Source organism: Nonomuraea sp. NPDC049129, assembly GCF_040648495.1.
Lineage (GTDB): Bacteria > Actinomycetota > Actinomycetes > Streptosporangiales > Streptosporangiaceae > Nonomuraea.
Map to the genome: position 1 here is coordinate 57,311 of NZ_JBEZDU010000026.1, position 55,908 is coordinate 113,218.

55 protein-coding genes and 1 riboswitch (2 of these 56 only partly in view) are annotated in these 55,908 nt (G+C 71.1%); of the genes, 20 read left to right on the forward strand and 35 right to left on the reverse strand.

Going from position 1 to position 55,908, the window contains the following annotated elements:
* The 4 genes from AB0B64_RS48770 to AB0B64_RS48785 all read left to right on the forward strand — a co-directional run.
* A protein-coding gene (locus AB0B64_RS48770; RefSeq protein WP_358194525.1) for a glycoside hydrolase family 78 protein crosses the window boundary here: on the forward strand, positions 1-1,052 show its 3' portion. 1,561 nt of this gene lie to the left of the window's left edge; the window shows 1,052 of its 2,613 coding nt (coding positions 1,562-2,613); the start codon falls outside the window, past its left edge; its stop codon occupies positions 1,050-1,052.
* A gap of 10 nt (positions 1,053-1,062) precedes the next feature.
* Positions 1,063-3,519, forward strand: a complete 2,457-nt coding sequence (locus AB0B64_RS48775; RefSeq protein ID WP_358194534.1) for a glycoside hydrolase family 3 N-terminal domain-containing protein — start codon at positions 1,063-1,065, stop codon at positions 3,517-3,519.
* On the forward strand, positions 3,459-5,534 hold the full coding sequence (locus AB0B64_RS48780) for a beta-galactosidase (RefSeq protein ID WP_357952968.1): 2,076 nt from the start codon (positions 3,459-3,461) through the stop codon (positions 5,532-5,534). The genes AB0B64_RS48775 and AB0B64_RS48780 overlap by 61 nt, the downstream gene beginning before the upstream one ends.
* 633 nt (positions 5,535-6,167) lie before the next feature.
* Positions 6,168-6,518, forward strand: coding sequence for an STAS domain-containing protein (locus tag AB0B64_RS48785; RefSeq protein WP_357952970.1), 351 nt, complete (start codon positions 6,168-6,170; stop codon positions 6,516-6,518).
* A 2-nt stretch (positions 6,519-6,520) separates the two neighbouring features.
* On the opposite strand, the gene AB0B64_RS48790 is transcribed toward AB0B64_RS48785, so the two are convergent.
* The 4 genes from AB0B64_RS48790 to AB0B64_RS48805 form a co-directional block, all read right to left on the reverse strand.
* Positions 6,521-6,718 carry a hypothetical protein gene (locus AB0B64_RS48790; protein ID WP_358194550.1) on the reverse strand — a complete coding sequence of 66 codons (198 nt, stop codon included), beginning with the start codon at positions 6,716-6,718 and terminating at the stop codon, positions 6,521-6,523.
* Positions 6,715-6,951 carry a hypothetical protein gene (locus tag AB0B64_RS48795; RefSeq protein ID WP_358194556.1) on the reverse strand — a complete coding sequence of 79 codons (237 nt, stop codon included), beginning with the start codon at positions 6,949-6,951 and terminating at the stop codon, positions 6,715-6,717. The genes AB0B64_RS48790 and AB0B64_RS48795 overlap by 4 nt, the downstream gene beginning before the upstream one ends.
* Before the next feature lie 239 nt (positions 6,952-7,190).
* On the reverse strand, positions 7,191-8,849 hold the full coding sequence (gene menD, locus AB0B64_RS48800; RefSeq protein ID WP_358194566.1) for a 2-succinyl-5-enolpyruvyl-6-hydroxy-3-cyclohexene-1-carboxylic-acid synthase: 1,659 nt from the start codon (positions 8,847-8,849) through the stop codon (positions 7,191-7,193).
* A complete protein-coding gene (locus tag AB0B64_RS48805; protein WP_358194573.1) occupies positions 8,846-9,790 on the reverse strand; it encodes an o-succinylbenzoate synthase in 945 nt (314 codons plus the stop codon). Before AB0B64_RS48805 ends, menD begins: the two co-directional genes overlap by 4 nt.
* A gap of 48 nt (positions 9,791-9,838) precedes the next feature.
* Here AB0B64_RS48805 and AB0B64_RS48810 point away from each other — a divergent pair, with 48 nt between their 5' ends.
* The 3 genes from AB0B64_RS48810 (at position 9,839) to AB0B64_RS48820 (ending at position 12,868) form a co-directional block, all read left to right on the forward strand.
* The gene (locus AB0B64_RS48810) at positions 9,839-10,975 is read left to right on the forward strand and encodes an AMP-binding protein (RefSeq protein WP_358194579.1); all 1,137 of its coding nucleotides are present in this window, start codon (positions 9,839-9,841) and stop codon (positions 10,973-10,975) included.
* 46 nt (positions 10,976-11,021) lie between these two features.
* Positions 11,022-11,369, forward strand: coding sequence for a hypothetical protein (locus AB0B64_RS48815; RefSeq protein ID WP_357952980.1), 348 nt, complete (start codon positions 11,022-11,024; stop codon positions 11,367-11,369).
* Between the two features lie 173 nt (positions 11,370-11,542).
* Complete coding sequence (locus tag AB0B64_RS48820; RefSeq protein WP_357952981.1) at positions 11,543-12,868, forward strand: sigma-70 family RNA polymerase sigma factor; 1,326 nt, start codon at positions 11,543-11,545, stop codon at positions 12,866-12,868.
* A 243-nt stretch (positions 12,869-13,111) separates the two neighbouring features.
* On the opposite strand, the gene AB0B64_RS48825 is transcribed toward AB0B64_RS48820, so the two are convergent.
* Positions 13,112-13,510 carry a hypothetical protein gene (locus tag AB0B64_RS48825; RefSeq protein WP_357952983.1) on the reverse strand — a complete coding sequence of 133 codons (399 nt, stop codon included), beginning with the start codon at positions 13,508-13,510 and terminating at the stop codon, positions 13,112-13,114.
* Between the two features lie 113 nt (positions 13,511-13,623).
* On the opposite strand from AB0B64_RS48825, the gene AB0B64_RS48830 reads away from it, so the two are divergent.
* Together AB0B64_RS48830 and AB0B64_RS48835 are read left to right on the forward strand one after the other, a co-directional pair.
* Positions 13,624-14,184 carry a TetR family transcriptional regulator gene (locus tag AB0B64_RS48830; RefSeq protein ID WP_357645222.1) on the forward strand — a complete coding sequence of 187 codons (561 nt, stop codon included), beginning with the start codon at positions 13,624-13,626 and terminating at the stop codon, positions 14,182-14,184.
* Between the two features lie 202 nt (positions 14,185-14,386).
* Positions 14,387-14,584, forward strand: coding sequence for a DUF5999 family protein (locus tag AB0B64_RS48835; protein ID WP_214634349.1), 198 nt, complete (start codon positions 14,387-14,389; stop codon positions 14,582-14,584).
* 4 nt (positions 14,585-14,588) lie between these two features.
* On the opposite strand, the gene AB0B64_RS48840 is transcribed toward AB0B64_RS48835, so the two are convergent.
* Positions 14,589-15,194 (reverse strand): alpha/beta family hydrolase, encoded by a 606-nt coding sequence (locus AB0B64_RS48840; protein ID WP_357952985.1) that lies wholly within the window; start codon positions 15,192-15,194, stop codon positions 14,589-14,591.
* A gap of 82 nt (positions 15,195-15,276) precedes the next feature.
* Here AB0B64_RS48840 and AB0B64_RS48845 point away from each other — a divergent pair, with 82 nt between their 5' ends.
* On the forward strand, positions 15,277-15,630 hold the full coding sequence (locus AB0B64_RS48845; protein WP_358194610.1) for a hypothetical protein: 354 nt from the start codon (positions 15,277-15,279) through the stop codon (positions 15,628-15,630).
* Positions 15,631-15,767: 137 nt separating this feature from the next.
* Here the strand turns inward: AB0B64_RS48845 and AB0B64_RS48850 are convergent, their stop codons facing one another.
* Complete coding sequence (locus tag AB0B64_RS48850; RefSeq protein WP_358194619.1) at positions 15,768-17,036, reverse strand: multidrug effflux MFS transporter; 1,269 nt, start codon at positions 17,034-17,036, stop codon at positions 15,768-15,770.
* 102 nt (positions 17,037-17,138) lie between these two features.
* Positions 17,139-18,155 carry a zinc-dependent alcohol dehydrogenase family protein gene (locus AB0B64_RS48855; protein ID WP_358194625.1) on the reverse strand — a complete coding sequence of 339 codons (1,017 nt, stop codon included), beginning with the start codon at positions 18,153-18,155 and terminating at the stop codon, positions 17,139-17,141.
* A 176-nt stretch (positions 18,156-18,331) separates the two neighbouring features.
* Between AB0B64_RS48855 and AB0B64_RS48860 the strand changes: the two genes are divergently transcribed.
* Positions 18,332-19,222 carry a helix-turn-helix transcriptional regulator gene (locus AB0B64_RS48860; RefSeq protein ID WP_357952994.1) on the forward strand — a complete coding sequence of 297 codons (891 nt, stop codon included), beginning with the start codon at positions 18,332-18,334 and terminating at the stop codon, positions 19,220-19,222.
* A gap of 133 nt (positions 19,223-19,355) precedes the next feature.
* On the opposite strand, the gene AB0B64_RS48865 is transcribed toward AB0B64_RS48860, so the two are convergent.
* From AB0B64_RS48865 to AB0B64_RS48900, 8 genes are all read right to left on the reverse strand, one after another.
* Positions 19,356-20,156, reverse strand: coding sequence for a tetratricopeptide repeat protein (locus AB0B64_RS48865; protein ID WP_357952996.1), 801 nt, complete (start codon positions 20,154-20,156; stop codon positions 19,356-19,358).
* A gap of 294 nt (positions 20,157-20,450) precedes the next feature.
* Positions 20,451-23,288 carry an aminomethyl-transferring glycine dehydrogenase gene (gene gcvP, locus AB0B64_RS48870; RefSeq protein WP_358194645.1) on the reverse strand — a complete coding sequence of 946 codons (2,838 nt, stop codon included), beginning with the start codon at positions 23,286-23,288 and terminating at the stop codon, positions 20,451-20,453.
* 156 nt (positions 23,289-23,444) lie between these two features.
* Positions 23,445-23,537, reverse strand: a riboswitch (glycine riboswitch).
* Positions 23,538-23,571: 34 nt separating this feature from the next.
* Positions 23,572-24,192: a MerR family transcriptional regulator gene (locus AB0B64_RS48875; RefSeq protein WP_357953000.1), complete on the reverse strand. Its 621-nt coding sequence runs from the start codon at positions 24,190-24,192 to the stop codon at positions 23,572-23,574.
* Positions 24,193-24,340: 148 nt separating this feature from the next.
* Complete coding sequence (locus AB0B64_RS48880; RefSeq protein ID WP_214634355.1) at positions 24,341-24,811, reverse strand: bifunctional nuclease family protein; 471 nt, start codon at positions 24,809-24,811, stop codon at positions 24,341-24,343.
* 109 nt (positions 24,812-24,920) lie between these two features.
* Positions 24,921-25,583 (reverse strand): MerR family transcriptional regulator, encoded by a 663-nt coding sequence (locus tag AB0B64_RS48885; RefSeq protein ID WP_357953002.1) that lies wholly within the window; start codon positions 25,581-25,583, stop codon positions 24,921-24,923.
* 58 nt (positions 25,584-25,641) lie between these two features.
* Positions 25,642-26,154, reverse strand: a complete 513-nt coding sequence (locus AB0B64_RS48890) for an FHA domain-containing protein (RefSeq protein WP_357953004.1) — start codon at positions 26,152-26,154, stop codon at positions 25,642-25,644.
* A 293-nt stretch (positions 26,155-26,447) separates the two neighbouring features.
* The gene (locus AB0B64_RS48895; RefSeq protein ID WP_357953007.1) at positions 26,448-28,952 is read right to left on the reverse strand and encodes a mannose-1-phosphate guanyltransferase; all 2,505 of its coding nucleotides are present in this window, start codon (positions 28,950-28,952) and stop codon (positions 26,448-26,450) included.
* 4 nt (positions 28,953-28,956) lie between these two features.
* Complete coding sequence (locus AB0B64_RS48900; protein WP_357953009.1) at positions 28,957-29,538, reverse strand: CDP-alcohol phosphatidyltransferase family protein; 582 nt, start codon at positions 29,536-29,538, stop codon at positions 28,957-28,959.
* Positions 29,539-29,689: 151 nt separating this feature from the next.
* Here AB0B64_RS48900 and AB0B64_RS48905 point away from each other — a divergent pair, with 151 nt between their 5' ends.
* Positions 29,690-31,060 carry an MFS transporter gene (locus AB0B64_RS48905; protein ID WP_358194679.1) on the forward strand — a complete coding sequence of 457 codons (1,371 nt, stop codon included), beginning with the start codon at positions 29,690-29,692 and terminating at the stop codon, positions 31,058-31,060.
* A gap of 454 nt (positions 31,061-31,514) precedes the next feature.
* Here AB0B64_RS48905 and AB0B64_RS48910 read toward each other — a convergent pair whose 3' ends face one another.
* From AB0B64_RS48910 to AB0B64_RS48925, 4 genes are all read right to left on the reverse strand, one after another.
* Positions 31,515-32,357, reverse strand: coding sequence for a GNAT family N-acetyltransferase (locus AB0B64_RS48910; RefSeq protein ID WP_358194681.1), 843 nt, complete (start codon positions 32,355-32,357; stop codon positions 31,515-31,517).
* The gene (locus AB0B64_RS48915; protein ID WP_358194683.1) at positions 32,354-32,941 is read right to left on the reverse strand and encodes a phosphoribosylanthranilate isomerase; all 588 of its coding nucleotides are present in this window, start codon (positions 32,939-32,941) and stop codon (positions 32,354-32,356) included. Before AB0B64_RS48915 ends, AB0B64_RS48910 begins: the two co-directional genes overlap by 4 nt.
* A gap of 176 nt (positions 32,942-33,117) precedes the next feature.
* Positions 33,118-33,840 (reverse strand): response regulator transcription factor, encoded by a 723-nt coding sequence (locus AB0B64_RS48920; RefSeq protein WP_357953016.1) that lies wholly within the window; start codon positions 33,838-33,840, stop codon positions 33,118-33,120.
* Entirely contained in the window at positions 33,837-35,519 is a 1,683-nt protein-coding gene (locus AB0B64_RS48925; protein WP_358194691.1) for a histidine kinase, read from the reverse strand. Before AB0B64_RS48925 ends, AB0B64_RS48920 begins: the two co-directional genes overlap by 4 nt.
* A gap of 187 nt (positions 35,520-35,706) precedes the next feature.
* Here AB0B64_RS48925 and AB0B64_RS48930 point away from each other — a divergent pair, with 187 nt between their 5' ends.
* A complete protein-coding gene (locus AB0B64_RS48930; protein WP_357953019.1) occupies positions 35,707-36,297 on the forward strand; it encodes an SAM-dependent methyltransferase in 591 nt (196 codons plus the stop codon).
* Between the two features lie 26 nt (positions 36,298-36,323).
* Complete coding sequence (locus tag AB0B64_RS48935; RefSeq protein WP_358194697.1) at positions 36,324-37,505, forward strand: acyl-CoA dehydrogenase family protein; 1,182 nt, start codon at positions 36,324-36,326, stop codon at positions 37,503-37,505.
* 194 nt (positions 37,506-37,699) lie between these two features.
* On the opposite strand, the gene AB0B64_RS48940 is transcribed toward AB0B64_RS48935, so the two are convergent.
* The 9 genes from AB0B64_RS48940 to AB0B64_RS48980 form a co-directional block, all read right to left on the reverse strand.
* Positions 37,700-38,491 (reverse strand): enoyl-CoA hydratase/isomerase family protein, encoded by a 792-nt coding sequence (locus tag AB0B64_RS48940; protein ID WP_357953023.1) that lies wholly within the window; start codon positions 38,489-38,491, stop codon positions 37,700-37,702.
* Positions 38,488-39,402 carry an alpha/beta hydrolase gene (locus tag AB0B64_RS48945; protein WP_357953025.1) on the reverse strand — a complete coding sequence of 305 codons (915 nt, stop codon included), beginning with the start codon at positions 39,400-39,402 and terminating at the stop codon, positions 38,488-38,490. The genes AB0B64_RS48940 and AB0B64_RS48945 overlap by 4 nt, the downstream gene beginning before the upstream one ends.
* Positions 39,403-39,411: 9 nt before the next feature.
* A complete protein-coding gene (locus AB0B64_RS48950; RefSeq protein WP_357953026.1) occupies positions 39,412-40,098 on the reverse strand; it encodes a gamma-glutamyl-gamma-aminobutyrate hydrolase family protein in 687 nt (228 codons plus the stop codon).
* Between the two features lie 127 nt (positions 40,099-40,225).
* A complete protein-coding gene (locus AB0B64_RS48955) occupies positions 40,226-41,449 on the reverse strand; it encodes a cytochrome P450 (protein ID WP_357953028.1) in 1,224 nt (407 codons plus the stop codon).
* Positions 41,446-42,642 carry a cytochrome P450 gene (locus AB0B64_RS48960; protein ID WP_358194713.1) on the reverse strand — a complete coding sequence of 399 codons (1,197 nt, stop codon included), beginning with the start codon at positions 42,640-42,642 and terminating at the stop codon, positions 41,446-41,448. Before AB0B64_RS48960 ends, AB0B64_RS48955 begins: the two co-directional genes overlap by 4 nt.
* On the reverse strand, positions 42,639-43,235 hold the full coding sequence (locus AB0B64_RS48965) for an ATP/GTP-binding protein (protein ID WP_357645266.1): 597 nt from the start codon (positions 43,233-43,235) through the stop codon (positions 42,639-42,641). The genes AB0B64_RS48960 and AB0B64_RS48965 overlap by 4 nt, the downstream gene beginning before the upstream one ends.
* Entirely contained in the window at positions 43,213-43,569 is a 357-nt protein-coding gene (locus AB0B64_RS48970; protein ID WP_357953033.1) for a DUF742 domain-containing protein, read from the reverse strand. The genes AB0B64_RS48965 and AB0B64_RS48970 overlap by 23 nt, the downstream gene beginning before the upstream one ends.
* Positions 43,566-43,964 (reverse strand): roadblock/LC7 domain-containing protein, encoded by a 399-nt coding sequence (locus AB0B64_RS48975; RefSeq protein ID WP_357953035.1) that lies wholly within the window; start codon positions 43,962-43,964, stop codon positions 43,566-43,568. Before AB0B64_RS48975 ends, AB0B64_RS48970 begins: the two co-directional genes overlap by 4 nt.
* 49 nt (positions 43,965-44,013) lie before the next feature.
* On the reverse strand, positions 44,014-45,528 hold the full coding sequence (locus AB0B64_RS48980; protein WP_357953038.1) for an ATP-binding protein: 1,515 nt from the start codon (positions 45,526-45,528) through the stop codon (positions 44,014-44,016).
* 610 nt (positions 45,529-46,138) lie between these two features.
* Here AB0B64_RS48980 and AB0B64_RS48985 point away from each other — a divergent pair.
* Both AB0B64_RS48985 and AB0B64_RS48990 read left to right on the forward strand, forming a co-directional pair.
* Positions 46,139-46,633: a CAP domain-containing protein gene (locus AB0B64_RS48985; protein ID WP_358194733.1), complete on the forward strand. Its 495-nt coding sequence runs from the start codon at positions 46,139-46,141 to the stop codon at positions 46,631-46,633.
* 320 nt (positions 46,634-46,953) lie between these two features.
* Complete coding sequence (locus AB0B64_RS48990) at positions 46,954-48,072, forward strand: globin domain-containing protein (RefSeq protein ID WP_357953041.1); 1,119 nt, start codon at positions 46,954-46,956, stop codon at positions 48,070-48,072.
* A 313-nt stretch (positions 48,073-48,385) separates the two neighbouring features.
* Here AB0B64_RS48990 and AB0B64_RS48995 read toward each other — a convergent pair whose 3' ends face one another.
* Complete coding sequence (locus tag AB0B64_RS48995; RefSeq protein ID WP_357953042.1) at positions 48,386-49,204, reverse strand: helix-turn-helix transcriptional regulator; 819 nt, start codon at positions 49,202-49,204, stop codon at positions 48,386-48,388.
* A 141-nt stretch (positions 49,205-49,345) separates the two neighbouring features.
* Here AB0B64_RS48995 and AB0B64_RS49000 point away from each other — a divergent pair, with 141 nt between their 5' ends.
* Complete coding sequence (locus AB0B64_RS49000; protein ID WP_357953043.1) at positions 49,346-50,425, forward strand: exo-alpha-sialidase; 1,080 nt, start codon at positions 49,346-49,348, stop codon at positions 50,423-50,425.
* 3 nt (positions 50,426-50,428) lie between these two features.
* Positions 50,429-50,737, forward strand: coding sequence for a hypothetical protein (locus AB0B64_RS49005; RefSeq protein WP_225292858.1), 309 nt, complete (start codon positions 50,429-50,431; stop codon positions 50,735-50,737).
* Positions 50,738-50,795: 58 nt separating this feature from the next.
* On the opposite strand, the gene thyX is transcribed toward AB0B64_RS49005, so the two are convergent.
* The gene (gene thyX, locus AB0B64_RS49010; protein WP_357953044.1) at positions 50,796-51,578 is read right to left on the reverse strand and encodes an FAD-dependent thymidylate synthase; all 783 of its coding nucleotides are present in this window, start codon (positions 51,576-51,578) and stop codon (positions 50,796-50,798) included.
* A gap of 153 nt (positions 51,579-51,731) precedes the next feature.
* Here thyX and AB0B64_RS49015 point away from each other — a divergent pair, with 153 nt between their 5' ends.
* The gene (locus tag AB0B64_RS49015; protein ID WP_357953046.1) at positions 51,732-52,082 is read left to right on the forward strand and encodes a DoxX family protein; all 351 of its coding nucleotides are present in this window, start codon (positions 51,732-51,734) and stop codon (positions 52,080-52,082) included.
* Between the two features lie 13 nt (positions 52,083-52,095).
* A complete protein-coding gene (locus AB0B64_RS49020; protein WP_357953048.1) occupies positions 52,096-52,584 on the forward strand; it encodes a MarR family transcriptional regulator in 489 nt (162 codons plus the stop codon).
* On the opposite strand, the gene AB0B64_RS49025 is transcribed toward AB0B64_RS49020, so the two are convergent.
* From AB0B64_RS49025 to AB0B64_RS49040, 4 genes are all read right to left on the reverse strand, one after another.
* On the reverse strand, positions 52,581-53,360 hold the full coding sequence (locus AB0B64_RS49025) for an ABC transporter permease (protein WP_357953050.1): 780 nt from the start codon (positions 53,358-53,360) through the stop codon (positions 52,581-52,583). The genes AB0B64_RS49020 and AB0B64_RS49025 overlap by 4 nt on opposite strands.
* Positions 53,360-54,253: an ATP-binding cassette domain-containing protein gene (locus tag AB0B64_RS49030; protein ID WP_358194761.1), complete on the reverse strand. Its 894-nt coding sequence runs from the start codon at positions 54,251-54,253 to the stop codon at positions 53,360-53,362. Before AB0B64_RS49030 ends, AB0B64_RS49025 begins: the two co-directional genes overlap by 1 nt.
* A 56-nt stretch (positions 54,254-54,309) precedes the next feature.
* A complete protein-coding gene (locus AB0B64_RS49035; protein WP_358194766.1) occupies positions 54,310-55,458 on the reverse strand; it encodes an amidohydrolase family protein in 1,149 nt (382 codons plus the stop codon).
* 125 nt (positions 55,459-55,583) lie between these two features.
* Positions 55,584-55,908, reverse strand: the 3' end of a protein-coding gene (locus AB0B64_RS49040) for an anthranilate synthase component I (RefSeq protein ID WP_358194774.1). Its footprint extends 1,805 nt past the window's final position; the window shows 325 of its 2,130 coding nt (coding positions 1,806-2,130); the start codon falls outside the window, past its right edge; it ends in the stop codon at positions 55,584-55,586.

Sequence of the window (55,908 nt, forward strand, 5' to 3'; positions counted from 1 at the left end):
AGGGCAGCGTGGCCGCCCACCTCAACGGATCGGCCGGGTGGGGCGACGCCGCCGTGATCGTGCCGTGGGAGCTGTACCGGGCCTACGGCGACGCCCGGATCCTGGCCGAAGCGTGGCCGAGCGTCGTGGCGTGGCTGAACCGTACCGAACACCTCGCCCGCACCCGGCGGCACCCCTCGCGAACAGCCGTTCCCGCGCCCCATGAGGAATATCTGTGGGATACGGGCGCACACTGGGGCGAATGGTGCGCGCCCGGCGAACACCTCGACATCGCCGACCTTGCCCGGCTCGACCACGGAGCCCTGGCCACCGCCTTCTACGCGTACAGCTCAGGGCTGGCGGCGCGGATCGCCGAGGTGCTCGGCCGGAGGCAGGAGGCGGAGCGGTATCGCGATCTGAGCGAGAAGGTCCGCGCCGCGTGGCAGGCCGAGTACGCCGGCGGGCCGCTGACGCAGGCCGATCACGTGCGCGCCCTGGCCTTCGATCTCGTCGACGATGCCCTGCGGCCCCCTGTGGCGGCACGGCTGGCCGAGCTCGTACGCGAGGCGGGCACACACCTGGGCACCGGGTTCCTGGCGACACCGTACCTGCTGCCGGTGCTGGCCGACACCGGTCACCTCGATCTCGCCTACGAACTGCTGACGCAGGACACCGAGCCGTCCTGGCTCCTCATGATCGACCGGGGTGCGACCACCGTCTGGGAGCACTGGGACGGCATCTCCTCGGACGGGGAGGCCACCGCGTCGCTGAACCACTACTCCAAGGGCGCGGTCGTCTCGTTCCTGCACAGCTACGTGGCCGGACTTGAGCTGCTCGAACCGGGCTACCGGCGCTTCCTGGTACGACCTCGCCCCGGCGGCGGCCTGACCTGGGCTGAGGCGGTCCACGAGTCGCCGTACGGGCGGATCGAGGCCGGGTGGCGGATCGACGACGGCGCTCTTCACCTACGCCTGGCCGTGCCCGCCGGAACCGAGGCCACCGTCGTCCTGCCCAGCGGCCGTCACGAGAGCGCCGGTCCGGGCACCCACACCTTCATCGACATCATCGACTGAGGAACCGACAGTGACGAACTATTGGGATACCGGCTTGCCGGCCGATGACCGAGCCGAGTTGTTGCTGAGGAAGATGACCCTGGAGGAGAAGTGCGGCCAGCTCACCTCGGTCATGCCGTGGTCCCTGGTCCGCGCGGACGGCTCAGCCGCGGAGGGCGCCGAGGAGCTGCTGGTGAATCCGCCGGGTCATGTCGCCCAGCTGATCGTCGACGACCCCGCTCAACTGGCCCGCCTGGTGGGAACGATCCAGCATCGGTTCGTGACGGGGACCAGGCTCGGCATTCCGGCGCTGCTCCATGCCGAGGCGCTGAACGGGTTCCTCGCGGGCGGTCACATGGTCTTCCCGACCGCCATCGGGCTCGCCGCCACCTGGAGCCCTGAGCTGGTGGAGGAGATGACGGACCTCATCCGCCGCCAGATGCGCCGCACAGGGCTGCCGCATGCGCTGTCACCGGTGATGGACGTCGCGCTCGATCCCCGGTGGGGCCGGGTGCACGAGACCTACGGCGAGGATCCGTACCTGGCGGCCGCGTTCAGCGTCGCCTTCACCCGCGGTCTGCAGGGCGCCGACCTCGCCGAAGGCGTGGTCGCCACGGGCAAGCACTTCCTCGGCTATGCCGTCACGGCGGGCGGGCGCAACCAGTCGGCGTTCGAGGCGGGTTCCCGGCAGACCCGGGACCTGTTCGCCTACCCCTTCGAGGCGGCGATCCAGATCGCCGGCCTGAAGTCGGTGATGAACGGCTACGCCGACATCGACGGCGTCCCGGCGGGCATCTCCCGGGAGACGCTCACCGGCCTGCTGCGCGGGACACTCGGCTTCGACGGTTTCGTGTCGGCCGACTACGCGACCCTCGAACAAGTGGTCACCCGGCAACGGGCCGCGTCGACCCCCGGCGAGGCGGGCCGGCTGGCGATCACCGCCGGGCTGGACGTCGAGTTCCCGACACCGTTCGCCTACGGGTCCGCGCTCGTCGCGGAGGTGGAAGAGGGGCGGCTCGACGTGCGCGACGTCGACGCCTGCGTACGGCGGGTGCTGCGGGCCAAGTTCGAGCTCGGGTTGTTCGAGAACCCGTATCCGCAGGAGCACATCGACATCACCGCCGTGGCGCGCGAGGGCGAGACGCTGTCGCAGCGGCTCGCCCGCCGGTCGGTGGTGCTCGCCAAGAACGACGGCATCCTGCCCCTGCCTCAGGAGGGGCCGACCGTAGCGGTCATCGGCCCGCACGCCGACGCCGTGATCCGGCAGTTCGCCGCCTACACCTATCCGGCGTGGCGGGAGGCGGTCAACGGCCTGGAGCTCGGCGAACACGGCACCATGGCGGGCGCCGAGGGGATCAAATCATCATGGTTCGACAGGCTGTTCTCACCGGTGGACGTGGCGGCCCTGGCCCGCGACCGTTATGGAGCCCGTCCGCTCGCCGAGGAGATCGCCGCATTCGCCGGCGACGTGCTGACCGAGCCGGGCTGCACGATGACCCGGCCACTGGGGCAGGAGGCGGTGGAGCGGGCCGTGGAAGCCGCCCGCGGAGCCGATGTCGTGGTGCTCGCCCTGGGCGGCGCGAGTCTGTGGTTCACCGGTGAACGCACCGAGGGAGAGGACAGCGACTCCGCCGACATCTCGCTGCCCGCCGCTCAGGCCCGGCTCGCCGAAGCGGTGGCCGCCACTGGCAAGCCACTCGTGGTGGTGCTCGTCCAGGGGCGGGCCTACGCGCTGCCCGAGGTGGTACGCGACGCCGCCGCGATCGTGGTGAGCACCTTCGGCGGGCCGTACGGGGCCAAGGCGGTGGCCGAGGTGCTCTTCGGCGCCGTCAATCCCAGTGGCAAGCTGCCCTACAGCGTCCCCCGCCACAGCGGCCAGATCCCGGTCCATCACCACCAGAAGGCAGGCACCGGCTACCGCAGCCCGCTCCCGGCCCACATCCCCCGGCACTACCTGGACATGGAGGCCACGCCGCTGTACGCCTTCGGCCACGGTCTGAGCTACACCGACTTCACGCTCACCGACCTGGCATGCGATCCCGAGGTGGACACGACCGGCACGGCAGGCATCAGCGCCACCGTCACCAACACCGGAACGCTCGCCGGAGCCACGGTCGTCCAGCTCTACCTGCGGATCAACACCTCGGGCGTCACGCGCCCGGCGCAGCAGCTCGCCGGATTCCACCGCGTCGAACTCGCCCCCGGCCAGTCCTGCCGCCTCACCTTCCACGTCTCGGCCGCCCAGCTCGGCTGCACCAACCTGGCCCACGACTTCGCCGTCGAACCCGCCACCGTCGAGGTCTTCCTCGGCTTCGACTCCGACGACCGCGCGCTGACCGGATCGTTCGAGCTGATTGGCAAGCCCCGCGTGCTCACCAGCGGCGAGCGCGCCTTCCTGTCCGAGACCACGACCGCAAAGGAATCCGCATGTCGCGAGTACTGTTCGGCGCCGCCTACTACCCCGAATACCACCCCGCCGAACTGCTGAAGACCGACCTTGACCTGATGGCCGAGGCGCGCTTCTCCGTCATCCGGGTCGGCGAATCCGTCTGGTCCACCTGGGAGCCGGACGACGGCCACTTCAACCTGGACTGGCTGCAACCGACGCTGGACGGCGCGCACGAGCGCGGCATCGGCGTCATCCTCGGCACGCCCACCTACGCCGCGCCGCCATGGCTGGCCCGCCTCTACCCGGAGATCGCCGGCGAGGCGGCGACCGGGCAGCGTATGAGCTGGGGTGCGCGCCAGGAAATGGACTTCACCCACGCGGCGTTCCGCTTCCACGCCGAGCGCGTCATCCGCAAGGTCGTCGAGCGCTATGCCGATCACCCAGCCGTCATCGGTTACCAGGTCGACAACGAGCCGGGCCTGCACCTGCTGCACAACCACGGCGTCTTCCAGCGCTTCGTGAACCGGCTGCGCGAACAGTACGGCGACGTGCGGAGGCTGAACGAGGAGTGGGGCCTGGTCTACTGGTCGCACCGGCTGTCGGACTGGGCCGATCTGTGGACGCCGGACGGCAACACCCAACCGCAGTACGAGCAGGCCTGGCGGCGTTTCCAGGTCGACCAGGTCACCGAGTTCATCGCCTGGCAGGCCGAAATCGTCGGGGAGTACAGCCGCCCCGGTCAGTTCGTCACCACCTGCGTCGCCTACGATCGGCCCGCCGTCGCCGACGACGACCTGACCCGGCGGCTCGACGTCGCCACCGGCAACCCGTACTACGGGATGCAGGACGCTCTCGCCCTGCCGGCGCAGCGGGGCGGCGGCCAGAACTGGGCGAGCCAGGACACGTGGGCGTTCTACCGAGCGGCCGACAGGATGTACTCCTCCCGCCAGGAGCCGTTCCTCGTCACCGAGACCAACGCCCAAGCCATCGGCCCGTCCTGGGTCAACCAGCCCGGATACGACGGGCAGTGGCGCCAGGCCGCCTGGGCGCTCGTCGCCCGTGGCGCGTCCATGGTCGAGTACTGGCATTGGCGGACGCTGGTGTTCGGCAGTGAAACCTACTGGGGCGGCGTGCTGCCCCACAGCGGGCGCCCCGGCCGCACCTATCGGGAGATCGCCCGCATCGGCGTCGAGCTGGAGCGGGCCGGCGACCTGGTCGCGAATCTGACGCCGGACGCGGACGTCGCGATGCTGTACTCCCACCCCAGCAAGTGGGCCATGATCGCCCAGCCGGCCCTGGCCACATCCGACGGCGGCCCGGACGGGCGCTCGTACGACGCCATCTTCGACGCCTTCTACCGGGGCGCGTTCGACGCCGGCCTTCAGACGCGAGTGCTGCACGCCGGGCAAGCCGTTGCCGAGGACCCGGCCGAAATGGCCAACAAGCACCCGGTGCTGGTGGCCGCCGGACTGTACGTGGCCGGCGACGCCACTTTGGACTGGCTGGCCGCCTACGCCGGTGCAGGCGGGCACCTGGTCCTGGGGCCGCGGTCCTGCTACGCCGACCACGAGGCCCGCGCCCGCCGCGACGTCCAGCCCGCCCGCCTCGCCGACGCCGCCGGAGCCTGGTACGACGAGTTCAGCAACCTCGACGCGGAGCTGCCGTTGCAGGCCTCTGACGGCTCGCCGCTGACCCTGCCCGAAGGCGCGGCCGGCACCCGCTGGGCGGACGGGCTGCACACCGACGGCGCCGACGTTCTCGCCGCCTATGACCACCCGCACTTCGGGCGGTTCGCCGCCGTCACCACCCACCGCCATGGGCAGGGCCGGATCACCTACGTCGGCACCATCCCGAACCCCGCCCTGGGCGAGAGCCTGTTCCGCTGGCTGCTGCCGGATGCCGGACCCTGGGGGCTGCTGCCGACCGGCGTCACCTGCACCGGCGCCACCGCCACGGACGGCCGCCGGGTCCGTTTCCTGCACAACTGGACCTGGCAGGAGACGACGGTGACCATCCCGGTCGCAGTGCGCGATGTGCTCGACGACATCGGGCACGAGCCCGGCGCACAGGTACGGCTCGGCCCCTGGGACGTGCGCGTCCTGCTGGAAACATGATCGTGAGGGTACGCACCGCGTGAGGTCCTTGCGACGGGACGACCCCGCTGTCCGGGCTCCTCGACCGGGCGACGGACGCTCTCAGCGAACTGAGCGGGGTCGGGTATGACCTGGAAACACCCTCGTAAACCGATCGGTTTTGTTTCGCCGGAACCGCGTCATCCTCGCGGTTTGACCATCGAGGCGAAGCCGAGTTCGGACGGGCTGATCAAAGCCACGCAGGAGGCCATGCGTGGCGCCGCGCCCATGAACCCCGCCTGACCGGCGCCGACTGGGCCTCCAACCGCCTGCGCGGCGGGTGCCGGAAGGCTCCCTCGCGTGGAATTCCCCCAGGCCTACAGCAAGCTCCAGAGGCGCCCGTCGGAGCAGTTGGTGAACTGTGGTCATCATTTCTGGCTGATATCACAGCTCTTGACCCTACGAGCGCCAAAGGACTTGTACACTTCGTTCTGGAAGCACACAGTTACACAAAGTGATGATCCACACATCTGGTGCAAATCGCATTTGCGATTCCTCGTGGCGTCCGGACCCCGCGCCACGTCAGGTGTCGAAGTTGGCGGCCGGGCATACCCCAGAAGGCTCCCACAGTCGGCAGATGTTCCAGTGTGGGAACACAACAGGGGAGCCGAGCGCATGGAGCCACTGCACCTGACGACGAACCGTCAGGGGGCGAAAGTTATCGTGCACGTCTCCGGGGAGCTGGACATCGCCACCACATCGGTGCTGCGTGACCACCTGCTCGACATCCTGAGGGAGACCTCCAACGGACACCGGAAGATCGACGAGGTCGTCATGGAGCTGAGCGGGCTGTCGTTCATCGACGCGGCCGGCTTGGGCGCTCTGGTGAGCATTCAAGACCACGCGCGGCGCAACGCCATACCGTTGCTGCTGTCCGGGGTCCCACCGCAGATCGACCGGCTACTCCTGATCACCGGGCTCAACCGCCAGTTCCCCACAGACCCGCCGCCGTACAAACCCCTATAGGACTAACGGCGCCCCAGGGATGGGTCGTCAAGGTCGCCCCCGTATGACACGACCTCCCGCGCCACCTCCGCCAGCCGCCGGTTGCGATCACGGGCATGCCCCAGCGCGACGGTGTCGGCATGCAGGTCGCCGGGCGCCTCGCGGAACAGGTCGAGCGCGCCGATCACCTCCTCGCGCACCCGCATGGGCAGCGCGCTCACCGCGGCGAACCCATGGTCGCGGGCCTGCTGGGCGAAGCGCGCCACCTCCGGCGCGCCTCGGCGCCGTCCGTGTCCGGGCAGTGCACGACCTCGCCGCCGCCGACGCAGTCGAGGCAGGGCCCCTGCGCGTACCGCAGCTGGAACAGCTCCAGTGACCGGGCCCGCTCGCCGGAGGCGGCCATCAGCCGCAGCTCCCCAGGCTGATCGGTCACCAGCAGCCCTGCGGCGTCCACACCCAGCAGCTCCACGCAACGTTCGGCGAGCAGACCCGTCGGCCGCGTCGGAACCGGTGACCAGCGTGTCGGCCAGAGCGACGAACGCCTCCGCGACCCCCCGCCCCGATACCGTTGGCGCCGCCGCCACGGCGCGCGCATGAGCCAGCTCGGTGTCCACCGCCGTAGGAGACTCGGATCCCTCAGCCGCAGGAGACGCGAAGACCGGCCAAATCACCGGGAATCACCCACCTGACGGATCAGGTCATACAGTCCCGGACCGCGGCATGGGCGGCCTCGCGCAGCCGGGCGTGCACCACGGCGTTCGCCTCGCGGTCCGTACGCACCTCCACCAGGCGCGGCCCCTCTCCCCGCAGCGCCTTGGGCAGGTCGGACAGATCCTCCACCAGCTGGTACGGGGTGCCCGTCGAAGCGGCCACGTAACCGAGATCGACGCCGTGCGGCGTACCGAAGACCCGCTCGAACGGATCCCTCACCGCAGCCTGCGGCAACAACGAGAAGATGCCGCCGCCGTCGTTGTTCACCACCACGAGGCACAGGTCCGGCCGCGGCTCCCGGGGACCCAGGATGAGGCCGTTCTGGTCGTGCAGGAACGACAGATCGCCCATGAGCGCGTACGACGGCCCGTTGTGCGCCAGCGCCGCCCCCATCGCCGACGACACCAGCCCGTCGATGCCCGACGCGCCCCGGTTGGCCAGCAGCCGCAGCCCCCGCCGGGGGCGCATCGCCTGGTCCAGGTCGCGGATCGGCATCGAGGAGCCGCAGAACAGCAGCGCCCCGTTCGGCATCGCGTCGACCAGGTCGCGGGCCAGCCGGGGCTCGCTGGTGCCCGAGGCGTCGAGCACCTCGTCGATGGCCGATCTGGCCGCCTGATCGGCCTGCCGCCAGGCGTGCAGCCACGTGTCGTCACCCGAGGCGACCGGGATCTCCACCGCCTGCGCCACCTGCGTCGCCGACCGGGTCGGATCGGGCCAGCGATCGAGGTCGGTGGCGACCACGATGTGCTCCCCGGCCCGCCGCAGCCACGACAGCAGCGGCCGCGACAGCCCGGGACGGCCGAGCGTGACCACCACGTCGGGGCGGTGCGCGTCGGCGAACTCGGGCGTGCCGAGCAGATAGTGGTAGGTGGACACGGCGTGGTCGCCGTAGCGTCCGCCGCCGTTCGGCTCCGACACCACCGGCCAGCCCGCCATGCCGGCCGCGGCGACGTAGCGGCGGACGTTCGCGGCGCCGTCGCCGACCACGAGCACGCCGCGCCTGGTCGGCGGGATGTGCAGGGCGATGGGCGGCGGCGCGACGCGGGCGCGCACCCAGGGGCCGTTGGCGTCGCCGTCGAGCGACTCACACCACGAGGTGTCGCCGTCGGGGATCAGCGGCTCCCTGAAGGCCAGGTTCAGGTGCACCGGCCCCGGAGCGGCGGGCCCGGCGGCGCGCTGGTAGGCCCGGCAGGCCAGCGACCGCCAGTAGGCCACCTGCCCCGGCCGGTCCTCGGGCACGCCGACCTCGGCGAACCAGCGCACCGCCGAGCCGTACAGCTTGATCTGGTCGATCGTCTGATTCGCGCCGGTGCCACGCAGCTCGGGCGGGCGGTCGGCGGTGAGCACGAGCAGCGGGACGCCCGACTCGCTCGCCTCGACGACGGCCGGATGGAAGTTGGCGGCGGCCGTGCCGGACGAGCAGATCAGCGCGACCGGCCGCTCGGCACGCCTGGCCAGCCCGAGCGCCAGGAAGGAGGCCGACCGCTCGTCGATGCGCACGTGCAGCCGCACCCGCGACTCGGCGTGCAACGCCAGCGCCAGCGGGGCCGAGCGCGAGCCGGGCGCGATCACGACGTCGGTGAGGCCGCAGCGCACCAGCTCGTCGACCAGGACCGTGGCCAGCGCGGTAGCGGGGTTCACAGTGACGCCTCCTGCATCCGGCGAAGCCACGACGGAGATTCAATCTCAAATGCCGACAAAAGCTGAAAATTCACCGCAGGACGTCGCACGGCCAGCCGCCCGTCCACGGGCACCAGCGAATCGTCCACCACATCACCCGTGAGCAGCGGCATCGTGCCCAGCCCGCACGCGTACGGCAGCTCCGGCAGCGCCGCGGCCAGCGCGAGCCCCGCCGCCAGCCCCACCGAGGTCTCCACCGCGCTCGACACCACCGCCGGCAGCCCGCACGCCTCCACCACCCGCAACGCGTTACGCACCCCGCCGAGCGGCTGCGCCTTCACCACCGCGATGTCGGCCGCCTCCGCGGCCCTGACCCGCAGCGGGTCCTCGGCGCGCCGGATCGACTCATCGGCCGCGATCGGCACGTCGACCGCCCGCCGCACCGCCGCCAGCTCCTCGAGCGTGGCACACGGCTGCTCGGCGTACTCCAGGTCGAAGCGGTCGAGCTCCTTCAGGTGGCGTACGGCCTCGCCGATCTCCCAGGCGCCGTTGGCGTCGACGCGCAGCCTGCCCGCCGGGCCGAGCGCGTCACGCACCGCCTCCACCCGGGCCAGGTCCTCGGCGAACGTCTGACCCCGCTCGGCCACCTTGACCTTCGCCGTGGCGCAGCCCGACCCGCGTACGAGCTCGAAGGCCTGCTCGGCGGCCACGGCGGGCACGGTCGCGTTGACCGGCACACTGTCGCGCACCGGCTCCGGCCAGCCCTCGAAGGCGGCTTCGCGGGCGCACGCCAGCCAGCGGGCGCACTCGCGCGGACCGTACTCGGGGAACGGCGAGAACTCGCCCCAACCGGCCGGACCGTGCAGCAGAACGCCTTCTCTGACGGTCTGACCACGGAAACGGGTGCGCATCGCGACCCGGAAGACGACGGGAGCCCGGAATTGCACGGGAGAACGCGTCACGACCCTCCCTGCACCGCTGACCGACCTGTCGCCATTAACCTTACGAGCATGTTGAGGAAGCCGTCGCATCCGGACCGGCCGTTGCACGCCGTGGTCGGACCTCCAGGACCCGAGCTCTTCGCGGCGATCCGTGCCGCCCTGTCCGGCGACGGCCCGGCGATCCTCCCCCTGCCCGCCGGAAGCGCCGCCGGCGCGCTCCGTCCGACGCACGTCAACGGCGTCCGCCAGGACGACGGCGAGGGCGTGCCCGACGACGTGGCGGTGGTCATCGCCACCAGCGGCAGCACGGGAGCGCCCAAGGGCGTGATGCTGTCGGCCAGCGCGTTGCGCACCTCGGCGGCCTCCTCACTGCGCCGCCTGGAGGCGGTCAAGGGCGAGCGCTGGCTGTGCTGCCTGCCGCCCTCCCACGTGTCGGGCCTGCAGGTGCTGGTCCGCGCCCTGCTCTGCGAGAGCGAGCCGATCATCCACCCGCGCTTCGACCCCCACGAGGTGCTCACCTCGGGCGCCGACCACGTGTCGATGGTGCCGACCCAGCTCCACCGGCTGGTCGAGCTGAACGCCGACCTGTCGGTGTTCCGCTCCATCGTGCTCGGCGGCGCCGCCCCGCGGGCCGGCCTGGTCGCCGAGGCTCGGGCGCTCGGTGCTCGGGTGTTCACGACGTACGGGATGAGCGAGACGAGCGGCGGTTGCGTGTACGACGGCCAGCCCCTTTACAATGTAGATCTCAAAATCGGCGACGACGGGCGCATCCGCGTCGCCGGGCCGGTGCTCTTCTCCGGCTACCGCTTCGGCGAGCCCGCCCCCTTCGACGGCGACTGGTACGTCACCTCCGACCTGGGCGAGCTGACCGGAGGCAGGCTGCGCGTGCTGGGCAGGGCCGACGACGTCATCAACACCGGCGGCGAGAAGGTGGTGGCCGCCTCGGTGGCCGAGGTGCTCGGCGGCCACCCCGAGGTGGCCGACGTGGCCGTGATCGGCCGGCCGGACCCCGAATGGGGCGAGATCGTGGTGGCCGTCGTGGTGCCCGCCGACCCCGCGGGCCCGCCCACGCTGGACCAGCTCCGCGCCTACTCCGCCGACCGGCTCCCCGCCTACGCCGCGCCGCGCCAACTGCGACTGATGTCCCGTTTGCCGCTGCTAGCGAATGGTAAAACGGATCTCGTTAGCCTTAGGACAGGAACCTGATGAGTTGCGGGTGCGTCTTATGGAGGAGAGCAAGGAGGGAGCCTTCATGAACCAGACCCGCAAGATGTGGGCATCCGCGGCGGTCGTCGGTGTGATCCTCGTCGGCGGAGTCTCAGTCGCGGCGGCCGCCTCGGCGGGCAGGCTCGAGAGGGTCGGCAGGGAGACCAGAGCAGTGGTGGAGAAGGAACCGTCCGCCCAGCCGCCGTCCGTCCAGAACGATCAGCTTTCGGAGCTGACCGTCTCGCCCGCGCCGAGTGATGGCAGCGTCGTGTCCAAGGAGCTCAACCCTGACCCGCAGAAGGTCATCGAGTATTGGACGGACAAGCGCATGGAGGACGCCCAGCCCATGCCGATGCCCGAGGTGAAGCCAGGCGAGTTCACCACCGGGGAGTGACGCTCCTCGCGTGTGGGGTGGGTCACCTTTAGGGCGGTCCGCCCCCTTTTTTGTCCCTCCGGGAACAAATAACGCTGAACGGCGTTATTGATACTGGTGCGCCGAGCGGCCGCAGCCGCCCCACCACAATCTTGGTCTGATCGAATTCGACTCCGTATGGAGGAGGTGTCCTCATGCCCCGAACCGCCGTGGCGACCCCACCCACGACCCTCGACCAGCTGATTGACCGAGGGCGAGCTCAGGGTCACCTCTCCTTGGCGGAGCTGCGTGACGCGTTCGCCGAAGCCGGCATCAGCCCCTCGGACGGCCGGTCGATCCTGCGCGAGCTCACCGAGGCGGGTGTCAGTCTCGCCGCCGAGGACGAGCCGTCCCTCGGGCGGGCGCCCTCGCGCAAGGCCACCCGCAAAACCACGACGAAGACCACGACCAAGCGAGCGAACTCTACCCGCTCGAAGGCCGCGGAGCCAAAGACGGAATCCGCCGCACAGGATGAGGACGCCCCCGACGAGCTCGCGCTGGGCCCGGACGCCACGGCCCCGGACGACGCCGAGCTGGAGTCCGAAACGATCGACCTCGACGACAACCAGTCGGTCATGGGCGACTCGGTCCACACCTACCTCAAGTCGATCGGCCGCCGTACGCTGCTCACCGCCGCACAGGAGGTCGAGCTGGCCAGGCGGATCGAGGCCGGCCTGTACGCCGAGTACAAGCTGGAGACCGACCCGGACCTGTCCCCCGCCGCCCGTGACGACCTCGAACTGGTCATCGAGGACGGCAGGGCGGCCAAGGACCACATGCTGGAGGCCAACCTCCGGCTGGTCGTCTCGGTCGCCAAGAAGTACACCGACCGCGGCATGTCCCTGCTCGACGTGGTCCAGGAGGGCAACCTGGGCCTGATCAGGGCCGTGGAGAAGTTCGACTACACCAAGGGCTTCAAGTTCTCCACGTACGCCATGTGGTGGATCAGGCAGGCCATACAGCGCGGCTTCGCCGACTCGGCCCGGACGATCCGCCTGCCCGTACATGTGCTGGAGATGCTCTCCAAGCTGTCGCGCATCGAGCGCGACATGCACCAGAGGCTGGGCCGCGAGCCCACGCCCGAGGAGCTGGGGATCGAGCTCGACAAGACCCCTGACCAGATCGAAGAGCTGCTGCGCACCAGCCGCCAGCCCATCTCGCTCAACGCGACGATCGGCGAGGACGGCGAGACCACGATCGGCGACCTCATCGAGGACGTCGACTCCCCCGAGGCGTCGGAGATCGTCGACCGCCAGCTGCTGGGCGACCAGCTGCGCGGCGTGCTCGGCAACCTCACGCCGCGTGAGGCGAAGATCATGGCCCTGCGCTTCGGCCTGGTCGATGGCAAACCGCACACACTCGACGAGATCGGCAAGCACCTGGGCCTGACCCGGGAGCGCATCCGCCAGCTCGAGAAGGAATCGCTTTCGAAGCTGCGCCACCCGAGCAATACCCGCCCCTTGCTCGACTGGGCCAGCTGATCCGCGACGAAGCCCCGGCACTCCTCGTGCCGGGGCTTCGTCATGTCTCCAGCGGACCGCCTTCGCCCTCTCCCCCGACTCCTGAGGGACCCCAGCCACGACGGACCGTCTTTTACCGCTCCCCGTGGGGTGTCCCTCCTGAGAGACCCCAACGGCATCCCTCCAAAAGGACACCAGCCACCACGGACCGTCACAGAGATCGAGACGGTCGCGTGACGAACCACCCGGGAAAGAGTCGGAAGGCTAACGGACGGCGGGCACCGGGCGTGGCACGCGCGGGATCCCCCACAGCCGGTTGTCCTCGCGCAACGTACGCAGCCGATCGACCTCGGCGGTCCACGTGGCCCCCGCGGGCGTCGCCTTGGCCTTGCGGCGGGCGATGCGGTCGTCATAGGCCTTGACCCCGAACGTGGCCCGCTGCCCGCTCTCGGCCGCCCGCAGCGCCTCGCTGAGCGCCTTGTCGAACGCCACTCCGGCGGCCAGCAACTCGAGCTCGTCCGCGGCGGCGGCCCGCAGGTCGCGCAGCGTCCCCTCAGCCAGCCTGGCCTTGTCGAGCAGCTCGGGGTAGCTCTTGGAGATCTCCACGTCCGCGTGGTAGCGGACCTCAGCCTCGCGGCTCACCCGCGGCCGGAAAAACGCCATCGACTCTGCCCCTCATCCCAATCGGCTCCTATCAGGCGACCAGGGTACGCCCGACCGCGACACGCTCCATAATCGGACCCGCGCCGCGCCCTTTACATAGTAAGATGATCTCCATGCCCGCCAAGAGACCGCCGGTTCCCCTCTCCCGCGAGCGCATCATCGACGCCGCACTCCACATCGCCGACTCCCAAGGGCTCAGGCGCCTGACGATGCGCAGGCTCGGCGACGCCCTGCAGGTGGAGGCCATGGCCATCTACCACCATCTGCCCCGTGGCAAGGAAGCGCTGATGGACGCGCTGGCCGAGCATGTCACCGCCGTCCACGTGGAGCAGGGTCCCACCTGGCAGGACACGGCCAGGGCGTGGTGCCGGGCCGGTCGCGAGCTGCTGCGCGAGCACCCCGGCGTCCTGGCGCTCGCGCTGACCAAACCGCCCAAGGGCGGCACCGCGCTGGCCATCAGGGAGCAGACGGAGCAACTCGCCGACGCGGGCCTGAACGACGCGCCGGAGGCCGTACGAGCACTGCGGGCCTTCGTGTTCGGCAGCGTGGCGGTCGAGGTCCAGCAGTCAGGCTGGGCCGACCCCGAGGTCGACGAGTGGACCAGGCGCGACGAACGCGCCGACGTCGACTTCGAGCGTGGTCTCGACGCCTTGCTGAAGGGCTTGCAAAGCTAGTGGGCGTGTCGAGCTTGGACCGTTATCCTGTATAAGGCACGCTGTGTCGAAGGTCACACTTTCGCATCCTCCTGTAACAGTCCTAACGGACTATGTCCGAACGTGTGACATACGCCGCACACTGAAAGAAAGACAACACCCACGCTGTTCCCGCCCCTTTCCTACCCGCGGGAGCCATTCACGAGATATCGGAGGCACGCCGATGTGCCCGCACGACCCGGCCTGTCCGGCAGCCGAGGCGCCCGACCGCGAGGCCGCACGTACCCTCGCCTGCCACCCCGAGCAGGGGTGGAGCCTTCTCTGCAACGGCGTCGTCCTTTTCGAGGACACCGGGGAGCTCCTGCCTGGCGGCACCGCCATCGCTCCGCACCGCCCGGATCCGCTCGTCGGCGCCGCCTGAGCCGCTACCCGCTCACCGGCGCCCCATAGCCGACGATCCACTCGGCGACCACCTCGCCCACCCGGGCGGGGTCCTTTTTCAGGTCGTGCCCCTCGCCCGGCAGCACAACCAGGCGTGCCGCGTCGGCAGCGTCGGGCACGCCGAACGGATCCCGGTCCCCATTGACCACCAGCACGTCCACGCCCGCCTCGCGCAGCTCGCCGGCCCTCGACTTCTCGGGCCTGCCCGGCGGGTGCAGCGGGAACGCCAGCGCCACCACCGCCACCGCGCCGACCACCTCGGCCGTACGGCAGGCCACCCTGGCCCCGTTGCTCCGGCCGCCCTGCACCAGCGGCAGCCCCGGCCAGCGCGCCCGCAGCTCTCCCAGGACGACCTCCCACGCCTCGTCCTGCCGTACGGCCGAGCCCGGCGCCCGCGCCCCGGCGAGCCGGAACGGCTGCGTCACCCTGGCCACCACGGCCCCCACGTTCAGCGCCGCGTCGCGCACCGCCAGCAGATCGGGCGCGTCCACTCCCCCGGCCGACCCGTGCGTCAGCACCAGCAGCAGCCGGGGCCGCTCCACCTCGTCGAAGTCGACCTGTGCCGGGCCGCGCGGGGTCATGATCCGCATGTCAGAACCGTACCTGGGGATGAGTTCACCATGGCCCTCAGGGTTGATGACGGCGCGCCGCGCAGCCGCGATGATGAGCCTCATGCCAGACATGCGCCCCATCCGCGAGGATCTGCAGGCGACGCTCGACGCCCGCCGCGACCTCGGCCCCGAATACGAAGCCGCCCTGGTCGAGTCGTTCGTGGAGCGGCTCGACGCCACGATCGCCGCCCGGGTGCGCGCCGAGCTCCAGGCCCACGGCAGCGGTCCCGTCCCGGCCAGGTCCAAAAGCCCGGGGGCGGCCATGATCCCGATCGCGCTGGGGTCGATGGGCATCGGCATCCCACTGACGGCCATCGCGGCGTCCCGCGGAGGCGGGCTCGGCTTGGCCATCGCCTGGTTCGCCATCGTCCTGATCAACGTCGCGGCGGCGGCCGCCATCATGCGCCGCGGCTGACCGTCCCCGAACTGTGAACGTGAGTCGCGCCGGCGTGCCCCGAACGGTGGTGGGCGTGCTGGTTGCCCGCCCAGCCGCAACCGCGGGGCTCCGGAACGGCGACGTAGCAGTCGCGCCGCGCGTTTGGGTCACCGCGTTCATGAAGGTGCGGTCGTTTCGGCCATCGCGGTCGTTTCGGCCGTCTCAACCATGGTGGCCGCGGCAGGCGCGTGTCGGCGGGCGAAGAGGAGGCAGGCGCTCGCGCTGAGGAGGACGGCGACGACGGTGACGACGCCGAGCGGGAGGATGCTGGCGGCGCCCGCGATGCCGACGAACGGGGCGGCCACACCGCCGAAGCCGTACCTGACCGTGCCGAGCAGGGAGGACGCTGTTCCCGCCATCCGCGGGTAATCCGCCAGAGCGAGGGTGCTGGCGGGTGCGGAGGAGATCGCCACGCCGCCGGCCAGGAAGAACAAGGACGCGATGACCACCCAGAGCGGCATCGGGGTGAGACCGGAAATGAGGAGCCCGGCGGCACCGCCGCCGGCGACGAGGATGCCGATGGCGAGGGTGCCGGTGATGCTCCATCGTTCGGCGCCGCGGCCGCCGAGCCACCCGAAGAACGCGAAGCCGGCTGAGTTGAGTCCGAAGGCGGCCGCGTACCACTGCGGGGAAAGGCCGTAGATGTTCTGCAGGACGTACGTGGCGCCGGCGAGATAGGCGAACACGGCGGCCCAGAGGAAGCCCTGGTTGAGGAGGGCTCCGAGGAAGACCCGGTCGGCGAGCAGCGTACGGTAGTCGCGCATGGTCTGGGCGAATCCGCCTCGGACACGATGGTCGGCCGGAAGTGTCTCCGTGAAGATGAGCAGGGTGGCGATCAGGATGCCGGCGCCGATGACCGCGAGGACCACGAACAGGCCACGCCAGTCGACGAGCGCGGTGAGCAGCCCGCCCAGCAGCGGGCCGACGATCGCGGCGCACGCTCCGACCACGGTGAGCCGGCCGTAGAAGCGGATCAGCTCGCCGCCGGAGTGGACGTCGCGGCCCGCCGCCTGAGCGATGACGATTCCGACCCCGCCGGTGAGGCCTTGCACGAGCCGGGCGATGATGAGCACCTCGACGCTGGGGCTGATCGCGCAGAGCGCGGAGGTGACGATGTACGCGGCGACGCCGAGGCGGAGGATCCCTCGCCGCCCGAACTGATCCGAGATCGGTCCTGCGATCAACTGCCCGGCGGCCAGCCCGATCAGGCACGCGGTGACGGTCAACTGCGCGATGGAGGTCGCGGCACCGAGTTCGACCGTCAGTGCCGGCAGCGCGGGCAGGTACAGGTCCATCGAGATCGGCCCGAACACCGTCAGCAAGAGCAGCAGGGGCGGTAGAAACCGCCCCGCTACAGGCTTGGAGGGCGTTGTGGTCTCTGGCATCGTTCTTGCTTTCCTCGCGAGGTCGACGGGAGGGAGGCTGGGCGAAGGTCGCTACCGAGCTGTCATTCGACCATGCGCGCACATGTCCGCTGACGCACGGGGTCAGGGCTTGAGGAGGGTCTTGATGGCGCGGCGCTCGTCCATGGCCTTGTAGCCCTCGGCGACCTGCTCCAGCGGCAGGGTGAGGTCGAAGACCTTCCCGGGGTTGATCCGCCCCGACAGGACGTGGTCGATCAGGTCGGGCAGGTAGCGGCGTACAGGGGCGGGGCCGCCACGCAGGCCGACGTGGGAGAAGAACAGCTCTTGCCCGTCGACGGCGACCTCGTGGGGGACGCCGACGAAGCCGACGTTCCCGCCGGGCCGCGCCGAGTGCAGGGCCTGCCGCATGGCCTCGGCGGTACCCACGCACTCCAGGACCGCGTCGGCGCCGATGCCGCCGGTCAGCTCCTTGATCCGGGCGATGCCCTCCTCGCCGCGCTCGGTGACGATGTCGGTGGCGCCGAACTCCCTGGCCAGCTGCTGCCGGGGCTCGTGGCGGCTCATCGCGATGATCCGTTCCGCGCCCATCTCCTTGGCGGCGATGACCGCGCACAGGCCGACCGCGCCGTCACCGACCACCACGGCGGTCGAACCGGGCTTGACCTCGGCGGCGTCGGCGGCGTACCAGCCGGTGCCCATGACGTCGGAGACGGCCAGCAGGCCGGGCCACAGCTCCTCGTCCGGCACCTGGTCGGTGGCGACCAGGGTGCCCTGCGCGTTGGGGATGCGCACGTACTCGGCCTGGCAGGTGCTCATGAACTCACGGTTCAGGCAGCTGGACTGGAAGCCGTTGCGGCAGTTCGCACACGTGTTGTCCGAGGTGGCGAAGGAGCCGACGACGAACTGATCGGGCCGGACCGCGGTGACCTGGCTGCCGACCTCCTCCACGAAGCCCACGTACTCGTGACCCATCGGGTGAGCCTCCTGGGCCGGCTCCAGGCCGCGGTAGGACCACAGGTCCGAGCCGCACACACAGGTGACGGCCGTCCGGATGATCGCGTCGGTCGGCTTGAGGATCTTCGGGTCCTCCAGGGTCTCGAAGCGCACATCGCCGGGGCCGTGGATCACTGCTCCGCGCATCAAAGTTTCCTTTACGTGGTTAGGCGTCTGATATGCGGCTGCCGCCCGGTCGTACCGAAGGCGCAGGATTCCGCCGCAATCCACCTAACCGGCATTCTGCGGTGGTTACGAGTTACCAGCGAGAGGTGTACTCCCAGTACATCCCTCGCTTGGCGATGACGCCGTACGGTCGAGCTGTGGACAATCGTGACGAGGTCCGCGAGTTCCTCACCTCGCGGCGAGCTAAGATCACCCCGGAGCAGGCCGGCCTGATCGCCGGATCCCGGCGGCGCGTCCCCGGTCTGCGCCGCAGTGAGGTCGCGGCCCTTGCCGATCTGAGCGCCGAGTACTACGCCAAGCTCGAACGAGGCAACCTCGCCGGCGCCTCCGCGGCGGTGCTCGAAGCCCTCGCCCGCGCCCTGCGGCTCGACGACGCCGAGCGCGCCCACCTCCTGCACCTGGCCCAGACCGCCGACGGCTCGGACGTCCTCACCCGCCCCCGGCGCCGCGCCGCCCGGCCGCAGACGCTCCATCGCAGCCTGCAGTGGACGCTGGACGCGATCACCGCCGGACCCGCCTTCGTGCAGAACAGCCGCATGGACGTGCTCGCCGTCAACCAGTTCGCCCGCGCGTTCTTCGCCGACCTGTACGCCTCCCCGGCCAATCAGGAGAACCTGGCCCGGTTCGCGTTCCTCGACCCGGCCTCCCATCGCTTCTACCCGGACTGGGGTCCCTTCGCGGACATGTGCGTGGCCATGCTGCGCACAGAAGCCGGCCGCAACCCCCACGACAAAGAGCTCCACGACCTCGTCGGCGAACTGTCGACCCGCAGCGATGAGTTCCGCACCCGCTGGGGCGCGCACAACGTCCGCCGGCACGGCACCGGAACCAAACGCTTCAACCACGCCATCGTCGGAAAGCTCACCCTCGCCTTCGAGGGTTTGCAGATGGTCGCCGACCCCAGCCTCACCATCACCATCTACACCGCCGAACCCGGCTCACCCTCCGAGGAGGGCCTGCGCCTGCTCGCCTCCTGGGCGGCCACTCAGGAAGCCCGGACCCACACGGAGCCGTTGGCGGCGGACTGACCGGTCGGTGGCGAGGTCGGCGAGGGAGACCTCACCGACGGCGTAGCGCCGGCGGATGGAGCGGCAGGCGGGCGCGGGCGTCCTGAAGGCGCTCGCGGGCGTCCTGGAGACGCTCGCGGGGCGGGGAGGTCGGTCAGGTGTCGCGGTCGTAACGCAGACGCACCTCCGCGGCCAGCGTCTCGTCCTCGTGCTCCAGCCCGTACGTCCAGACGCGGCCCGCGTCGTCGACGCGGCCACGCAGCGGCAGGGTCCTGGCCAGCAGCTCGATGGCCAGCCCGCTCGTCGGCGCGTCACCGCCGTCCTCCACCGCCCCCGCGAACTCCGCGCAGGCGAGCTCCAGGTGCGCGATGCCGAGCTGCACCCGCAGCCGGGCCACGTCGTCCTGGGGGGCCACCTCGAGCGCCTCCAGCAGCACCTCGGCCGCCTCCCCCGGCTCGCCCCGCTCCAGCAGCAGCTCGGCCAGTTGCTGCGCGGCGTGCGCGCCCACGTCGTCCGGCCCGGCGGCGGCCAGCGCGGCCCGCAGTTCGTTCTCCGCCTCGTCGTAGTCGCCGGCCAGCACGGCCAGCCGGGCCAGGGCGAGACGCGCCAGCGGGACGTAGGCGGCCGTGCCGACGCCCAGGACCGCCTGCCACGCCCCCCTGGCCTGCTCGGCGCGGCCCTCGCGCTCGAAGCCCTGCGCGAGGTGACAGGCCGCCTGAGCGGCGAACTCCGGATGCCCGGTGGCCAGCGCGACCCGGGCGGCCGCCCGGGCCCCCTCCGGGTCGCCGCGCTCGTCGAGCACCACGGCCAGGCCCACGGCGGCCTGCGCCCGGTCGGGCTCCTCGGGGTCGGCGGCCAGCTCGCTGAGTATGGCCGCCGCGCCGTCGAGGTCACCGTGCTCGGCCAGGCGGCGAGCGGTGTCGAGAGGCGGGACCTGCAGCTCTGAGAACGTCAAGAGAGCTCCTTAGGCGACGGTCGGACAGAGCCTAACGAGTTCCGGTGATCATGTCTTCTCACTGGCCACGTTCAGCCTGGGTGGCGGGAAAAAATCCCGTAAAACGGACGTAGCCCTCCCCGTCCGAGCGCAACGGACGGAGAGGGCCACGGTTACGCGGCGGAGAAGGCCACGGTCCCGCGAACGCGACGTGCGGGTCAGTCACGGACGCGACAGCCGGATCATTCGCGAATGCGACAGCCAGCTCAGTTGCGGACGTAACGACCGGAGCTGTCGCGGGCGCGACAAACCAGGTCAGTCCTCGTACGCCTCCAGCGGCGGGCAGGAGCAGACCAGGTTGCGGTCGCCGTAAGCCTGGTCGATGCGCCGCACCGGCACCCAGTACTTGCCCTCCCGCAGCGACGGCAGCGGGTAGACCGCCTCGGTACGGCTGTAGGGATGGGCCCACTCGTCGGCCGCGACGGCCTCGGCGGTGTGAGGGGCGTTGCGCAGCGGGTTGTCGGCCCGGTCGTAGGCGCCCGAGGCGACCCGCGCGATCTCGCCCCTGATGGCCACCATCGCGTCGACGAACCGGTCGAGCTCGGCCAGGTCCTCGCTCTCGGTCGGCTCGATCATCAGCGTGCCGGCGACCGGGAAGGACATGGTCGGCGCGTGGAAGCCGTAGTCGATGAGCCGCTTGGCCACGTCGTCGACCGTGACGCCGGTCTCCTTGGTGATCTGCCGCAGGTCGACGATGCACTCGTGGGCCACCAGGCCGCCGCGCCCGGTGTAGAGCACCGGGTAGTGCGGGGCCAGCCGCCGGGCGAGGTAGTTGGCCGACAGGATCGCCTGCTCGGTGGCCGCGGCCAGGCCGTCGCCGCCCATCATCCTGACGTACGCCCAGGAGATCGGCAGGATGCCCGCCGAGCCGTACGGGGCCGCGGAGACCGCGCCGACCGGTGAGCCGGGGCGCAGCGGGTGGCCCGGCAGGTAGGCGGCCAGGTGGCCGCGGACCGCGACCGGGCCGACGCCGGGGCCGCCGCCACCGTGCGGGATGCAGAAGGTCTTGTGCAGGTTGAGGTGCGAGACGTCGGCGCCGAACTCGCCCGGCTTGGCCAGCCCGACCAGCGCGTTGAGGTTGGCCCCGTCGACGTAGACCTGGCCGCCCGCGTCGTGCACCTTGGCGCAGACCTCGGTGATCGTCTCCTCGAAGACGCCGTGCGTCGACGGGTAGGTGAGCATGATCGCGGCCAGCGCGTCGCGGTGCTTGTCGATCTTGGCGTCGAGGTCGGCCAGGTCCACGTTGCCCTCGGAGTCGCAGGCCACGACCACGACGCGCATGCCGGCCATGACGGCGCTGGCCGCGTTCGTGCCGTGCGCGGAGGACGGGATGAGGCAGATGTCGCGGTGCTCGTCGCCGTGGTCGCGGTGGTAGGCCCGGATCGCGAGCAGCCCGGCGAACTCCCCCTGGGACCCGGCGTTCGGCTGGATGGAGACCGCGTCGTAGCCGGTCACCTCGGCCAGCCATTCCTCCAGGGTCTCGATGAGGTGGTGGTAGCCCGCGGCCTGCCCGTCAGGCGCGAAGGGGTGGATCCCGGCGAACTCCGGCCAGGTGATGGGCTCCATCTCGGTGGTGGCGTTGAGCTTCATCGTGCAGGAGCCGAGCGGGATCATGGACCGGTCGAGGGCGATGTCCTTGTCCTGGAGCCTGCGCAGGTAGCGCAGCATCGCGGTCTCGGAGTGGTGGCTGTGGAAGACGGGGTGGGTGAGGTAGCCGGACTCCCGCGTCAGCGCGGCCGGCAGCGTGTCCAGCCCTTCGTCGGCGAGGAGGCCGGCCACCGGCCCGCTGACGCCGAAGGCGGCGGCGACCTGCTCGAGGTCGGCCGCCGTGGTCTTCTCGTCGCAGGCGACGGAGACGTGGTCGGCGTCGGCCTGCCACACGTTGACGCCGCGCTCGGCGGCCTGCCGGACGACGTCGGCGGCCCGGCCGGGCACCCTGGCCAGCACGGTGTCGAAGAACTCCCGGTGTACGACCTCGACACCGCCGCGGCGCAGGCACTCGGCCAGCGCGGCGGCGTGCCGGTGCACGCGGCCGGCGATGCGGCGCAGCCCCTCGGGCCCGTGGTAGACGGCGTACATGCCGGCGATGACGGCCAGCAGGACCTGCGCGGTGCAGATGTTGCTGGTGGCCTTCTCCCGTCTGATGTGCTGCTCGCGGGTCTGCAGGGCCAGCCGGTAGGCGGGCGCGCCGTCGGCGTCGACCGAGACCCCGACGAGGCGGCCGGGCATCTGCCGCTGCAGTCCTTCGCGTACGGACATGTAGGCGGCGTGCGGCCCGCCGAAGCCGAACGGTACGCCGAAGCGCTGCGAGGAGCCGATCGCGATGTCGGCGCCGAGCTCGCCCGGCGCGGTGACCAGGGTCAGCGCGAGCAGGTCGGCGGCGGCCACGACCAGCGCGCCCGCGGCGTGCGCCCGCTCGGCCACCGCGCGGAAGTCGCGCAGCCGGCCGGAGGCACCCGGGTATTGGACGAGCACGCCGAAGCACTCGGGCAGCTCACCGTCGAGCGCGTCCTCGACCAGCGTGATGCCCAGCGGCTCGGCGCGGGTGGCCAGCACCGCCTTGGTCTGGGGCAGCGCGTCGGCGTCGACGACGAACACGTCGCTCTTGGACTTGCCCGCGCGCCTGGCCAGCGTCATCGCCTCGGCGGCGGCTGTGCTCTCGTCGAGCAGGGAGGCGCCGGCGACGTCGAGCCCGGTCAGGTCGGAGACGACGGTCTGGAAGTTGAGCAGCGCCTCCAGGCGGCCCTGCGAGATCTCCGGCTGGTAGGGGGTGTAGGCGGTGTACCAGCCCGGGTTCTCCAGCAGGTTGCGGCGGATCACCGCCGGGGTGATCGTGTCGTGGTAGCCCAGGCCGATCATCGAGGTGAGCACCCGGTTGCGGCCCGCGATGGCCCGCAGCTCGGCGATGACCTCGGTCTCACTGGCCGCGGCGGGCAGCGAGAGCCGGTCCTTGATCCTGATGGACTCGGGGACGGCCACCGCCACCAGGTCGGCCACGGACTCGAAACCCACGGCCTCGAGCATGCGCTGCTGCTCGGATTCGGACGGGCCGATGTGCCGGGTCGAGAACGGCGGAGCTGACAGGTCGGTCATGGAAGGTGCCTCCCGAGGGCTATGGAGACCGGCGCCTGGGCGCGGGCGAGTGCCGGATCTCCCCCTCTGTCATGGCGACCTGAGAGCTTCACCCCCATGAGGGCTTGCACCGTCGGTGAGGCGCGCCTGGCGGGCGTGCCTGCTTTCCAGAGTTGCCTACCCCGAGCGGTACGGGTGCCTGAGAGATTCCGGGGAGGGTTGCTCCTTCGGCGCCCCGGGACCAGCCCGGGACTCTCCCGCAGGGGGTCGTCAGCCTTGCGCCTCTTAGGTTACTACCGGATTGCTACCCTATGCGGCGCGCCCGTCGCCGCTGGGCCAGCTCGTCAGCGGGGTGGTCGGCCGGGACGCTGTCCTCGACCGCCGCCCTTTCCCCCGGCAGCTCCGCGAGGGAGCCCTCGACCTCGCGCCAGACCCGGCCGAGCGCGATGCCGAACACGCCCTGACCGCCCTGGAGCAGATCGATCACCTCGTCGGCCGAGGTGCACTCGTAGACGCTGACGCCGTCGCTCATGAGCGTGATCTGCGCGAGGTCGCCGACCCCGCGGTCACGCAGGTGTTGTACGGCCGTACGGATCTGCTGGAGGGAGACTCCGGTGTCGAGGAGCCGCTTGACGACCTTGAGCACCAGGATGTCGCGGAAGCTGTAGAGCCGTTGGGAGCCCGAGCCGTGCGCGGCTCTTATCGTCGGCTGGACCAGCTCCGTGCGCGCCCAGTAGTCGAGCTGCCGGTAGGTGATGCCGGCCGCCGCGCACGCCGTCGGGCCGCGGTATCCGATGTCACTCGGCAGTGTCGTGGGCTGCTCGTCGAAGAGCAGACCCTGCTCTCCGGCACGCTGCCGCGCACTCTCACGCCGCACCGGATCTTCCTGGCCGGCCGTCTTTCCCTCGCCGCTGCTGACCGCCACGCGGACCTCCGGCTTTCTCTCATCCCATGGCCTGATCTGGGGGTTCGTAAAAGCGCGGCCATGGGTTTCACTTGCACCGTAGGACCGTGACCATGCGCAGTCAACGATCCCGCTCGGCGCGTCGTGAAGCGTAAATGCACTGAAATACCTACCCCGCCCGGCCAAAGTCTTCGGGGGTGATCGTGTCAAGGAACTCCCTGAACTTCTCCACCTCGTCCTCTTGGTCGTCGGGGATGATCACCCCGGCCTCCTGGACGACCTCCTCACTGGCGAAGATTCGTGCTCCGGTGCGCAAGGCGAGCGCGATCGAGTCGGAGGGCCGCGCGCTCACCTCTACGCCGTTGGAGAACACCAGGTCGGCGAAGAAGATACCGTCACGCAGGGCGACGATGTTGACCGCGCGCAGGCCCACGCCGAGGGCGCTCAGCACGTCCCTGAAAAGGTCGTGCGTGAGTGGCCGGGCTGGAGGCTCCTCCGCTTGGGCCAAGGCGATGGCCGTGGCTTCGGTCATCCCAATCCAAATCGGCAGGAACCTCTCCCCGTGTGCCTCCTTGAGCAAGACGATCGGCTGATTTGTGGGCATCTCTACGCGGACGCCCACGACCTCCATCTGCAACACGGGCTGCTCCATATTCGACTGGTCGGCGACCCCGGCACAGCTATTGGGCCGGTCCGCTTCTGCATTTCAACGTAACACCCGAGGGGCCTTGTATGTCCCGCTGGTCCGGTCATCGGCCTAGAACGGTTCGCACGCCCGTACGCACCAGAGCGGCGTGCAGATCGAGCAGCAGCGCCGACAGCTCCCTCGCGGCCTCGTCGGCCTCTCCGATGGCCCCTGGGGCCCGGCGTTTGAGTATGGGCGCGACCGTCTGCTCCACCAGACCGCACTCGCGCTCGGCCGCGGCCTTGACCGCGCGCAGATGCCGGGCGTGCAGGCCGAACCGGGCCAGGGCGCCAACGCTGCGCGCCACGTTGAGCGCCTCCTCGTCGTAGCGCCTGGCCGTCGCCGAGAGCAGCCCGTAGTCCTCGAGCTCGGCCAGCGTGTCCTCGTCGAGCCCGGCCGCCTCCAGCAGCTCGGCGCGGCTCAGCCGCACCTCCCGCGTCTCCGGCCGGTCGGTCACGGCACGCGGGCGGCCGAAGTGCTCGGCCATCTTGTCCTTGATCACCCGCAGCGGCAGGTAGTGGTCGCGCTGCTCGGTGAGGATGTAGCGGAGCTGCTCGACGTGCAGGTGGGTGAACTTGCGGTAGCCCGACGGGCTGCGCTCCGGCTCGATGAGCCCCTCGCCCTCCAAGAAGCGGATCTTGGAGATCGACACATCGGGGAACTCGCCCTGGAGCATGGCGAGCACCTCCCCGATGCTCATGTGCGAACGTGCCGCCTGCGCGCTCATGCGGCTTCCTCCGTGAGCCGCATGAACGCTGTGACTATCGGTCGCTCGCTGGGCTCGCTCATGCGCCGGCGGCGGTCCGCATCAGGAAGACGAGGCGGAACTTGCCGATCTGCACCTCGTCACCGGAGTGCAGCGGCACCTCCTCGATGCGCTCCCGATTGACGTAGGTGCCGTTGAGGCTGCCCACGTCGCGCACGGAGAACTGGCCGCCGCGAAGGCGGTAGAACTCCACGTGCCGCCGGGAGACCGTGATGTCGTCCAGGAAGATGTCGCTCTCGGGATGGCGCCCTGTGGTGGTGAGCTCCTTGTCGAGGCGGAAACGGCTCCCCGCGTTGGGCCCCCTGGTCACGGTGAGCAACGCCGTGCCAGGCGGCAGCTGCTCCACCAGCGCGCGCTCGGCGAGGAGCATGTCACCGGTCTCAGCCTCGTACGCCTCGATTCCCGCGACAGAGATCGTCGATGTGGTGTCCCCGGCGACCTCGGTTCTGGTCAGCGGTGACCCACAACGGGAACAGAAACGGGCATCCTCGGGGTTGGCGTGCCCGCACTGCGTGCAGTAGACGCTCGGCATCGATCGGCTCGGCCTCCTACCGCGAAGACGCGGCAACGGGGATCTGGGCGCGCCTCGCTTCGCTCTTCAAGTTTGCGAATGCCGCAACTTACGCTGATCAGCGGCAAAGGTCAAGGCGGGGCGCTGGACGACGGGTTCGGACGGTGACAAAGTTACCGCCGCCCGCGCCCCAAGGTCCATGCCGCCGCGCGTTTCTACATTACGATCTTGCACGTTCCGGCGCCACCGATCCGCCAGTGTCACGTTCCGTGATGATTCCATGCGAATTGCCGTACAGATTTCGGTCCCGAGGCTCAGGAGGCCGCCTCCTCGACCACGCGGGCCCAGTGCTCCAGGAGCGACTGCGCGGTGTCCACGTCGGCGGCCTCGGCCCACAGATCGGTGACCGGCTCGGTGGCGGCGGGCAGGATCAGCACCCAGCTCCCGTCCTCGGCGGCCACCCGCACCCCGTCGGTGGTGTCGACGCGGCAGCCGTCCGGCTCGGCCTCGGCGGCCTCGATGACCGAGCGCATGACGGCGCCCTTGGCCGCCCACGGGGTCGGCACCGTACGCTTGAGCAGCTTGGCCTCGGGGATGCGCGCGTCGATCTGGCTGAGCGAGAGCCGGGTGCGGGCGACCAGGCCGAGCAGCCGCATGAACGCCGCCACCCCGTCGATCGCCGGACCGAACTCGGGCACCACGAAACCGCCCCTGCCGTCGCCCGCGAAGATCATGTCTTCGTCCACCGCGGCCGAGGTGAGGGCGTCGACCGCCGTGGAGGTCCAGCGCACCTGCACGCCGTGGAAGCGGCAGACCTGCTCGGCGACCCTGGTGGTGGTGACGGGCAGCGCCACCCGGCCGGTCCTGCGCTCGGCGGCGATCAGGTCGAGCACGACGAGCAGGGCCCGCTCCTCGCCGATCAGCTGGCCCATCTCGTCCACCAGCGCGATGCGCTCCCCCACGGGGTCGAACCGCACACCGAAGGCCGCCCTGGAGGAGCTCACGAGCTCCGACAGGCGCTGCAGGTCCCTGCGGCGCTCGGCGAACGTCTCCGTGGGCGAGATGTCGTCCAGGCGGGCGTTCACGGTGAGCACGTCGACGCCGACCCGGCCGAGCAGCGTGGGCAGGACCAGCGCGGAGGTCCCTCCGGCGCAGTCGACGACGACCTTCATGTCCCTGATACCGGTCATGTCGACGCAGCGCAGCAGCTCGTACGCGTAGTCCTCGACCGCCCTGGCGGGAAAGCGGAGCTCGGCGATCTCGCCGGGGAAGGCGCGCCGGAACTCCTGGCGGGAGAAGACGCGCTCCAGCTTGCGCTGGGCGGCCGGGGGCAGGTCGGCGCCGCGGTCGTCCATGATGACGATGTCGATGCTCTGCGGGTCGCCGGCGGTGGTGCGCAGCGCGATGCCGCCCGCCGCGGACTCCCTGGCCGTGTGGAAGCGGGCCACCGGCAGCGGCGCGGCCTCCAGGTCGAGGACGTTGATGGCGCTGGCGTTGAGCGCGCCGATCACGGCCCGCTTCAGCGCCCTGGCGGCCAGCGAGGAGTCGCGCGAGGTGACGACGTGCTCGCCCTTCTTCAGGGTGGTGGCGTACGCGCTGGCCAGCCGTACGCACAGCTCGGGGGTGATCTCCACGTTGACCAGGCCGCTGACGCCGCGGGGACCGAACAGGCTGCGCTGGCCGCGCGACTCCCAGATGACGCTGGTGTTGACGACGGCGCCGGCCTCGATGGTCTTGAAGGGGTAGATCTTGACTCCGCTGGAGACGTACGCCTCGGGCTCGATGACGCACTCGTCGCCGATGACGGCGTTCTCCTCGATGCGGGCCCCGGCCATCACGTCGGTGCTCTTGCCGATCACGCAGCCGCGCAGGTGGCTGCCGGGGCCCAGGTAGACGTTGTCGTGGACGACCGCCCGGTGCAGGAAGGCGCCTTCACGCACGACCGTGTTGTTGCCGAGCACGGTGTACTCGCGCAGCTCGGCGCCGGCCTCGACCTTGGCGTACGCGCCGACGAGCAGCGGGCCCTTGAGCACCGCGTCGGGGTCGACCGAGGCCGACTCGGCCACCCAGACGCCCGGCGAGACCTCGAAGCCGCCGATGTCCACGGCGACCCGGCCGGACAGGGCGTCGGCCTGGGCCTTGAGGTAGCTCTCGTGGGTGCCGACGTCCTCCCAGTAGCCCTCGGCGACGTAGCCGAAGATGGGGGCGCCGCGCTCCAGCAGGGTGGGGAAGACGTCGGCCGACCAGTCGACGGGCTCTCCGGAGGCGACCGCGTCGAGGACCTCGGGCTCCATGATGTAGATGCCGGTGTTGACGGTGTCGGAGAAGACCTGCCCCCAGGTGGGCTTCTCCAGGAAGCGCTGGACCCGGTTGCCCTCGTCGACGATCACGATGCCGAACTCGAGGGGGTTGGGCACCCGTTTCAACCCGATGGTGACAAGCGCCGAATTTTCACGGTGAAAACGGACCATATCCGACAAATCGATATCGGTCAGGGCGTCGCCGGAGATCACCAGGAATCGGTCGTCGCGCAGGCGGGCCGCGGCGTTCTTCACACTGCCCGCCGTGCCCAGCGGAACGTCCTCGGTGGCGTATTGCAAGCTCATGCCGAGTTCGTCGCCGTCGCCGAAGTAGTTGCGCACGAGCGCGGCCAGGAACTGGAGGGTGACCACGGTCTCGGTGATGCTGTGCCGTTTGAGCAGCCGCAGCACGTGCTCCATGATCGGGCGGTTGACCACGGGCAGCAGGGGCTTGGGCTGGTTGGCCGTCATCGGACGCAGCCGAGTGCCCTCTCCACCCGCCATGACGACCGCCTTCACCCGATCACTCCTCCTTGGCCGCGGTTACGAGCCGTCGTACCTGTACCCCATACAACACCCCCGACCACCAGTACAGGCCCGTTCCCCAGAGCGCAAAGGCCCATCCGACAATTCGTGCTATATCGGCATACCACCCAGTGTGGGAGGCAAGGAAGAGCAGAGGGAAGGCGTACATCAGGTTGAACATGGCGGCCTTGCCCAGGAAATGCACCTGAAGTGCCTTGTAACCGCTCTTCCGAAGTACGGGAAAGAAACACGCGACGAAGAGTTCGCGACCCAGGATGATCGCCACCAGCCACCACGGAATGACGTCGCGCACCAGCAGCGCCAGGATCGTGGCGAAGACATAGAGCTTGTCGGCGGCCGGGTCGATGATCCGGCCGAGCCTGCTCATCTGGTTGAAGGCGCGAGCGATCTTGCCGTCCAGCCAGTCGGTGAACCCGGCGACCGCGAGCACGAGGATCGCCCAGGCGTCCGCCTTCGGCCCCAATACCAGCCAGAGGAAGACGGGAACGCCGAGGAGGCGCAGGAAGCTCAGCAGGTTCGGAACCGTCCAGATCCGATCCTCGGCGGAAGTTTCGCTCACGCTGCCGACCCTACTGCGTCGCCTTTCTCCGCAGCGGGGTTGGCAGCGGCTCATCCTTTCCGCCGACACTCCCCGCGGCTCTGGGCGACGCCACGCGGATCGGCGCGTCGCGAGAGGTTAGCGTCGGCCCTCACCGCGCAGGTGTAGTGGGATGAAGCGGAACATCCTGATCGTGATGTGCGCCGGCCTGTTCGTCGTCCTGCTGGACGTGACCATCGTGAACGTGGCGCTGCCGTCGATCGCGGCCGGCCGGCACGCCGGGCTCGCGGACCTGCAGTGGGTGGTCGACGGCTACCAGATCGCGCTGGCCGGGCTGCTGCTGACGGGCGGCACACTGGGCGACCGCTTCGGACACCGGCGGGTGGTGCTGGCGGGGTTCGGCCTGTTCGGCGTGGCGTCGGCGGGCTGCGCGTTCGCGCCGGGCGTCGGGGCGCTGGTGGCGGCGCGGACGGTGCAGGGCGTGGGCGCCGCGCTGCTCCTGCCGGGCACGCTGGCGGTCATCACCCGGACCTTCCCCGGCGAGCGGGAACGGGCCAGGGCCATCGGGGTCTGGGCCGCAGTGGGCAGCGCGGCCCTGCCCGCCGGGCCGCTGCTCGGCGGGGTGCTGATCCAGGCGTTCGGCTGGCCGTCGATCTTCGCCATCAATGTGCCGATCATCCTGATCATCTTCGTGGCGGTGCTCCGGGTCGCTCCGGCCGACGAGCCCGAGCGCCGGCCGATCGACCTGCCGGGCACTGTGACGGGCGCGGGGACGCTGCTGGTCCTGACGTACGCGGTGATCCAGGCGGGGCGTGACGGGCCCGACTGGCGGCTGTTCGGGGCCGCCGCGGCGCTGCTGGCCGCGTTCGTGGTGATCGAGAGCCGGCGGGAGGCGCCGATGCTGCCGCTCGGGCTGCTGCGGCGCCCCTCGATCGCGGTCGGCACGATCGGCTCGGCGACCATGAACTTCGGGATCAACGGCATGATGCTGCTGATCACCCTGTACCTCCAGGGCGTGCTGCGGCTGTCCCCGATGACGGCGGGCGCGGCGCTGCTGCCGCTGTTCGTGCCGCTGGCGCTGCTGTCCGCCCCGTTCGGGCGCCTCGCCGGCCGGTACGGGCCGCGTCCCGTCATGGTCGCCGGGCTGGTGGTCCTGGCGGCGGGCATGGGGCTGCTGCTCCTGGTACGGCCGGCCACGCCGTACCTGGTGCTGCTCCCGGCGCTGGCCGTCATGGGGCTCGGCGCGGCGCTGCTGACGCCGAGCGTGGTCGCCCTGGCCATGAGCGACCCACCGCCCGGCAGGGAAGGGCTGGTGAGCGCGATCAACAACACCGCCCGGCAGGCGGGCGGCGCGATCGGCGTCGCGGTCTTCGGCGCGATGGCGGGCGCTCCCGGCGGGCCCCGCTTCATCGGCGGGCTGCATGGGGCGGCCGTGGTGGCGGGAGTGGCCTACCTCGGCGTGACGGCCCTGACCCTGACCCTCGGCCTCACCACCGGCCACCCCACAACCCCCTCGTCTGTACGCTCCCAGACCTGTACCTGACCACTCCAGGCCCGCATCTGACCGCCCGCCCCAAGACCCGCGTCCGACCACCCCAGGCCCACATCTGGCCACCCCAGACCCAAGGCCGGTCACCACGGGCCCGCATCTGACCGCCCGCCCCAAGACCCGCGGCTGACCGCCGGCACCAAGCCGTCCCGGGCCAGACCGCACCACCCGAGATCCGCCACCGCCCGAAACCCCCATCGGGAGCCTCCACCACCGGGGGTCGGGTCCCGAAGGCTGAGGCCGCCGACCGTGATCGGTGGGCGGGGGTCAGTAAGGGTCGGTCAGCCGGAGGGACGGTTGGCCGGGGTCCGTCAGTCGTGGTCGGCCGGAGGCGGCGGCCGGGGTCGATCGAGCGGCTCGGCCGGGGGCGTCCGGAGTCGGCCGAACGGAGCCGACTGGGGTCATTCAGGTCCGACGGCGGGAGGGACGGTTGGCCGGAGGCGGGCGGTCAGGTGCGCAGGAAGCTGTGGGTGTGGCCTACCGGCTCGAAGCCGAGCCGTTCGTAGAAGTCCTTGGGCCAGTCGGCGGCGTCGGCCAGCAGGAACACCAGCTCGCTGTCGGCCGCCTCGGCGAGCAGCGCCCTCATCAACGTGCGGGCGTGCCCCCGGCCCCGGTGGCGGTCCCCCGTGTAGAGGTCCTCGATCTGTGTGACGGCGCCGTTCCGGTAGATGTCGGCCCGCGCGGCGAGTTGGCCGTCCTCCGTCCGTACTGCGCGGAAGCCCACCGTGTCGGCGCCGCGCAGCCGCTCCTCCACGCGCCTGGCGAGCTGGTCGATCACGTCGTCGGTGGCCTCGGGCAGCGTCTCGCGCCAGCCGGCCCGGAGCGTGGGCAGCAGCGCGGGCAGGCCGAGGTGCTCCACGGGTGCCGCGTCGTGCGGGAACGCGCCACGGAAGACCATGACCAGGTTCGTCTCATGCGTGTAGCCCGCGGCCTCGAAGGCGGGCGCGTACGCCCGGCCCAGGCGGTCGTCGTCGACGTTGACCAGCCGGTGGGCGTACCCGGCGAGCACCTGGTCGGCCGCCTTCAGCGCCGCGCCGGGATCGTCGCCGGACCAGATGACGACCTTGTTGTCGTCGTACGAGCCGGGGTAGCGGTCGTTGAGGACGGCGAACCCGCCGGGCACCTCGACGGTCCGCCCCGCCTTCCGCCGGGCGAAGTCGTGCGCGAAGGCGACGCTACGGGCGAAGTCGTGCGCGAAGGCGGCACTACGCGCGGAGTCGGGCGTTAACCCGGCGCTACGGGCGAAGTCACCCTGAGACCCGGTATCCGCGCCGCCGAAACCGCCGGTCATGGGCGGGCCGCCGTGATGAAGCGTCTGATGAGGTCGGAGTCCTTCACCCCGGGCGCCACCTCGACCCCGCTGGACACGTCCACGCCCCACGGCGCCGCGGCGGCGACCGCCTGAGCGACGTTGGACGGGTCGAGGCCGCCCGCGAGCAGCCAGTGCCCCGTGGGGCGGCCGCGTACCGCCGCCCAGTCCCAGGGCTCGCCGGAGCCGGGGCGGGGCGCGTCGACGATGAGCAGGTCCTCGTCGTAGGCGCCGCAGCGCAGGTCGGCTTCGGCGTCGACGGCCCTGACCAGGGTGTGGCCGAGATCCTTCAGCGCGGTGAAGTCGCCGTGCGGATGCCGGCCGTGCAGCTGGACGCCGCGCACCCCGGAGGTGAGCGTGGCGGCGCGGACGGCCTCAGGGGTCTCGCCGCGGAACACGCCGACGGTGAGGACGTGGGCGGGGACCGCCGCGGCCAGCTCGGCGGCCCGCTCGGGGGTCACCTGACGAGGGCTTCGGGTCAGCACGAAGCCGATGGCGTCGGCGCCCGCCTCGACGGCGGCCGCCACGTGCTCGGGCTCACTCAACCCGCAGATCTTCACGTACACACCGTCGACCCTAACGGCGAACGGCGGCGACCGGGGCCCCCGGCGACCCCGAGCGGCCGGGCCCCGGGGCGACCCCGAGTGAACGGCGGCGGCCGGGCCCCGAGCGGACGGCCGCGACCAGGACCCCGGCGACCCCCGAACAGCGCGCGGGTCAAGGGCCTCGGCCAGCGTGCGGGTCAGCTCAGGGGATCACCCGGGGGGCCGCCGCGGGAGTGGCGGAGGGGCTGGCGCAAGGGGTGGTGTACCGGGCGGAACGCCGCGTCCACCAGGCCGGTGCGGTAGGCGACGACGGCGGCCTGGATCCGGTTGCGCAGCCCCAGTTTGTCCATGGCGGCGGCGACGTGGGACTTGACCGTGGTCACGCCGACGCCCAGCTCCTCGGCGATCTCCGCGTTGGACAGGCCGGTGCCGACCAGCGCCAGCACCTCCAGCTCGCGGTCGGTGAGCCCGGCGGGGACCGGTACGCTCGCCGCCTCCTCGGCGGCCAGGAAGCGGGCGACCACCCGGCGCAGCACTGAGGGGGCCAGGAGCTGCTCGCCGGTCGCGGCCCTGCGTACGGCGTCGACCATGCGTTCTGGCTCGTCGTCCTTGACCAGGAAGCCGACGGCGCCCGCGCGCAGGGCGGCGTAGACGTTGGAGTCCTCGGCGAACGTGGTGAGCACGACGATCCTGGCGGCCGGCCGAGCCAGCAGGATCCGCCTGCTCGCCTCCAGCCCGTCGACCCTGGGCATGCGCAGGTCCATCAGGATCACGTCGGGCAGGTGGAGTTCGGCCAGGCGTACGGCCTCGGCGCCGTCCACGGCCTCGGCCACGACCTCCATGTCGCCCGTGACCTGCAGGAGCATGCGCACGCCCGCGCGTACCAGCGCCTGGTCGTCGGCGACCAGCACGCGGATCACGCGCCACCTCCCGTGAGGCCGCCGGTGAAGCGCTCGGTGACGCATCCCGTGCGCCCGACCACGTACTCGGTGGCGTGCAGCTCGGTGATGTGCGGGGCGGCGGTGGGCATGGTCGCGGTGAGCAGCCAGCCGCCGTCCTGGTCGAGGCCCGCGGTCAGCGTGCCGCCGAGCGCGCGGACGCGCTCGCGCATCCCGGCCAGGCCGCGGCCGGACGAGGGCAGGCGTTCGATGGTGGTGGGCGGGGAGCCGTTGCGTATGTGTACGGTCAGCCCTTGGCCGGCGGTGGTGACGGCGACACTCACCTGAGTGCCGGGACCGGCGTGCTTGAGCACGTTCGTGAGACCTTCCTGGACGATGCGGGCCGCGGAGGCGCGGGCCACGAGGGGGGCGTGCGCGGTGGCGGGGTCGAGCTCCAGCTCGACCTGGAGGCCGGCGGCGGTCATCCGCTCGGCGCACTCGCGTATGAGGGCCGCGGGGTCGGCGGCCATGTCGGGGCGGCGGCCGGGGTCGCGCAGCACGTCGAGCAGCCCGCGCAGGTCCTCCAGCGCCTGGTGGCCGGTCTCGCGGATGTCGGCCAGCGCGTCGGCGACCGGCCCCTCGGGGGCGGCGTAGCGGGCGGCACTGGCGCGCAGGACCATGGCGCCCACGTGGTGAGCCACGATGTCGTGTACCTCGCGGGCGATGTTCTCGCGCTCGAGGAGCTGGTCGGCGCGTACCTGGGCGACCGCCAGCCGCGCCGACTCGCGCAGCCGCAGCCCCTCGGCCTCGGCGGCCGCCTGCCGTACGCCCAGGTAGCGGCCGATCGCGACGGGTGTGGTCACCAGGGCCATCAGGACGGCGACGCGGAACGCGGTGACCTCGGTCGAGTCCTGGACGATCGCGATCGAGGCGAGCATGGTGCAGGTCACGTAGGTGACCGTGATCCAGGCCCAGGAGGCGATCCGCATCGCGAACACGCAGAGCGCGATCAGCGTCAGGATCAGGCAGGTGGTGACCGTGTCGTTGAGATACTGGTCGGCGGCGATCAGCAGCACGCTCTGGAACATGAACACCAGTCCGGGAAAGCGCCGCGCGACGCCGAGGGAGAGCCCGCCCAGCACCGCGAGCAGTCCCACGACCCAGACCGGCTGGGTGCCGTTGTGCCAGTCGGTCCAGGTGCTCAGCACCGTGAAGGCCACTCCGCCGCCGGCCAGCAGCACGTCCGGGGTGAGGTCGGCGTCCTTCAGCCGCCCGGCGGGGCCGCGCAGGTAGGCGCCGATGAGAACGGGCAGGGCGGGGACGAGCACCGAGTACATCCACGCGTTCGTGGTGAACGCGATGCCCGGGTCGGCCAGGTTGACCGCGGTCGCGGCGACGGCCACGCCCAGGGCCAGGCAGGTCGGCCGCCAGCCCGAGCGGTAGGCGACCAGGCCGACGGAGACGCAGAGCAGCATCTGGGCGGTGTTGGAGGTGAACGACCCCACCTGGTCGGTGAAGACGAGGAAGGCGGCCAGGTAGAGGCTCACCGCCAGCGGCGCCCGCCTGACCAGGCCCATGGGCGCGCCCACGCCCACGGCCATCGGGATCACCTCGTTGCCCGGCAGCAGGGCGGAGCCGCCGCCCTTGGCCGACAGCAACACGTCGAGAGCGGTCCCCGCGGCCGCGAGCACAAGGTCGAGCGGCACTCCACGCCATCGCATGCGCCCACGTTATCCGGGTGCCGCGCACCCGCCGGACCTACAGCCGGACCTACAGCCGGGCCTCCCGCCGCTCCTCCCGCCGACGCCCGCCGCTCCTCCCGCCGGAGGAGGCGGTCTCCTCCAAGTGGCCGCGGCTTCGTCCCTTGGGGGGACGAAATCGGGGCGAGAACTCCCTTACGTTTGTGGTATGCCCAATGACACCGCAATGTTCCTCGGCCAGTTCCTGCGCGCTCCGGCCACCATCGGGGCGCTCGCGCCCAGTTCACGGTGGCTCGCGGCGGCGGTCTGCGCGCCGGTGCCGGAACGCGGCGAGCCGACCGTGGTCGAACTCGGCCCTGGTACGGGGCCCTTCACCGCCGAGATCCAGCGCCGGCTGAGCGGGCGCGGCCACCACCTGGCCGTGGAGGTCAACCAGTCGCTGGCGGCGTTGCTGGCCGAGCGGTTCCCCACCGTGGACGTCGCGAACGACGACGCGACCGAGCTGCGCCGCCTGCTCGGCGAGCGCGGCCTGCGGCAGGCGGACGTGGTGGTCAGCGGGCTGCCCTGGGCGGCCTTCCCCGAGGACCTGCAGCGCGGGCTGCTCGGCGCGGTGGCCTCGACGCTGAGCCCGGCGGGGGCGTTCACCACCTTCTCCTACATTCACGCCGTTCCGCTGAACTCGGCGCGCCGCTTCCGGGCGCTGCTGGCCGAGCGGTTCGAGGAGGTCGTGCGGGGCCGTACGGTGTGGCGCAACGCGCCTCCGGCGTTCGTGTTCCACGCCCGCCGGCCGCGACCCTGAACAGAACTTACTTCTACAATGGTGTGATGGATTTCACGCTTCCCGAAAGCGCCCTGGCCGTCCAGCGCGGCATCGGCGACATCTGCGCACGTTATGACCTTGATTACTGGCAGCGGTGCGAGGCGGACAAGCGCTGGCCGGAGGAGGTCTGGGCGGAGCTGGCCAAGGGCGGGTGGCTGGGTCTGGCCGTACCCGAGGAGTTCGGCGGGGGCGGCCAGGGGCTGCTGGAGCTGGCGGTGGCGACGGAGACGCTGGCCGCCTCGGGGGCGGCGGGCGGCTCGGCGTTCACGTACGTGCTGACACCCGGGTTCGGCGCGCTCACCCTGGCCAGGCACGGCACGGCCGAGCAGCGGGCGGAGCTGCTGCCCCGGCTGGCCACGGGTGAGGTGGAGACGTGTTTCGCGCTGACGGAGCCGGACGCCGGCTCCAACTCGCTGGCGATCACGACGGCGGCCCGGCGCGACGGCGACGACTACGTGATCAAGGGTCAGAAGATCTGGATCACCGGCGTGCAGCGGGCCACCTGGATGCTGCTGGTCACCAGGACCGTCCCGGCGGCCGAGGCCAGGCCGCGTACGCACGGGCTGACCGTCTTCCTGGTGAACGTGCCGGAGGCGGTGGCGGCCGGGCGGCTGTCCTACCAGCCGATCCCGAAGCTCGGCGCCAACACGACGCCGTCGAACATGGTGTTCATCGACGATCTCCGGGTGCCCGCCTCCAGCGTGGTGGGGCAGATCGACCAGGGCGCGGCGGTGCTGTGGGACATCCTCAATCCCGAGCGGGTCCTGCTCGCCGCCTCCGCGCTCGGCGGGGCCGAGGTCGCGTTGCGGGTCGCGGTGCAATATGCCAAGGAGCGCGAGGTGTTCGGCCGGCCGATCGGCGCCAATCAGGCGATCGCGTTCCCGCTGGCCCAGGTCAAGGCCAAGATCGAGCTGGCCCGCCTGATGATCTACAAGGCGGCGTGGTCGTTCGACCGGCGCCTGCCGTGCGGCACCGAGGCCAACATCGCCAAGCTCACCGCCTCACAGGCGGCGTGGGAGGCGGCCGACGCCGCGTTCCAGACGCACGGCGGGATGGCGTACTCGCTGGAGTATCCGGTGGCCAGGCTGCTCACGGACGCCCGCATCGGGAAGGTGGCGCCCGTGACGGAGGAGCTGCTGCTCAACTACCTCGCGACCCAGGTGCTCGGGCTGCCACGCAGCTTCTGACCGATCGACACTACCGATCGACGGTGTGGCCGATCTGCCACGCGCACCAGCGACCGGCGCGGGCCGCGGCTTCGTCTCCCGGGGCGGCGTTCTCGGCCTCGGCGGACAAGCCCGATCCGGCACTGGTGCGGCAGCAGCCCTTCCACACCGTCCAAGGGTCACGCCTACCCTGGGCGCGCGGGTGAAACCGCAGGTCAGCCGAACTCCGGTGACCGTTTCTCGCGCACCGCCCGCACACCCTCCACCACGTCGGGGCCGCTGAAGCCGAGAAACTCCATGGCCAGCGAGGCGTCGAAGGTGGGCCCGGCCATGCGCAGCCAGTTGTTCAGGGAGTATTTGGTGAGGCGGATGGCCTCCTGGGAGCCGGCCGCGAGCCGCACGGCGATCTCCATCGCCTTGTCGTGCACCTGGTCGTCGTCGACGCACAGGCTCACCAGGCCCATCCGCTCGGCCTCCGCGCCGGTGACGGGCTCGCACAGCAGCAGGTGGTATTTGGCCTTGGCCAGCCCGCACAGCAGCGGCCAGATGATCGCGGCGTGGTCGCCCGCCGCGACGCCGAGCCTGGTGTGGCCGTCGATGATGCGGGCGGTGCGCCCGGCGACGGAGATGTCGGCCAGCAGGGCGACGGCCAGCCCGGCGCCCACCGCGGGCCCCTGGACGGCGGAGACGATCGGCTTGGCGCAGTTGAGCACGTTGTAGACGATGTCGCGGGCCTCGGCGAACACGCGCAGCCGGGTGGCGTGGTCGCGGGTCATCTCCTCGATCATCGACAGGTCGCCGCCGGCGGAGAACGCCTCGCCCTCTCCCCTGACGACCACCGCCCGGACGGAGTCGTCGCGGTCGACGTCGCGCCAGATCTCGGCCAGCTCGCGGTGGCCGGTCATGTCGACGGCGTTGCGCCTGCGCGGCTCGCTGATCGTGATCCGCAGCACGCCGTCGGCGGGCGTGTCGATCTTCAGCTTCTCGTACGCGTTCCGGTACGTCACAGAGCCTCCCGCAGCCGGTCAGCCACGTAGTCGCGGGCCTCCACAGCCTGGTCGAACAGGCCGGGCAGGCCGAAGAAGCCGTGGATCGCCCCGTCGAACCTGCGCGTCTCGACGGGCACCCCGGCCTCGGCCAGCCGCGCGCCGTAGCGCTCGCCGTCGTCGCGGAGCACGTCGTACTCGGCGGTCACCACGGTCGCGGGCGCCAGCCCGGCGAAGGACGGCAGCCGCAGCGGGGACAGCCGTGGATCCGCCGGGTCGGCCTGGCCGGCGTAGGTGCGCAGGAACCACGCGAATTCCTCGGCGTCGAGGCCGAGGCCCGTGGCGAACTCGGTGTGGCTGGGGGAATCCATGGCCGCGTCGAGCGCCGGATAGATGAGCACCTGGTGGGCCAGGTTCAGCCCGGCGTCGCGGGCCTGCCAGGCGGCCACTGCGGCGAGGTTGCCGCCGGAGCTCTCGCCCATCACCGCGACGCCGCCGTCGCACTGGTAGAAGGCGGGGCGGGCGAAGATGTCGCGCACCACGGTCCAGGCGTCGTCGGCCGCGGCCGGGAACGGGTGCTCGGGCGCCAGCCGGTAGTCGACGGAGACGACCACCGCGCCGGTGCGGATGGCCAGGTCGCGGCCGAGCGCGTCGCTGCGCTTGATGCCCCCGGTCACCCAGCCGCCGCCGTGGAAGAAGACCACCACGGGCAGCGCGCCGTCGCCCCGGTCGGCGCGGTAGACGCGGATGGGCACGTCCTCGGCGCTCTCGTCGCGGACGAAGGGCAGGTGGGTGAGCGGCCCGCGCTGGGGCGCGAGGCCGTCCTGGTTCCGGGCCTCCTGAATCTCGGCCAGGTCCATCCCGGCCGGGCCGGGGCCGGGATCGGACATGTAGCGCTCGACGAACTCCTGCGCCTGGGGGTGCAGTGGCATGATCGAAGCCTAGCGGGCCGCCTCCACGAGCGCGTCGAAGAGCCGTCCGTCCTCGGCCCGCTCCGGGTGCCACTGCACGCCGACCCCGAACCGGTGGCCCTGCAGCTCGATGCCCTCGACGATCTGGTCCTCGGCCCAGGCCACGGCCAGCAGCCCGTTGCCGAGCCTGCGTACCGACTGGGTGTGCGGCGCGACCACCTCGACCTTGTCGCCCACCGCCTTGCCGAGCTTGCTCGACACGCTCACCTGGATGACGTGCGGCGTGCCCGGCTCGGCGTGCCGCTCGTTGTCGAGCACCTCGGGCAGCCAGGGGATCAGCGTGCCGCCCTGGGCGACGTTCAGCACGTGCATGCCGCGGTCGATGGCCAGGATCGGCACGTCGGCCTGTACGGCGGCGCGGGCCAGGGCCAGCTCGAACCGGTCACGGTGTCCCTGCGCCTCGGGCACCCGCTCGTCCTGTTCCTCGCCGTAGGCGCTACCGCCCACCTCGACCCCGCCGGCCAGCACCACGCCCCGCAGCCCTCGTACGTAGTCGTCGATCGCGTGCAGGTTCAGCGGCGGCAGCACCACGGGGGCGCCTCCGGCGCGCTCGACGGCCTTGGCGTAGGACGGGGGCGACAGCACCGCCTCCCGCACCCAATCGCCCCAGCGGGCGGCTTCGAAGTAGGCGGTGATGCCGATCAGCGGTCGGGACATGCGATCTCCAGGGTGCCTGGTGGAGTACGTGCCGCCGCCGGTGGTGACGACGGCCGCACGCCCATCATGGCGTACACCATTTCGGTTATGTCACCTCTCCTGAAGATCCCTGCTGCATAAGGGGTGATTACCGCACCGTGAGAAAGACCGGCAGCTCCGCCGCGGAATTGGAGAACAGGGACGGTACGGGGACCAGCGCCGCGGACGGAACGGCCAGCGACAGGCCCGGATAGCGGCGGAAGAGGGCGGGCAGCGCCTCGGTGGCCTCCAGGCGGGCCAGCGGGGCGCCCAGGCACAGGTGGGGACCGCCGCCGAAGGCCAGGTGCCTGCGCTGCTCGCGGGTGATGTCGAAGCGCGCGGCGTCCTGGCCGTGGTGCGCCTCGTCGCGTCCCGCCGCGCTGTACGGAGCCAGGATGGCCTCTCCGGCGGGGATGGTGACGCCGGCGATCTCGATGTCCTCCAGCGGGTAGCGGGCCATGAAGTTGCCGATGGGCGCGTCCCAGCGCAGCGTCTCCTCCACCACGGCCGACCAGGTCTCCTCGCCACCGACCACCGCCAGAGCGCGCTGCTCCGGGTGGGTGAGCAGGGCGCGGGCGCCGTTGACGATCAGGCTGAGCGTGGTCTCGTGCCCGGCGGCGAGCATCAGCCACAGCGTGCCGACCAGCTCCTCGTCGGTGAGCCGCTCCGGGTCGTCGCGCTGGGCGGCGATCAGCGCGCTGATCAGGTCGTCGCCGGGCTCGGCGTGCCGCGCGGCGACGAGCCGGTCGAGCAGCAGGTAGATGTCGCGCTGGGTCTTGAGCACCTCTTCCGGGGCGGTGGTGGAGCGGAAGATGCTGTCCACCAGCTCCCGCAGCTCCGGGCGCTCCTCCTCCGGCACCCCGACCAGCTCGCAGATCACCTGCATGGGCACCGGGTAGGCGAAGTGCTTGCGCAGGTCGACGGTCCCGTCGGCGGCCGCGTGCGAGGGCAGGTCGTCCAGCAGCCCGCCGACGATCCCGGCGATGCGCGGCCGCATGCTCTGGACGCGGCGCGGCGTGAGCGTCTGGGTGACGAACTTACGCAGCCGGTGGTGCTCCCGCCCGTCGGCGGTGACCATGTTGGTGACCTTGACCATGCCGATGAGCGGCCAGTCGTCGGTGATGCGGCCGTCACGGACGGCCGTCCAGTTGTGCCAGTCCTTGCTGACCCTGCGGTCGGTCAGCAGGTCGGCCAGCAGCGCGTGATGGGTGACCGACCACGCCTCCACGCCGCCCGGCAGGACGACGCGGACGACGGGGCCCAGCTCCCGCAGCCGGGCGGCCTCGCCGTGGTGGTCGGTCCCGGCGGGGTCGAGGGTGACTACAGGGATCATGAACGGTCTCCAAGCGCGCGGAAGTGGACGGGCAGCGAGGCGGGGCAGCGGGTCCACGGTGACGGGTGCGGGGTCAGCTCCGCGGCGTCCACGGACAGGCGCACGTCAGGCAGCAGGTGCAGGGCCGTCTCCACCGCGGTGCGGGTGATGAGCCGGGCGGGGACGGGCGCCGGGCAGACGTGCGGACCGGCGCTCCAGGCCAGGTGGGCGCGGTTGCCCAGCTCGATCTCCGTCGCGCCGCCGTGGACGCGCGGGTCGTCGTTGGCCGCCCCCAGGCCCAGGACGAGCGCGTCACCGCGGGCGATACGCCGGCCGCCCAGCTCGGTGTCGCGCAGGGCGTACCGGGCGGGCATGTTCGTCATGGGCGGGTCGCGCCAGAGCACCTCGTCCAGCGCGTCGTCGACGCCCAGGCGCCCGCCGCGCACCCGGCCGGCGAAGCGCGGGTCGGTCAGCATGAGCCGGAAGGTCTGCGCGATCCACGTGGTCGTCGTCTCCTGCCCGGCGGAGATCATCACCACCATCGACTGCAGCACCTCGGCCTCGTCGCGCAGGTCGGCGTGGGCCAGGAAGTGGCTGGTCAGGTCGTCGGACGGGGTCTCCTTCCTGGCCCGCAGGAGGCCGCCGAGTATCTCCTCGAACTTCTTGTTGCCGGCCTGGGAGTCCTCGGCGCTGCCGAACAGGGCGCGCAACGCCGCCAGCAGCTCGTGCCCCTGGCCGGTGTCGAGGCCGAACAGGCCGGCGATGGCCAGCATCGGGACGACGGCCGCGTAGTCGCCCACCAGGTCGGCGCCGCCCCGGTCGGCGAAGCCCTCGATGAGCTCGCGGCACATGGACTCGACGGAGCGGCGCATGCGGCGCTGGTCGATCGCGGCGACCCCGTCGTCGATCGGGCGGCGCAGGCGGCGGTGTTCGGCCCCGTCGGCGCCGATCACGTTGGGCCGCCAGAACATCATCGGCCCCAGCCCCGAGTCGGGCGGCACGATGCCCTCCTGGAACAGCCGCCAGTTGCGGGCGTCGCGCGAGTACAGCTTCTCCTGCCGGGTGATGGTCAGCAGCTCGTGGTAGCCCATGACCAGCCAGGCACCGACGCCCGGCTCCAGCTCCACCCAGGCGACGTCGCCCCATTCGCGGCGCAGCCTGCGGAAGACGCCGCGTGGGTCGGGGCAGGTCGTGGTGGCCGACAGGGGGATCATGAGGGGCCCTTCTGCAGGGCGAGCGCGTGCTCGACAAGGGTGATCAGCGCGTCCACCGAGGAGGAGCGGCTCCTGGCGTCGCAGTTCACGATGGGCGTGCCGGGCTCCAGGTCCAGTGCCTCCCGCAGCGCCTGCGCGCTGTGGTCGGCGGAGTCGGGGAAGTGGTTGACGGCGACGGCGAAGGGCAGGTCGCCGCGGAGTTCGAGCTGGTCGATCACCTCGAAGCTGCCCTCGATGCGGCGGGTGTCGACCAGGACGAGCGCGCCCACGGCGCCCTCGCCGAGGCCGGCCCACAGGTCCCAGAAGCGCCGCTGGCCGGGCGTGCCGAACAGGTAGAGCGCGGTGTACGGGCTGAGCGTGATCCGGCCGAAGTCCATGGCCACGGTGGTCGTGGTCTTGCCCTCCAGCCCGGCCAGGTCGTCCACGCCGACGCTGGCCTGCGTCATGGTCTCCTCGGTGCGTAACGGCTCGATCTCGCTGACCGCGCCGATCATCGTGGTCTTGCCGACACCGAAGTCGCCGACCACGAGGATCTTGACCGCCTGCTGCACGGTGTCGGGCAGGTAGCGGTCAGCTGAGCCGGCGGAGCCCATTGAGCACCTCCTGGAGGGTCGTCAGGTCGGGACGCCCGGCCTCCGGGATGCGGGAGCGGGCTATCAGGTGGCCGGAGTCGACCAGGTCGGAGGCTAAGATCCCGGCCACGCTCAGCGGCAGCTTGAGGTGCGCCGCCGCCTCCGCCAGCGACAGGAGCCGCCCGCACATGCGCAGCAGGTCACGCGCCTGGCGGGTGGCGGAGGGCGGCAGGGGCTTACCGGCGTCGGCCACGACGAGGAGGGTGTCGAGGCCGATGGTGTTGCGGGTGGGGCGGGCCCGGCCCTGGGTCAGTACGTAGGGCCGTACGGCGCTGTCGTGGTACTCGCCGCTCATTGCCGCGCGGCCCGGCGTGCGGGGGTGCTGAAGTTCCTCTCGCCGATCTTGATGACCTGGGCCTGCATCTGCTGCGCGATGAGCCGCGGGTCGACCACCGGATCGGTGATGACCACCAGGTGGGAGCCGGATCCGGCGGCGCGGGCGAACAGGAAGCCGCCCTCGAAGCCCACCATCAGCTCCCTGACGGCCCTGTTGCCGCCGCCGAACTCACGCCCCACGCTCTGGGCCAGCGACTGCAGCCCGGAGCAGGCGGCCGACAGGCGGTCGGCGACGTCCCTGTCCGTACCGGCCGAGCGGGCCTTCAGCAGGCCGTCGGAACTGAGCACGACGACGTGGCGGACCCCGGGGACCCAGACGACCTCGGCGATCATCCAGTCCTGATCTTGGTGCATCGGTACCCCGTTCGTCATCTGTCGTTGTCCGTCATCCGCCGTTGTCCGGTCATCCGCCGTCGTGTGCCCCTGCGTCGGGGTCGTGGTCAAAGAAGGCGGCCATCCACTCGCCCGCCTGTTCCGGGGTGGCGGCCGGCTCGGCGGCCGGTCCCGCCGCGGCGAGCCGCTCGGCGTCGGAGCCCGCCTCACCACGGCGTGAGCGCCTGCGCGGCAGCGCGCCGCCGCCCGCCGTGTCCTCCGTCGTCCCCGCGACGTGCTCGCCCAGGGCGGCGGGCGCGTCCGGCACCGGCTCGTCCGGCACGGGCTCGTCCAGCGTGGGGTGGTCCTGGGTGAAGTGGTCCTGGGCCGGGTCAATCGGCCGGACCTCGTGGCGGGCGGGCCGGGCTCGGGGCGGCGCCTCGGCCGGCTCCAGCGTCTCCACGATCGGGCCGGGCACCAGGACGACCGCGCGCACCCCTCCGTACGGTGAGGGCAGCAGGTCGGCCAGGAACCCGTGGCGGCGTACGTAGTGCCCGATGACCGCGAGCCCGGTCTGCGGGATCTCCCCCACCTCGCCCACGTCGACGGAGCGGCGCCCGGAGACGATTTCGCGCGCCTGCTCCAGCTGGTGGTCGTCCATGCCGACGCCGCCGTCGTCGATCTCGATGACGGCGCCGCGCTGCACGTTGCGCACCGCGACGAGCACCGTGGTCGCCGGCGGCGAGGACTGGGTGGCGTTGGCGAGCAGCTCGGCCACCAGGTGGATGAGCGGCTCGACCACGTGGGCCGCGACAGCGGTGTCCGGGTCGCCCGACACCTCCACCCGCTTGTAGGCGACGATCCTGGAGGCGGCGGCCCGCACCACGTCGACCAGCGCGAGCGGTTTGGGCCACTGCTGTCCCGGCCACTCGCCGCACAGCACGGCGAGGCTCTGCGCGTGGCGGCCCTGCTGGGCGGCGGCGTGGTCGACCTGCATGCTGGTCTCGAGCACGTCCGGGTTGCCGGGATGGCGCTCGGCCATCACCGAGACGTTCTCCTGGATGCGGTGGGCGGAGGTCTGTACGCGCCGGGCCAGCGCCAGCAGGGCCAGCCGCAGCGACTCCTGCCGCTCGCGGTCCTGCCCGGCGGCCTCGCCGACCGCGTCGAGCACCTCTTCCAGCAGCTCGGCCGCGTCCTCGTCGAGCCCCTGGCTCTGGTACGGCGGGGGCACCTCGCCCTGGGCGATCACGGCCGGGATCCGCTTGTCCACCAGGTGCCTGACCGCCTCCTGCAGGGCCTTGGAGCGGGCCGCGACGTGCTTGCTCCACTGGGTGTTGCGCTGCTGGAGGTGGTGCTGGAACTCGGCCTCGCGCTGGTGCATGGCGCTCTCGCGGCGGCTCATCGTCCGCAGGGCCTCCTGGTGCGCCTGGCGCAGCGCCGCCACGGCGGCCAGGGCGAGGAGCGAGAGCGCCGCGGCGCCGACGCACGCCCAGACGACGCCGGTGCGGCTGTCGAGGAGCAGGGCGGCGAAGGCGCAGCACGCGGCGACCACCGGCAGGGCCAGCCCCGCCGGCCAGAGCCACTGCGTCTGAGGTGAAGGGGTCACCGGCGGCTGAGTGGCCGGCGTCGGCGGCTGAGGAGCGGGCCGCTGAGGTGACGGCGCCCGGCGGGCCGGAGCTTGGGGCGGTGGCGGTGGGGGTTGGGAACGAGCCATGGTCACCTTCGCGAACGGGCTGGAGTATGCGCTGGTCTCAAGCGGGAGGCGGCTACGGAGACCCCCTCTGCCGAAGCAAGCGGCATCTCCCCTTCCAGTCCGTTGCCTCTGCGTCACTCCCAGTGGCGACGCTTCCGCCAAGATCCGATTATTCCGACTCTACTGAATGAGTCAATCCATTCCCCGCCGCCTGTCAGATATATACCAAAGGTGCATTTTATCCCGCTTTGTCAGGATATGTCCGACTTCGAGGCGATGGCGCGCCTGACAATTCCCGGCCGATCCTGTCAATGAATCGCGTCTTCATATCCGGCCAGGAAAAGGCCGATAAGGGCCGCCCGAAATGTCATCGCCATAAGATATGGACCCCCTATGACCCTTGTCCGGGCAAAACCCGTCACCCACAATCCAGAGGACACCGACGGACCACAGGAAGGAAACTCATCGTGCCTGCGAACAATGACGTATTCGCGTACGGCCCCTCGCAAACGAGGTGCTGAGCGTGGCCCGCTACCGCGCCCCCCTGCCGGACGCCACGAGCGCCGCCTTCCTCGCCGAGGCGCTGGCCGAGGCCAATGCCCTCCGCGCCGAGCACCACGCCCCGCCGCTGGTCCTGGACCAGGAACTGGTCGAGTACGCCAGGTCCCGCGCCGCGTCGCGATCGGAATACCCGGACACCGAGGCCGGGCACGACGGGTTACGGGAAGGCACCGGGGAGAACCTTTTCTGGGGCGCCGGCTCGAAACAACGGCCGCTCAACGCGGGGAAAGCGGTTGCCGAATGGTACGAGGAAATCAAAGGCTACGACTTCACCGACCCGGAAAAAGTCGCCGACTGCGGACACTTCACCCAACTGGTATGGAGGGAGAGCCGGCGGATGGGCGCCGGACGTGTGGCCGGACGGGGCCCGGATTTCTTCGAGACCTACATCGTCTTCGTTTTCGAGGCGCCCGGCAATAAGCCCGGCCACTTCGCGGAGAACGTACGTCCCGCCTGACTTCCGGCCCGGGAGCCGTGCCGCCGACGGCTCCCCTCACCCCGATCACCTCAGTCACATATGCGAATAAAACACACTTTCACTTTGATGACCAAAATCTCCCCCACCTTGAACGCGGAAAATCACGTTATCGTCACGGACAGTTTTGCTCCGCACTGTATCGGGGCGAAACGGTTGTGACGCTCAGGAGGTGGTGTAAGACTCGAATTCGAGCGAGCAGTCGTGCCGGGGCCCGCCGCACGCTCATTACCCGGAGCCGTCAGGGAGGTGTTAACGACACGACCGGAAGAATATTCCGGTCAAAGGGTGGGGTTAATTTCATGTCGTTGAATCCGCGCCTGGTAAAGGAGAGTTTCTCCGTCGTGGAGCCGGTGGCCGACAAGGCCGCCGCCTACTTCTACGGCCGGTTGTTCGCCGAGAGTCCGCACCTGCGGGGCATGTTCCCCCCGGCGATGGACCTGCAGCGCGACCGGCTCTTCGGCGCTCTGACCCGCATCGTGTGGAGCCTGGACAGCCCGGCCAGCCTGGCGTCCTTCCTCGGCCAGCTCGGGCGGGACCACCGCAAGTACGGCGTGATCGCGGAGCACTACACCGCGGTCGGCAACGCCCTGCTCGCGACCATCAAGCGGTTCGCCGCCGACATCTGGAACGAGGAGATCGAGGCCGCCTGGGCGGCCGCCTACACCGCCGCCGCCAACCTCATGATCGAGTCGGCCGAGTCCGACTCCGGGGTCTCGCCCGCGTGGTGGCTGGCCGAGGTCATCGACCACGAGCTCCGCGCCCCGGACATCGCCGTCCTGACGCTGCGGCCGACGCAGCGCCTGCCGTACACGGCGGGCCAGTACGTCAATGTGCAGGTCTCGCGGTGGCCGCGCGTCTGGCGCACGTTCTCGATCGCCAACGCGCCGCGCCCGGACAACACGATCACGCTGCACGTGCGCTCGGTCCCCTGCGGCTGGGTGTCCACCACGCTGGCCAGAGACACCCGCATCGGCGACACGATCATGCTGGGGCCGCCGATGGGCACGATGACGCTGTGCGACCGCAGCTCGCGCGACGTGCTGTGCGTGGCGGGCGGCACCGGGCTGGCACCGATCAAGGCGATCATCGAGCACATCATCGCCTCGGGCCGCCGCCCCAACATCCACCTGCTGTTCGGGGCGCGGACGGCGGCCGAGCTGTACGACCTGCCCGACCTCATCCGGATGGAGTCGACGTTCCCCTGGCTGCGGGTGCTGCCGGTGGTCTCCGGCCAGGCCGGCTACGAGGGGATGCGCGGCCGGCTGCCGGAGGTCACGCAACGCTTCCACTCGTGGGCCGAGCATGAGGTGTACGTGTGCGGGCCGTCCGGCATGGTCAGCGAGACGGTCCGGCGCCTGCGCATCGACGGCGTGCCGCTGTCCCGCATCCACCGCGACATCGTGCAGGGAGAGCGCTGACGCGGCGACCACGACCGTTCGCCGAGTCTCCGTGCCGCCCCCTCCCCGAAGGAGATGCCCCCATGGGGACCTCTGCCACAACGAACCGCCTTCTTCGTCTCCCCGGAGGGGGTATCCGCCCCGAGCAGGACGGACCGTCTTCCTCCGCCCCGAAGTGGCATCCCCATGGGAGGCCCCAGCCACAACGGACCGGCTCCTTCCGCTCCCCCGAAGGGGGTATCCCATCCCAAGGACACTAGCCACGACGGACCGGCACAGTAACGGAGACGGTCGCGCAACGGACCTGGTGACAGCGCCAGACGCGGCGGCGTCGCTAGGTGGCGGCGGGCCGCTGGAACGCGGCGGCGGTCTCGTCGTCGCTGGGCCAGAACGTCTCGATGGCGAGCTCGGCGACCGTCACGTCCAGAGGCGTGCCGAACGTGGCGATCGTGGTGAACATCGACAGGATCCGCGTCCCGTGCCTGATCCGCAGCGGCACCAGGAGGTCGGCCGGGCCCGGCACGTGCACCACGTTCAGATCCACGCCGGGGTAGGTGTAGGCGGCGAGCTCGTCGTGCAGTTCGGCCAGCTGCCCCGAGCCCGACGCCTCCGCCTGCCTGCGCAGCTGGTGCAGCAGGTGGGCGCGTACCTCCGCCAGGTTGACCAGCCGGCCGCCCATCGCCTCGGGGTGCAGCGACAGCCGCATCACGTTGACCGGTTCCTTGAGCAGCTCCGCCGGCACCCCCTCCATGAACAGGGCGGTCGCCGAGTTGGCCGCCACCAGGTTCCAGGTGGCGTCCACGACCAGGGCGGGGTAGGGCTCGTGCCCGGCGAGGATCTTGTCGAGGGCCTGCCGGACGGCCTGCATCTCGGGGGCGCGTACCTCGCGTTCGGGGAAGACCGGCGCGAACCCGGCCGCGACCAGCAGCCTGTTGCGGTGGCGCAGCGGCACTTCCAGCTCCTCCGACAGCTTCATCACCATCTCGCGGCTCGGCCGGGCCCGCCCGGTCTCCAGGAAGCTGACGTGGCGAGCCGACACCTCGGCCTCGATCGCCAGATCGAGCTGGCTCACCCGCCGCCGCTGCCGCCAGGATCGCAGCAGCTCCCCGAACGACTCATCCCCCACCGCGAACGCGCCATTGACCGACCCCATACGGCAACGCTACCGAACAGCAGGGAAGCAGCACGATTACCTCGGGAGTAATCGCGCGGCAAATCGCCCAGTCCTCGGCGCTCCTGGTCACGGCGTGGCACGATGGCCGGGAAGCGAACACGGGAGCGATGGGAGCTTGTTATGAGCGACGCAGTGCTCGCGATCGGCACCCGCAAGGGCCTGTTCCTCGCCCGCTCGACGGACGGCGGCCCGTTCGAGGTGGCGCCGATCCAGTTCTCCACGGTCGGCGTGACCTCGGTGGCGATCGACACGCGCGCCGCCACGCCGCGGATCCTGGCGGGCATCGAGTACGGCCACTTCGGCCCCTCGGTGATGTACTCCGACGACCTCGGCGAGACCTGGCAGGAGGCCGAGCGTCCCCCCATCGCCTTCCCCGAGAAGACGGGCGCGACCCTGACCAGGGTGTGGCAGCTCATGCCCTCTCCGGCCGAGCCCCAGGTGGTCTGGGCCGGGGTGGAGCCGGGCGCGCTGTTCCGCTCGGAGGATCGCGGCGTCACCTACGAGCTGGCCGAAGGACTGTGGGAGCACCCGCACCGCCGGCACTGGCAGCCGGGCGGCGGCGGGCTGTGCCTGCACACGGTCGTCAGCCACCCCACCGACCCGCAGGTCATGGGCGTCGCGGTGTCGACGGGCGGCTTCTATCGCACCAACGACGGCGGCCTCTCGTGGGAGGCCGCCAACCAGGGCATCCGCGCGCCGTTCATGCCGGAGGGCCAGCAATATCCCGAATACGGGCAGTGCGTGCACAAGGTGGGCATGCACCCGTCCCAGCCCGAGCGGCTCTTCCTGCAGCACCACTTCGGCGTCTACCGCAGCGACGACTTCGGCGGCTCCTGGCACGACATCGGCTCGTCGTTGCCGTCCGACTTCGGTTTCCCGATCGTGGTGCATCCCACCCGGCCCGACACGGTGTACGTGCTGCCGCTGACCGCCGACATCGACCGCACCCCGGTCGATCACCGCTACCGGGTCTTCCGCAGCCAGGACGCCGGCGGCACCTGGCAACCATTGGAGACCGGGCTGCCCGAGGGGCCGGTGCACGCGAGCGTGCTGCGTGACGCGATGACCGCCTCCGAGGCGGGGGTGTTCTTCGGCACCCGCGACGGCGAGGTCTACTGCTCGCGGGACGACGGCGGCACCTGGTCGACGGTCGTCCGGCACCTGCCCGACGTGCTCAGCGTGCGTGCGGCGGTGCTGTAGCCCATGGCCAAGAACGTGATGATGGTGGTCTTCGTCCTGCCCAACTCGCTGCGCCGGTGGGTGAGCGGCGACAGCGAGGTGAAGGTCTTCGCGGTCGCCGCCGACCAGCACACCCCGCCGACGCTCGGCTCCGCACTGGACATGCTGCGGCGTACGCATCCGCTGCTGGAGGAGCGGCTGCGCGACGACTACGGGCGCATCCGCCGGCACATCAACATGATCGTGTGCGGCGAGAACGCCCGCGGCCTCGGCAGCCTCGACTGCGCGCTGCCGCCGGGCGCCGAGGTCTACGTCATGCCCGCGCTGGCCTGATCACGCCTGCTTGTCAGGCGCACTGATCACGCCGGCTTGCCGACCCCGCTGATTCAGTTCACACCTTGCGCCAGCCGGGGACCCAGGCCCCGTCCTCGATGACGTAGTCACCGAAGAGGGCGGGCGCCTCCTTGACCATGAGCGCGCCGATGTGCTGGAACAGCAGCCGGATCTCCTCCTCGGCCCCCACCGCCGTGCGCGCCTCGATCGTGTGCCGCAGCGTGCGGACGTTGGCCGTCCAGACCAGGCCGGTCGCCAGCCCCTCCGGGGCGAAGCGGCGCATGAACGAGGTGCGGTGCTTCTTCTCCGAGAACGGCACGCCCTCCTCGTCGAGCCCGAAGTGGCCGGCCATCCAGACCTGGAACTGCTCCATCTGCTCCAGCAGGGCCGTGGCCCGCTTCATCAGCTCGGGGTCGGACTGGGCCCACTCAGGGAACCAGAACGGCAGCTCGTCGAGGCGGACGAAGCGCAGCGACTCCTGCGAGATGGCCACCCCGGGGCGGTGCCTGACGAGCTCGTGGGTGAGCACGCGGCTGACGTTGTGCAGCACGAAGCTGAAGTTGAGGTGCTCGAGCACCGAGCCGTGGGCGCTGGCCAGGATGTTGCGCAGGTAGTCGCCCTGGTCCTCGCGGATGCGCACGACGTTGGGGTTGAGTCCGGGCTCGAAGGAGCGGTAGCACAGGCGCCCGGCGAACTCGGCCAGGTTCTGTGCGTCGAGGTCGCCCCGGTCGAGCCGCTCCAGCCAGCTCTCGCCGCCGACCTCGCCCAGGTAACGGGCGAGCTCGTCGTAGTCGAGTTCTGGACGGGCGACGAGGAACACCTCGGGTTCGACGGTGCGCATGGGCGAGCCCCCGCTCGGGTTAGGCGATGTGATGGCCCCCAGCAAACCAGGTCACGGACCCGCGCGCGACTCGGCGCGGGGCGGGGCTGAACACTTGTCCCTTCAAGTTTTTCGCCCTACAGTCAGCACCCTCGATACTTGAAGGGACAACTTATGAACGTCGTCCTCTGGGTCCTCCAGATCCTGCTCGCCGCCGCCTTCCTCGTAGGAGGGTTCCTGAAGGCCACCCAGCCCAAGGAGAAGTTCCAGGCGCGCATGGGATGGGTGGATGACTTCAGCCAGGCGCAGGTCAGGGGTATCGGCGTGGTGGAGGTCCTCGGCGCGCTCGGCCTGGTGCTGCCCTGGGCCACCGGCATCGCCCCGATCCTCACGCCCCTGGCGGCGGTCGGCCTCGCCATCACCATGATCGTCGCTGCCCAGGTGCACCGTCGGCGCAAGGAGAGCTTCGCGGTTAACCTGGTACTGCTGGCGATCGCGGTCATCATCGCGGTCGGCCGATTCTGACACTGGGGGTCCCTTGGTCGAAGGGCTCGGCCATGACGAGCAGCGAGCGTGGCAGGGCCTGCTCGCGGTGATGCTCGTCGGCATTCCGCAGGTGGAGCGCACCTTCCGCGCGTACGGGCTGGTGCACATCGAATACGGCCTGCTCAACACGCTGACCGCCGGGCCGCTGCGGCTGAGCGACCTGGCCACCCTGGGCAACGTCTCGATCAGCCGCCTGAGCCACCGGGTCAGCAAGCTGGTCGAGCGCGGCTACGTACGGCTGCGGCCCGACGAGAACGACGGCCGGGCCAGCGTCGCCGAGATCACCCCCGAGGGGCGGGCGGTCATCACCGCGATCGCGCCCGATCACGCGCGGGCCCTGCGCGAGGTGCTGTTCGACCACCTGTCGCCCGAGCAGGTCGCCGCGCTGGCCGACGCCATGCAGAGCGTCGGAGCCAAGCTCGGCGCCTGCATGGCGGACGACCGCGGGAGAGAAGGCCACGACCCCACCGGGTGCGGCTAGGTGATGTCCTGCCGGATCGTCGTGGCCGAGGCGACCGCCGAGAAGAGCACCGCGTACCCGAGCAGCACCAGGGCGCCCGCCCAGGCCGGCAGCAGGTAGTCGGTGCCGAGCCCGAGGTCGACGCCGCTGTTGGTCACCGCGCTGCCCGCGCCGGCCGGCGTCCACTTACCGACGGGCTGCAACACCGGGATCGCGTTGACCAGGGCCTCGACGATGAACACCCACACCACCGCGACGATGATCGCGCCGAGCTGGTTCTTGATCAGCGCGCCCAGCCCGACACCGAACAGCGTGTAGAGGACGAGCACGAGCAGCACGCCCGTGGCGATGCGCAGGACCTTCGCGGACAGGACCAGATCACCGCCGGACAGCAGGACCGACACGACCACCGCGATGGCGGTCAGCGCCAGCACGATCAGCCCGAAGGCCAGCCCGACGACCACCCCCGCCCCGAGCTTGGCCACGACCACCCGCTCGCGCCGGGGCGTGGCGAGGAACGTGGTGGTGATGGTCTGGTAGCGGTATTCGGCGGTCATCATGACGACCCCGAGGATCATCGGGAACAGCGCGCCGCTCGAGCCGAGCCCCCACAGGAGCTCCTGGAAGGGCACGGTGCCCCGGCTGGGGAAGACCTGCTGACCGTTCTGGCCGGTCTGGCCGGCGAACCCGATCGTGAGACCGAGCTGCAGGAGCACATAGGCGACCGTGACGCCCAGCATCACCCACCAGAGCCTGGTGGTCCGGAGCTTGAGCAGCTCCGCCCTGATCAGCGTCATCAGCCCTGCCCCTCCCCCGTCAGCTCCAGGAAGACCTGTTGCAGGTCGGAGCGTTCGGTTGTGACCTCGCTCAGCACGACCTTCGCGTCGAGCGCGATCCGGCCGATGTCCTCGGCGCCGAGACCGCGTACGCGCAGGAACCCGTCCTGCTGGTCGACCGTGGCTCCGGCGCCTTCGAGGGCCGGGACGAGCTCGGCGGTCCCCGTGGTGCGCACCCTGACGGCCGCGTCGCCGTTGGAGACCAGCTCGGCCAGGCTGCCCTGGCGGACGAGACGGCCCTTGGCGATGATCACCACGTTGTCGACGATCTGCTCGACCTCGGCCAGCACATGGCTGGAGACCAGGACGGCGGCGCCCTGGTCGTGGGACAGGTAGCGCAGGAAGCCGCGCAGCCACTGGATGCCCGCCGGATCGAGCCCGTTGGCGGGCTCGTCGAGGATGAGCACCTTGGGATGGCCGATCAGCGCGGTGGCCAGCGCCAGCCGCTGCCGCATGCCGAGCGAGAAGACCTGCACCCGCTTGCCGGCCACGTCGGCGAGGCCGACCTGGTCCAGCGCCTCCGTCGCGCGCTCGCGGGGCAGCCGGGCCGCCGCGCAGAGCACCCGGAGATGGTTGAGGGCCGTACGGCCCGGATGGAAGTTGGTGGCTTCGAGTACCGCGCCCACCTCACTGAGGGGATGCGGTAACTCGACGTAGCGCTGGCCGTTGACCAGCGCCGTGCCGGAATCGGCGGTGCACAGCCCGAGCAGGCTGCGCAGGGTGGTGGTCTTGCCCGCCCCGTTCGGGCCAAGGTAGCCGGTGATGGTGCCCGGCTCCACTGTGAACGACACCCCGTCGACCGCGCGTACCGGTCCGAACGCCTTGCAAAGGTTTCGAATCTCGATCGCACTCATCGTGAGGTAATTATCACGAATGTGGAGTTGATGGCACCTCCTACCCAAGGAGGAGTTCAGAGGCGGTATACCCGGCGGGCATTGCCGGAGCCGATCATGTGGGCCACCCTGGCCGCGTCGGCGGCGCTCCACTCCCCCGCGTCGAGCCGCGACTTCAGCGCGGCGGCCAGCGCCCGGCGGAAGTAGAGGGCGCCCAGGTGGCCGGTCTCGGCCACGCCGTGGCAGCCGGAGCCGAAGAGCAGCTTGTGGAACGGCGCCAGTTCCAGCAGTTCGTCCATGATCCGCGTGGACCCGGCGGCGCTGTGGGTCAGCGCGAGGCCGGCGTCGACGTAGACGTGCGGGAAGACGCCGGCCAGGTAGGCGGCCTGGCGGTGGAACGGGTAGCCGTGCAGCAGCACCACCGGCACGCCGGCCGGCTGCAGCGCTCTGAGGAACGTGGTCATCCGCGCCGGGTCGGTGCGATGCAGGCCGGAGTAAGACGGATCACCGAATCCGGCGTGGAACTGCAGCGGCAGGCCGCGGTCCCTGGCCACGTCGACCGCGGTCCACAGCAGGTGGCGCAGCAGGATCGGGTCGGTCAGCGGCTCCTTGGGGTCGGACAACCGGCGGTTGGCCGCCGCGATGACCGAGCCCCTGCTCGGCCTCGACGGGTCGAAGTCGAGGCCGCACCGATGGCCGATGACCGTCGCCATGCCCACGGCTCTGGCGGCCCTGGCGGTGAGCTCCTCAGCCAGGCTGTCCATGTAGTCGAGGGCCGTCTCGGCCATCTCCACGACGTCCTGCTCGATCTGCTCGACGCCGACGACCTCGTTCGCGCTCGCGTCGCCGTGGCGGGCCAGTTCGGCGGCCGTCAGCAGCTCGGCGCCCTCCATGCCGGTGTCGACCAGGAGCGCCCCGACCCCGGCGGCCCGCAGCAGCCGCCGGTTGACCTCGTCGGCGCCGAGGTCGGCCCGGCGCGCCAGGTAGACGGCGGGCGGCGCGTGCGGCTCCAGGCCGAGTACGGGCGCGCACCAGCGGCGGATGGCCGCGCCGATCGGCGTGTCGAAGTGGGTGGTGCCCGGCGGCGCGGGGCAGCCGCCCTCGTTGAGCAGCAGCTCGAACTGGGCTCTGGACAGGTCGTCGCGGCGCACCCCGTGACAGTGGTGGTCGACGAGCGGGGCGAGGAGGGCGTCACGCACCGTATCGGGAAGATCTACGGGGAGCATGCGGAGACTCTAGGTGGCCTCCGCACGCCCCCGCGGCCGTTTTACCTACCCGAAAGACGCGCTAGATCCTCACGTGTGAAAGCGCGCTCCGGTCCGCACGTGGGAAACCGCCCCAGACCCGGCCCTCACCGGCGAGCGAGGCGGAGCACGTTGGCGATGACGCGCGCGCCCGCGCCGCCCTCGGCGGTGAGGATGGACTCCGGGTGGAACTGCACGGCGAAGCGGCGCCGCTCGGTGTCCTCGATCGCCATGACGTTGCCGTCGGGCGTCAGCGCGGTCGGGGTGAAGCCGACCACGCCGACCCGCTTGGCGTGCAGGGAGTGGTAGCGGGCCGCGACGAACTCCTCGGGCAGCCCGTCGAGCAGCGCGTCGCCGCCGCCCAGCCGGGTGACCTGGCCGCGCTTGCCGTGCTCGGGGTAGTCGAGCAGCTCCAGCGAGCCGCCCGCGTGC

Bases quoted from the DNA above. Each gene is read 5' to 3' on its own strand.
- AB0B64_RS48780 (WP_357952968.1), top strand. From the start codon at position 3,459: ATGTCGCGAGTACTGTTCGGCGCCGCCTACTACCCCGAATACCACCCC.
- AB0B64_RS48785 (WP_357952970.1), top strand. From the start codon at position 6,168: ATGGAGCCACTGCACCTGACGACGAACCGTCAGGGGGCGAAAGTTATC.
- AB0B64_RS48810 (WP_358194579.1), top strand. From the start codon at position 9,839: ATGTTGAGGAAGCCGTCGCATCCGGACCGGCCGTTGCACGCCGTGGTC.
- AB0B64_RS48815 (WP_357952980.1), top strand. From the start codon at position 11,022: ATGAACCAGACCCGCAAGATGTGGGCATCCGCGGCGGTCGTCGGTGTG.
- AB0B64_RS48820 (WP_357952981.1), top strand. From the start codon at position 11,543: ATGCCCCGAACCGCCGTGGCGACCCCACCCACGACCCTCGACCAGCTG.
- AB0B64_RS48825 (WP_357952983.1), bottom strand. From the start codon at position 13,510: ATGGCGTTTTTCCGGCCGCGGGTGAGCCGCGAGGCTGAGGTCCGCTAC.
- AB0B64_RS48830 (WP_357645222.1), top strand. From the start codon at position 13,624: ATGCCCGCCAAGAGACCGCCGGTTCCCCTCTCCCGCGAGCGCATCATC.
- AB0B64_RS48835 (WP_214634349.1), top strand. From the start codon at position 14,387: ATGTGCCCGCACGACCCGGCCTGTCCGGCAGCCGAGGCGCCCGACCGC.
- AB0B64_RS48840 (WP_357952985.1), bottom strand. From the start codon at position 15,194: ATGCGGATCATGACCCCGCGCGGCCCGGCACAGGTCGACTTCGACGAG.
- AB0B64_RS48845 (WP_358194610.1), top strand. From the start codon at position 15,277: ATGCCAGACATGCGCCCCATCCGCGAGGATCTGCAGGCGACGCTCGAC.
- AB0B64_RS48850 (WP_358194619.1), bottom strand. From the start codon at position 17,036: ATGCCAGAGACCACAACGCCCTCCAAGCCTGTAGCGGGGCGGTTTCTA.
- AB0B64_RS48855 (WP_358194625.1), bottom strand. From the start codon at position 18,155: ATGCGCGGAGCAGTGATCCACGGCCCCGGCGATGTGCGCTTCGAGACC.
- gcvP (WP_358194645.1), bottom strand. From the start codon at position 23,288: ATGACCGACCTGTCAGCTCCGCCGTTCTCGACCCGGCACATCGGCCCG.
- AB0B64_RS48885 (WP_357953002.1), bottom strand. From the start codon at position 25,583: ATGAGCGCGCAGGCGGCACGTTCGCACATGAGCATCGGGGAGGTGCTC.
- AB0B64_RS48890 (WP_357953004.1), bottom strand. From the start codon at position 26,154: ATGCCGAGCGTCTACTGCACGCAGTGCGGGCACGCCAACCCCGAGGAT.
- AB0B64_RS48905 (WP_358194679.1), top strand. From the start codon at position 29,690: ATGAAGCGGAACATCCTGATCGTGATGTGCGCCGGCCTGTTCGTCGTC.
- AB0B64_RS48910 (WP_358194681.1), bottom strand. From the start codon at position 32,357: ATGACCGGCGGTTTCGGCGGCGCGGATACCGGGTCTCAGGGTGACTTC.
- AB0B64_RS48925 (WP_358194691.1), bottom strand. From the start codon at position 35,519: ATGCGATGGCGTGGAGTGCCGCTCGACCTTGTGCTCGCGGCCGCGGGG.
- AB0B64_RS48930 (WP_357953019.1), top strand. From the start codon at position 35,707: ATGCCCAATGACACCGCAATGTTCCTCGGCCAGTTCCTGCGCGCTCCG.
- AB0B64_RS48935 (WP_358194697.1), top strand. From the start codon at position 36,324: ATGGATTTCACGCTTCCCGAAAGCGCCCTGGCCGTCCAGCGCGGCATC.
- AB0B64_RS48945 (WP_357953025.1), bottom strand. From the start codon at position 39,402: ATGCCACTGCACCCCCAGGCGCAGGAGTTCGTCGAGCGCTACATGTCC.
- AB0B64_RS48950 (WP_357953026.1), bottom strand. From the start codon at position 40,098: ATGTCCCGACCGCTGATCGGCATCACCGCCTACTTCGAAGCCGCCCGC.
- AB0B64_RS48955 (WP_357953028.1), bottom strand. From the start codon at position 41,449: ATGATCCCTGTAGTCACCCTCGACCCCGCCGGGACCGACCACCACGGC.
- AB0B64_RS48960 (WP_358194713.1), bottom strand. From the start codon at position 42,642: ATGATCCCCCTGTCGGCCACCACGACCTGCCCCGACCCACGCGGCGTC.
- AB0B64_RS48965 (WP_357645266.1), bottom strand. From the start codon at position 43,235: ATGGGCTCCGCCGGCTCAGCTGACCGCTACCTGCCCGACACCGTGCAG.
- AB0B64_RS48970 (WP_357953033.1), bottom strand. From the start codon at position 43,569: ATGAGCGGCGAGTACCACGACAGCGCCGTACGGCCCTACGTACTGACC.
- AB0B64_RS48975 (WP_357953035.1), bottom strand. From the start codon at position 43,964: ATGCACCAAGATCAGGACTGGATGATCGCCGAGGTCGTCTGGGTCCCC.
- AB0B64_RS48990 (WP_357953041.1), top strand. From the start codon at position 46,954: ATGTCGTTGAATCCGCGCCTGGTAAAGGAGAGTTTCTCCGTCGTGGAG.
- AB0B64_RS48995 (WP_357953042.1), bottom strand. From the start codon at position 49,204: ATGGGGTCGGTCAATGGCGCGTTCGCGGTGGGGGATGAGTCGTTCGGG.
- AB0B64_RS49000 (WP_357953043.1), top strand. From the start codon at position 49,346: ATGAGCGACGCAGTGCTCGCGATCGGCACCCGCAAGGGCCTGTTCCTC.
- AB0B64_RS49005 (WP_225292858.1), top strand. From the start codon at position 50,429: ATGGCCAAGAACGTGATGATGGTGGTCTTCGTCCTGCCCAACTCGCTG.
- thyX (WP_357953044.1), bottom strand. From the start codon at position 51,578: ATGCGCACCGTCGAACCCGAGGTGTTCCTCGTCGCCCGTCCAGAACTC.
- AB0B64_RS49015 (WP_357953046.1), top strand. From the start codon at position 51,732: ATGAACGTCGTCCTCTGGGTCCTCCAGATCCTGCTCGCCGCCGCCTTC.
- AB0B64_RS49025 (WP_357953050.1), bottom strand. From the start codon at position 53,360: ATGACGCTGATCAGGGCGGAGCTGCTCAAGCTCCGGACCACCAGGCTC.
- AB0B64_RS49030 (WP_358194761.1), bottom strand. From the start codon at position 54,253: ATGAGTGCGATCGAGATTCGAAACCTTTGCAAGGCGTTCGGACCGGTA.
- AB0B64_RS49035 (WP_358194766.1), bottom strand. From the start codon at position 55,458: ATGCTCCCCGTAGATCTTCCCGATACGGTGCGTGACGCCCTCCTCGCC.